Raw genomic sequence first — 52968 nt, forward strand, 5'->3', positions numbered from 1 at the left:
CAGCTGACGGAGCATATTACCCGATTCCACCAAGGTGCGCTTTGCGTGGAGGTCGGGGGGCAGATCGTCGGCTCGCTGACAGGGCTGCTGGTCGATTACCATGAGGAGCATGCGGCCGACCACAGCTGGTCGGCGCTGACCGATGACGGCTATATCCGCACGCACCGCCCGGACGGGGACACGCTATATATCGTCGATATTGGTGTCATGCCCGCGTACCGCAAATTCGGTCTTGGGAAATGGATGATGCAGTCCATGTACGAAGTAGTCGTTCATCTGGGGCTGCGCAGGCTGCTCGGCGGCGGACGGATGCCGGGATATCACCGGTATGCCGCGGCGATGAGTGCGGAAGACTACGCCGACGCTGTCATAGCTGGGGTGTATAAGGACCCAGTCATTACGTTCCTCCTGCGCTGCGGCCGCACGCCGGTCCGGGTGGTACCTGATTATTTGGAGGATGCGGAGTCGCTGAACTATGCGCTGCTGATGGAGTGGCGAAACCCTTTTCGGCAGTGATCGTCTGTTTTTGAAATTGAAAATTTGAAATCGAAGGAGATTGAGCACGTCAATGGACTACATACGGATAACAAGTATCGATAACCCTTTATTTCGCGAGATGCACAATTTGATGAAGGAAGTTTTTCCGCCCGAAGAGGTGCTGGAATTCAGCCTGTGGAAAGAACCGCTGGAAGACCCCGGCATCCGGGTGTTCGTTGCGGTGCACGAAGGGAAGGTCGTCGGCACGACGGAGTATCGGTACTATGACGATTTCCAGGTCGCGATGACGGATTTCACGATCATCGGCCAAGCCGGGCTTGGGATCGGCCGTTTCCTGGCGCGCAAGCGCTGGAGCGATCTGGAGGCGCTGGCTGCCGAATCCGGCAAGCGGATGGTGGGCATGTTCGCCGAAATCTATGATCCATACCGGATCGAGGGCCATGAATTTGGCGGCGTGAAAACGATGGATCCTTACGTGCGGCGCGAGGTCTTGTCGCATTTGGGCTATAAGCGGATCGACTTCCCGTATGTGCACCCGTCCTGGGAGAACAACGGCGAAGCGGTCGAAGAGCTCGATCTTTGTTTCCTGCCGACCGATGAGGAGATGACCGAGCTGGATGCGGCGCTTGTCGTGAAATTCCTGAAGCGCTATTATTCCGTATTGGAGAACAAGCCGCAGGCTTGGCACGCGATGGTGGAGGGGCTGGAAGGAAAAGCTTCGCTCGCTCTATTGCCGTTATAATAGCGAAAGGACAGTCCTTCGAGTCAGATCTGCTGACCGAAGGACTGCCCCTTTTACCAACCGAAGTCTAACGTCTTCCCTGTCTCCGCAAGCGTCTTAATATTGCTCAGAATCATCCACCAGCTTGCTTTCGTACTTTCGAAGCTTGGGTGATTCGGCGTCCATTCATCGTTCACGAGCGTCATCTTCGTGCAGGTTCCGACAGTCTCGAGCGTAAAGGTGATCCGGGACTGGAAATCCGCATGATTCGGATTGTAGGACGGACCCGCGTGCTCCGTACAGGACAGCAGCTTCTCAGGCTCATAGGCCAGAACCTTGCCGTAGACATGGACGGTTTCGTCGCCGTCATTGCCAGGCCCTACATAGCGGTAATCGGAACCGATCTCGAAGGTCGACTCCAGTACGCTGCCGAAGAGAGTTTTCCGTGTTCCCTCCGGTGTTATTAGAATATCCCATACTTCTTTGCATGTTGCGCCAATATAAAATTCATATCTCAGTTCCAACTGAAAGTCACTCCTTCATGAGGTAATGGAGGTAATGTACTTATCATATAGGATTGTATGTTCCCCTGTATTGTAAAAACGCGACAAGGAGGGATGGCACTATGTCGGATCTCATTAAGCCCAGTCTTGGGATTATGAATCTGCAGCAAGGCGTGCGCAAATTCCAGCTTTCCCGGCTGGAGCCCGCGGACGATTTGGCTTATTTTATTCGCCACTTCTGGATTGTGCGTTGGGATTTAAGAGGCGAAGACCCCTATACGCAACATGTGATTCCCAACCCCTGCGTCAATATGATCGTGGAGCCAGGGCGATCCGCCATTTACGGCCCGGGCAAAGAGAAGTACGGACATGTCCTGCAGGGACAAGGGTGTGTAATTGGCGTCAAATTCAAGCCTGGCGGTTTCTATCCGTTCGTGAAGCGGCCGGTTTCCGGTATGCAGCTCAGCCCGCTGAGCGTGCAAGAGGTATTCGGTGCAGATCCGTTTGCGCTGGAGGAGAAGGTTTTCGCTCAAGAGGACGAGAGGCGGATGGCTGCACTGGTGGAGCGTGTAATTCGTCCGAAGCTTCCCGAGCGGGATGTGCAGGTGGCGTTCATCAACGAGGTGATTGATTATATTAATCAAGAGCCCGATGTCACCAAGGTGGACACGCTGTGCGATCGCTTCCAAGTGAATAAAAGGACGCTGCAGCGTCTATTCGATCACTATGTGGGGGTCAGCCCCAAGTGGGTCATTAAGCTGGCTCGCATTCAGAATGCAGCCGAGACGAGCGATACGAGGGAGAAGCCGAACTGGGCTCAGCTTTCGACGGATCTAGGCTATCATGACCAATCGCATTTCATCAAAGATTTCAAATCCATCATCGGCCAGACACCCGAAGAATATGCCCGTCATGCGCTATGATAAAAGCCAGCTCCGTTGTAGGGGCTGGCTTTGCATCGTTATTGGCGAAGGTTCCTCATCGTCCCGTGCGCTTGAACCAGCGGTGAATCTTCCGCACCGCAAATAAATAAACGATCAGCGGCGTCGGCGCTTGAAGGATGCCCCAGATGCCCCAAAACCACGGATAGCGGGCGCCGCGCCTGCGCGCATCGAGGAACAGCCAGGTGCTCTGCGTGAGCAGAATCAGGGCGATGCCGATCCAAGCCCATAGGGGCAGCTTATCCCATTCTTCATGCTTCATGCGAGCTCACCCGCTTTCGGAGGATCAGCCATGCGACGGGCACGACTACTGCGAGCAGCTGAATGGTAAGGAAGGCTGCCGGCAGCGAGGCTGCGGTCAGGAACAGCAGAGCAAGCAGCACGAGCGCAGCGACCCACAGCTTGAGCAGATCGCCAAGCAGCTGTGAACGCTGCTTCGACTGTGTTGCTGCAATCTGCTCGTCAAACCATGCGGCATGAGGCTGATGGGCTGGAAACAGATGATCCAGTGCGTCAAGTCCTTCTTGGAGCCGCTGAACGGCCTCCTTGTCAAGACGGTCGTCCATGTCCAAGTTCTGGCCGCTCTTATGCGGCATTATGTGTTTGTCGTCCATCTACGTCAGCTCCTTTCGCAATTGTTTCAAGGCGTGATGCACGCGCGATTTGGCGGTGCCCTCCGCAATGTCGAGCATCTCGCCGATTTCCTCATACGTGTAGCCATAATAATGCTTGAGAATGACTGGAATCCGGCTGTCCTGGGGCAGCTCGGCCAAGGCGTTCAGCACATCGGGCCACGCCTCGTTCCGGCTTGCGGCTTGCCACTGCACCTGGCGCAGGGACAGCGCTTGCTGCTCTTCCTGCCACAGCTTCTCGCGCTTGCTGCGCCTGCTCTGGTCGATCATCAGCCGCGTAGCCATTGTGATAAGCCAGGAGGAGAATTTGGAGGTGCCGTTATACAGTTTTATTTTCTCGATACAGCGGATCATCGTATCCTGCGTGAGGTCTTCCGCCCGGGTCGGATTCAGCGTTATTTTCAGCAAATACTTGTAAACGAAGTCATAATGCTGCTGCAGCAGCCGGGACAGAGCGGTGCGATCTCCCCGCATAGCCAGACGAATCGATTCGTGCTCTTCCACAATAAGGCGGACACCCTCTCTGTGTGAATTCCTAAATAGTACGACCGGATGCTAATAATCGTTCAAAGACTGACGAAACTTTATGTAAAATGATTTATTAACTAACCAGGTCTTAGCTTGTGCAGGTATAATCGAATTCAGGCAATTACTTTTATATCATATGGAGGACAACATTGTGAAACAGGGAATTGTATCACGCGCAGGACTGTCGCCGCAGGAGCTGGAGGACGTTCGCAAGCTCTGGGAAACTTGCAACCGCCATGACCATATTGACATCAAGCTGAACTGGAGCACCCTTGCGGACCGCCCGGCCGGTGTGACGAATGACTTTTTATTTTATCAGGATGACCGGGTTGTCGGTTTCTTGGCGATATACAGCTTTCTGTCTACGGAGGTGGAAATCAGCGGGATGGTGCATCCGGAGGCGCGCAATCAGGGGATATTCGGCCAGTTGGTGCAAACCGCTCTGAACGAATGCAAGCGCAGGGAAGTGCCGAAAGTGATTTTCATCAATGAGCGGGGATCGGCAAGCGGCAAAGCTTTCTTACTGCAGCTTGGGGCGGTATACAGCTTCTCGGAATACGTCATGGAGCTGCAGGAGGATGCTGCCAAGACGTTGGATGCCGAGTCGATATCGATTCGCCCGGCCGGTGCCCAGGATACGGAGCTGCTCGTGAAGCTGAATGTGACAGGCTTCTCCATGCCGGAGGACGAGGCGAGAAGTTATGTGACGCAAACGATGAACGGCGAGAAGGAGCGGACATGGATAGCCGAGCTCGGTGACCAGAGAGAGCCGATCGGTAAGACAGGCGCTATGGTAGGAACGGATGGCGGCGGCTTCATCTACGGCTTCTGCGTGCTGCCGGAACATCGCGGCAAAGGGTACGGACGCCAGATTTTAAGCCAAACCATCGATAAGCTCAAGCAGCAGAAGGGAGCGGGCGACATCCGGCTGGAGGTTGCCGTCGAGAATGAACGGGCTTTGGGCTTGTACGAATCCTGCGGTTTCAGAACGAAGAATGCGAACGATTACTATGTGATGATGATTTAATCGCGGGTTACCCGTGCAGATAAACTAGCCCTCAGGCTGGTTTTTTTGTTGTATACTTATAGGTGTAACACACAAATTTTAACATAGAGAGGATGAAATGATGGAGGAAGTTGAAATATCCGGCCCGGACAAAAGGGCGGCGGTACCCCACGATGAGGCTTTTAAGAAGCTTCTGGAATCATTCTTCAAAGAGTTTATCGAATTGTTCTTCCCCCGCTTGGATCAGCTGCTGGACTAGAGCCTGACTTCTTAGCGATGGCGATTCCGGAGCACGATATTTTACGGTTTCAGTTTCTCAAAGTTGAACTGCGGAGCAAGCCTTGGCGGACATTTATCGAATCCGATAATCCGGTCGCTGCTGCGTTGCTGGCCAAAATGGCATATAATACTGATTTATATTTACAAACCCAATAATGAAGAAGAGGAAGAAGCGATACTGAAAGAACTAAGCGAACAATATCCGGAGGAAGGTGAAGCGATTATGGATTTCATGCCCGCTTGGAAACGGTGGGGGTATGAGGAAGGAATGGAAGAGGGATTAGAGAAAGGTATCGAGAAAGGGATTGAAAAAGGCAAGGAAGAAGTCATACGCAAATTTCTGCAAAAAGGCTTCTCCCCGGAAAAAGTGGCCGAGACCATTGAGGTTCCGGTTGCCGAGATTCGCAAACTGATGAAGCAATAGCTCATAGGAGAGAGGCTGCCAGCGGCAGCCTCTTTATTGGCTGGGCTTAATGATACACGAGATTGGATGAGGAGCTGATAATCGTGCCCGTATTATGCCCTGCGCAGATGTCCTTCATGGAGCCGGGCTTGTCGAAATTGAAAACGTGAATCGGAATTTGATAATCCCGGGCCAAAATAAAGGCGGACTGATCCATCACCTTCAAATTGTTCCGGATCACGTCGTTATAGTGAAGCGATTTGTACTGCATCGCCTCTTCGTGGTGTTTGGGGTCCTTGTCGAACACGCCGTCAACCCCTTGCTTGGCAACGAGAATCGCTTCGCAGTTCACTTCAATTGCGCGCTGGACCGACGGATAATCGGTCGTGACGAAAGGCTGCCCGTTGCCGCCGGCGAAAATGACGATATAGCCTTTCTCCAGATGATGAATGGCCCGCAGCCGAATGAAAGGCTCCGCTACCGAGGCGATCGGAATGGCGGTCATGACGCGCACCTCCGCATCCGTCTTCGCTTTCAGCACGCCGCGCAGCATTAAGCTGTTAATCACCGTAGCGAGCGTCCCGATATTATCGGCTTCGGCTTTCTCGATGCCCCAGCTTTCCCCCATATTCCCGCGGAAAATATTGCCTCCGCCGATAACTAGGCACACTTCGACCCCCAACGCTACGACGGTCATGATTTCGTTCGCAATATGATCCAACTGCTTGGGGTCGAACCCGAACTCGCTTTCCCCGGCTACGGCACCGCCGCTTAATTTAATGAGTACCCGTTTATATCGCATATCGATCTCTCCTCTCGGTTTTCACAAAGTTTGACGGTCCCTGAAAGAATGAGTGTGTGTATATGTGCGAAAAAAAACACTAAAGCAATGAATGCTTTAGTGTTTCATGTGAATGAGAAATAGGAAAAGACGCTTCTTCCCGGTCTGGCCGATCCGAACTCTCTTCATCCTTCTCACACCTTTCGCTTATGATTAAAAATTATTGTACACGAACTAGGAAGCTGATTGCAATTTCTGCGGCACCCGCATATGCACGATCAATCCGACGACGACGAGCAGCAGCAGGGAGCCCAGCGCGACGCGGCTGGCCGTGTTGCCGGCGGAAGCGAGCGCCAAAGTAATCGATCCGTACAGCGCAGGCCCGACAATAGAGGAGACTTTGCCGGAGAAAGCGAATAAACCGAAAAATTGGCCGCGTTTCTCCTCGGGCGTCAATTGGACGATCAGAGTCCGGGATGTGACCCACATCGCACCCATGGAGACGCCGTACAGGGAGCCGGCAACCCAGAACAAGCTTTGGCTGGTCGTAAGCGATGCGGTGGCAATTGCCAAGATAAGGATACAGGCAACGATGGTCACGGCATGCTTAGCGCCGATGTTTCGGGCCACATAGCCGAAGATGAAGGAGCCAATGATGCTCGATACCGTTGAGACAAGGTACAGGAGAATGAATTGCCCTGTCGTGAAGCCCATCACCGTATTCGCGTAGACCGCCATAACCGCAATGGCAGTAGCGATAGCGTCATTGAAGAAAAAGTAGGCGATCATGAACAGGAAGGCCGGGCGGTACTTGCGCGCTTCCTTGAACGTATCCCATATCTCCCGGTAACCGCTCCACAGGGATTTCTTCCCGCTAACGGGCTTCGCCGGTTTTTCCTTGTAGAGGAACAGGATAGGCAGAGAGAACAACAGGAACATCAGCGCGCTGGGAATGAATGTATTCTCGAAATGATTGCCATTAATTAAAGGATATACAATCAGACCGACTAATGTGCCAACGTAGCCGACGGCTACGCCGATCCCGGAAATAATCGGAATTTCGCGTGCGCTGCCCAGATCCGAGATCATGGAATCGTAGAAGACCAAGCTGGAATTGTAAAAGAATTTGGCGACCATGAAGAAGAAAATGACGCCCAGCAGCGAGGCGTTAAGCCCGAGCCATTGCTTATCCGTATCCCACAGCGCCGAAGCGCCCATGAGCAGCGTGGACAGGATCGCCACCAAGGTGAAGGGGACGAGGTAGGCTTTCTTCCGTCCTGTACGGTCGATCCACACCCCGAACAGGGGAGAGAGAAGGACGAGAAAGAAGCTGGAGACCGCATTGGAATAAGTGATGAAGGTGCTGGCGATCTGATTGAGCTCTTCGCTTTTTCCGAGGGTTTCTTTTAAATAAAAAGGATAAAAGACAGTCACGATATTGGAGGAGAAAATTGTATTCGCGAAGTCGTACATCGCCCATGCGAAGATCGGCAAGGAGAAGAACAAGGTCCACATTCGGCGTGCAGGTATCGGGTTGGAAGCGGATTCAAGCTTTGCCACCGGGGTCACCCTCTCTAACATATGAAATGGTTTTTCTCTAGTATATTGGCTGCCGGGCAAGGAAATCCCTGCGGTTTACAATAAAAAAATCTCTCCCTCCACAAGTCATGGGAAGGAGAGAAGGCTGCATTATGCGCCTGCATTCGGCCTTTTGATCTCGACCTCGATCATATCCTGATTCTCTTTCATCTCCACCACATCGATGCCGTTGCGCTGCAGCGTGTCAGAGAGCGAATCCTTGTCTTGGGCCGGGAAAACATAGGCATTGTTCTTCTTGTTATCAACCAGATTCTTAGCCACTTGAACGAGGCGTTCCATGGTGAACGGCTTTTTGAGATACTTCTGAATATCCCTTTCATGGAAATCATGCGGCTGGTCGAGCGCTGTCGAGACGATGACCGGCGTCTGGTAGTACATCGGATGCCTGGACAAGTCGGCGATGAAGTCCCAGCCCGTCTTGACGCCTTCGAGCAAAATGTCGACGATGAACAGGACCGGCTCGCCTTTGCAGCGGCTCAATGCAATAATGCCCTCTTCGGCGGAGCGAAGCTGAATGGATGGCAGATCGAGCTTGTTCAACGCAATTTGAATCAGCTTGGCCAGATCGTCGTCATCTTCGAAAATGACAATTTTGCCGTCCATCGAGGAAAGCTTGTACTGGTCGAATTCGATGCGGAAGGTGGTGCCAACGCCCATTTGCGATTGATAGGATATGTGTCCGTTGTGCCCTTCGACAATTTCCTTCACAATGGCGAGCCCGAGGCCGGTACCCCCGATTTGGCGGCGGTCGGAGTTGTCGACTCGGAAAAACTTCGAGAACATTTGGTCATGAGCTTCCTCGGGAATGCCAAGACCGTAATCCTGCACATCGGCGATAATGCGGCCATTCGCTTGCGACAGGTAGATGTCGACGCGGTCTGTGCCCGGTGAATATTTGATCGCGTTGGAGATCAGGTTGTGCAGCACTTGACGGATGCGGTCTGCGTCAGCTCTTATCCATAATTCGGGCTCTTGATAGTGTACGACGATGCTATGATTTTGCTTGTCCTGCCACTGGTCCACGATATCCTGCACGGTTGGCAGCAGGTTGATCGGCGAGAAGTGGTATAACTGCCGGCCGGACTCCATCCGCTGCAGGTCGAGGAAATCGTTGATCAAATTCGATAAGCGATGCGCTTCTTTATAGATCGTTTCCATGTATTTCTTCTGCTTATCCTGCGGGAGCTCCCGGTGCAGCAGAATTTCAATGAAGCCAAGTACGCTGGCCAGCGGAGTGCGCAGCTCGTGGGAAACAATCGAAATGAATTCGTTCTTCATCTCGTCGACGCGCTCTTCTTCGGTCCGGTCACGGAATACGAATAAATAGCCTTTCTGCTCCGTATCTTCGCTGACGACGGTCGCATAGAGTTCCGCATGCTGCGGCTGATCGTCGAGGAGGAAGCCGAAGCGCTGTGTCAAATGATTATGCGTGCCGTTAATTAACGCTTCTATGGAGGACGCTGCGCTTATGAAGCTCGGCGTTTCTCTGGCGATCGCGTGACAGCGTTCCGCCAAATTGTCGCCGATATGCGCATCCAAGCCGAAGTAACGGCTCATCCGGTGATTCGAGAAGAGGATGATGCCCTCGGAGTCGCACATCATCATACCTTCATGCGCCGATTCCAAAATATTTTGAATCAGGTCGCGTTGGCCTTCGATCAGCTGCTTCTCGGCGATCAGTTCATCGTTCAACTCGGCCAAGTGAGCCGCTTGCTTCACTCGCTCGTCATTCATAACTTGAGCGTAGAACGCTAAGCCGAACTGATGGACCAAGCCCTTGGTCAGGCGCTGATCGTTGTCGTGGAATACGGAGCTCTGATAGCTCGTTAGCAGCAGGAAGCCGATGACCTCTTGCTTGTCGTCTATGAGCGGCACGTAATGATCGACGGCGTGCGTCATGCCGCTATGAATGCCCTTTTCGTGTCCGGCAACATCACGAGTGTGGATGATGGACGTGTTTTCGTCGAAAACGCGCTTGGCCGGGCCGAATAATTCCGGTTGGTGCTCCCGAATATGTTCTTTCGGGTAGCCGATGGAATGAATCACCTCATAGAAGGTATCGCCATGCGCCGACTCCCTTCTCATAACGACAAGCGCCGCATCCTGCATGAGAGAATTAAGGAGCGCAGGCAGCGTGTGTTTGAGGAAATCCTTCAGCTCCACATAGCCCGTCAGTTTCTCCTGATAGGAGGAGATCAATTCCAAGTCGCGCTCCCGTTCGGATAGCTTGGCTAAAGTAATCTGCTGCTCTTCCTGCTGGGCAATGATTTCCTCGTTCTGCGTCTCCAGGCTCTCGGCCATGTAGCGGTACGTTTCCTCGCTCTTGCGAAGCTCCTCTTCCGCATGGATCGCCCGAAAGGAGATGAAGAGCGACATGGCCCCTGCCGCCAAAGCGATGATTCCGCCAATCAGCGTGATTAACCGGGAGGTTTTGCCCGCTCGCGAAGAAGCGTTGTAAGCGTCCGAGGTGATTTGATTAATGGTCTTCTCAATACTGGTATGGATGACCCGGTAACGGTCCATCATCGTTTTGCCGGAGGCGACCCGGGTTCGGGCTTCTTCGATTTTGCCTGCACGGATCAGCTCCAGCTGCGTATCGAAAAACCGCTGCAAGTTCGTTATAGCCGGAATAGCCTGCGTATCCATAACCAGCTGCAGGGTCGGGTATTTGGCATCATATACACGGATAGCTTGGAGATCCGCTTCCAATTGCTTTTTGCCCGTGAGATAAGGTTCCAAATATTGGTCGTTGCCGGTGAGTTCAAAACCGCGAATCCCCGTTTCCTGATTGATCAGATCGGTCAGCAAACTGTTCGTCGTCTTGGAGATCGGAATCGAATCGTTCACGATGGCGTCGTTTTCGTGCTCCATATGGCGGGACGCGATGTAGTTCGATATGCCGACAGTAGCGAGCAGTGCGACGATCAGAATGACATACAGCATGGATATTCGCGATCGCGTGAATGCTTTTATGGCCATGGGTCACCTAAATTCTACATAGAATAAATTGAATTTACATAAAATTCGACAACGCCCAACAAAATTCCTTCAAAAAACAATCGTGTCAAGTTTCCTGTCATGAATTCATTGCAAGATCCTACAATGTCGTTTAAAATACTATTCATACTTATTCCCGTGTTATGTATGAGAACATGGAGGCTAATTTTGAGGGGGCGCAGACCGTGAGGGTTAAAGACAGCAGGATTCCGCTGCGGCATGAAGTCCGTCCATTCTTTCAGCCTATCCTTTCGCTTCAGACGCAGGAAATCATCGGTTACGAAACGTTGGGCAGGCGGATGAGGGACGGGCAGATCGAAAGTTTGGGACCTTTCTTCAATGATCCGGACATCCCCGAAGATATGCATCTGCTCGTTGACCGGCACCTCAGAGAGCGGGCGATCGAACAGCTTAACGCTGCGAACGTCCCAAGTGCCTTGTTTATCAACTTGAAGCCTTCGTGGATCTATAGGACTTACAAGCGCACAGGCGTGCTGCCGACCCTTGAACTTCTGCGGAAATATCGCATCGATCCTGCACAGATTGTGATCGAAATTACCGAGGAGGAATTCACGGGGAAGCTGCAGGAGCTTACGCAAATTGTGGAATTGTACCGGGAATTCGGTTGTACCGTTGCGATTGACGATGTCGGAAGCGGGTTTAGCAATTTCGACCGCATCGCCAGTCTCGAGCCGAAAATATTGAAAATCGACCTTAACCTGTTGAAGAAAAGCGCCGTTCATGCCGGATACAAAGCGTTGATGCAGTCCTTTTCCATCCTGGCCGGGCAGATAGGCGCGTCCTTGCTTGTCGAAGGCGTGGAAACGAAGCAGGAGCTGCACCATGCGCTGCAAACCGGAGCCCGTTATGTGCAAGGGTATTTATTCTCGAAGGCGGAGCCTTACTTCCAGCACAAGGATGCATTCAAGCCGCTGCTGAAGGAGGAAATGAGCCTCTTCGGCCAAGAGGAGTTCGATCGCTACAGCCGTCTGTTGGCCGTTCACCATCGTTTGGATGCGTTGATCCATACAGCAGTCTCCATTGCTACGGCTGAAGATGCGGATCAGGTTATTGAGCGTACCCTGCAATCCGTGACGGATAATTGTATCCGTATGTACATATGCCGGGAGGACGGCTATCAAATCTCCTCCAACTACATCCGCAAAGCCGAGATCTGGAGCAAGGATGTCAGCTACCGGGGGGCCAATTGGACGTGGCGTCCCTATTTCATCTCCAACATTCTCATGATGAACTTGCAGAAGCAAGGGATGCTATCCCAAGTGTATACGGACTTGGATACGTCGCAGCAGATTCAGACCTACTCTTGTGCGTTGGGGGAAGGCTTTTATTTGTTTTTGGATTTGCTGATTTAGAGGGAGCTTGGGACGGGATAACCTGCAAGACGGACAGGAAATTCGGTAGAAATGGGACCATTCAGCCCATTCCGGGTAAATTCCTGTGCGCTCTGCAGGTTTTTTATATAAGAAAAGACCTGCAGAATACGCAGGTCTTCAGAGTATGGCGGAGCAACCCGCGTGCCCGGCACGCGGAAAGGCATGTACGGCGGCGCCGTTCAAGCATCCGTCTAAGCCTCGACCCACTCGCGGCGCAGCGAGAACAAGTCGCGCAGCTCGTCGGTCGACAGCTCGGTGATCCAGTTCTCGCCGGAGCCGACGATCTGCTGGCTTAGGCCGAGCTTGCGCTCGATCATCTCGTCGATCCGTTCCTCCAGCGTGCCGAGCGTGACGAACTTGTGCACCTGCACATGGCGCGTCTGCCCGATGCGGAAAGCCCGGTCCGTCGCCTGATTCTCGACGGCGGGATTCCACCAGCGATCATAATGGAACACATGATTCGCCGCCGTCAGATTCAGTCCGATGCCCCCGGCCTTCAGCGATAAAATAAACACATTGCGCTGTTCCGCAGCCGGCACGCTGGCGTCTTGGAAATGCGCGATCATCTCATCGCGCCCGGCCTTGGATGTGCCGCCGTGCAGGAACAATACGGGTTCGCCAAGCTCCTGCTGCAGCACGTGCTGCAGCAGGTTGCCCGTCTCCACAAACTGCGTGAAAATCAAGCATTTGTCCCCTTCCTGGCGCAGCTCCTGCACCATCTCCAGCAACCGTTCCAGCTTGTTCGAACGTCCGCTCCAAGGGGCGGACAGCCCTTCCTTGAGCAGCAAGGCCGGGTGGTTGCACACCTGCTTGAGCTTCGTCAGCGCGGCGAGGATGAGCCCGCGGCGCTCCATCGCCGAGAGCTTATCCAGCCGGTCGAACATGTCTTGAATATAGTTCTCGTATAGCGAGCCCTGCTCGGCGGTTAACGAGATGAACGTTTTGGACTCGTTCTTCTCCGGCAAATCCAACTGAATCGCAGGGTCCTTCTTCTCGCGGCGCAGCAGGAACGGTCGAATCAGCTTCTGCACCTTGCCGATCATCTCGCTGTCGCGCGTCTTCTCGATCGCATTCACGTACCGGTGCGTAAATTCGCGCACGGTACCCAAATACCCCGGGTTCACGAAATCGAAGATCGACCACAGCTCCGTGAGCCGGTTCTCAATCGGGGTACCCGTCAGGGCAATGCGATGATAGCCGTTCAACCGGCGGATTGCCGAGGCTTGCTTCGTATAAGCGTTCTTAATATTTTGCGCTTCGTCCAGACAGATGGAGTTCCAGGCGACACTGCCCAGTTCCGTTTCGTCCAGATGCGAAAGTGTATAAGAGGTAAGCACCAAATCGACTTTACTTACGGCGTCCTCAAAAGCCGGGCCTTTCAGCCGCTGCGGACCGTAATGCAAATGCACCTTGAGCGAAGGGGCGAAACGCTTCAGCTCCATCTGCCAGTTCCCGAGCACGGAGGTCGGGCAGATCAGCAGGGAGGGAGCCTCCGGCTGTTCGTTCTCCTTGACTGTGAGCAAGTAGGTAATCCACTGGATCGTCTTCCCCAGTCCCATATCGTCGGCCAGACAGCCGCCAAGGCCGAAGCGCCGCAGGAAGAGCAGCCATGAGATGCCGTCCACCTGATAGTGGCGCAGCGAGCCATGGAAGCTCGCCGGCGGCTCCACCGTAGGTATCGCTGCAGTCTGCGTCAGCTGATCGACCATGTGGCGCAGCTGCTCGTTCAGCTCGACCTCCATCTCGATGTAGCGCATCGCATCGGGGTCATCCTCCGCAGGCAGCAGCCCGCCGGCGTCGCCGGCGAAGTGCAGCTCCAGCACGTCGCGGAAGGACAAGCCTTGCTTCTTCTGCACCTGCTTCATAATCTGTTCGACCTGGGCCATGAATTGCGGGTCGAGCTGAATCCAGTTGCCGCGAATCTGGATCAGCTTGCGTTTCTCTTCCAGCAGCAAACGGAACTCCTCTTCCGTCAGCTCCAGATCCCCCACAGCCAGCTTCCAGTCGAACTGCATCAGCTGGGTCAGCCCGAACATCGTCTCCCGTCCCGAACCGACGGAAGATTTGATCTTCGCGCGCAGCTTCGGCTTCATCTTGCGGATGCGCTCCCACCAGGCCGGGAGGAATACGCTCGTCCCGGCCTCCACAAGCCGCACGCTTCCCTCTGCGAGGAAGCGCCAAGCCTCCTCCTCCGTGAGCGTCTGGCGGAGGACGCCTTCCCCCGCATCCAGCCATGGCAGGATGCGGACCCATTTGGCCGCGTCGCGGGTGACGCGGCTCAGCTCGGCCTGCCACGCCTCCGGCAGCGGCAGCTCGCCCGGCACCGGCTCGCCGGCCGGCGTCACGGTGCGCAGCACCTCCGGCGCGAGCCGGTCCTGCAGCAGCACGCGCAGCTGCCAGCCTGCGCCGTGCGCCAGATCGGGCTCCGCGAGCTGCAGGCACGTGCGCATCGGCGACCGGTCCTGGCGCCAGCCGATGGCGACGAGCCAATCCTCCTCGTCGAGCCAGAGATCGGCGGCGAGCTCGCCCCGGCGCATGAGCGGGTATGCGGATTCGAGCTTGCGAAGCGTATCCTTCATGAGGCCGTCCGCCTCCACCCACTCGGGAATGAGCGCATGAATCCAGCGGGAGACGGCGGGGGACTCCAGCGCTTGCAGCTCTTCCGGCAGCTGCAGCTTCCAGCCGATTTCGCCGGCTTTCCACTTCTCGTAGTCCGGCATGAAGCTGCCGGAGGCCAGCGCCTCGCGAACCGCAGGGGCCAGGCGGATGAAATCCGCACAGTCCTGATGCCAGTTAAGCTGCAGATGCTGGACAGGCTGCGGATCGCTGAAATAGTCGAGCGCCTCCAGCGGCTGCAGCTCGATGCCTTCGCGGTTCTGCCATTCGCTCGGCTCCATGAAGGTGCCGTAGAAGGAGGCGCGATGCCAGGCGAACAGCATATTTTTCAAATCGAGCGCATCCCAGATGCCCCCATTGGCACGGGAACCCCACAGAAACAGAGAACCGGCGGGGAGGGAGCTTACATGTACCGTTAGCGTGCTGGTTTCGATCATCGAATCCATTTTCCTTTCTTCAGCTCTTCCTGGAAGGCACGCAGGCGCGAGAATTTATCCGCCAAACGATACACATAGTGCTCCCAGCGATCGTTCTGGCCTAATTGCTTGTATAGGGCATGAAGCTTCTTCAGAAGCCGGACCGCCGTCTTATAGGAAGCACGGTTCTTCTCCAAAACCGCCCGTTCGGCGGCTTGGTGATACAGAGGAAGAAGCAGGGCCGCATCGTGCTCTTCGATGGCCTTGAGCTCCAAGGCGTACAAATTCAGCGGTGAAATGCGGTTCGCCAGCTGCAAGTCCACCCATTGGCGGTACCTCTTCGTCTGCAGCAAATACGCCGTGTAATAGTAGTAAGACCGGGGCAGCAGGGACTCCATCACCTGCACCCATTCACTGTCGGAGTCCAAATGCTTGGTCGTATCCAGCCAATACTGGCAAAATGTCCGGAAATCATCGTGATTCGCCTGCGCAATGGACTTGAATAACCAGCGGAGCCAGACCAGCATGAGATCCCAGTCCCGGTTGTTGTAGTAATGATTCAGGTATAAGAAATAATCCTTCGCTTGCGGGTGGGCAAGCTGGTTGAGCAGCTGGAAGGCGCTCTCGGGATCTCCCTGAATCATATGGAAATGCGCCCGGGCCGTCAGCAGCGTATCCTTCTTCCGGGATACCTGCTCTTTCTTGGCCAGAAGAGTGTCTAGCCGCTCGCTCTCCTCCTGCTGCGCTGCGGTCTGGCCGGCCAGCTTCCACCAGATGAACCGGTAGACGAACAGCCAGTCAATGGGACTGTCCTTGCCTTGCAGCGCGAATTCGCCGAGCATCCTGAGCGTTGCCAGCAGATGCTTGGGTTCCGCCTCGAAGGCGGCGTTCAGATCCATGTCCTCGACGAAGGCAACGAGCTTATCCTCGCAATTTTTGGCGGCGATTTTGCACCCGTTCTCATGATAATAAGACAAGTAGGAGCTCTTCGTATCCTGATAAAATTGTTCGATTTTGCGCATCATGAACAGCACGATGTGAAGCATGTAGATGCCGCGCACCGTGCTTCTCCATTCGGCGGCGAAGCCGGGCAGCGACTCCAGGGCGGACTCATAGAAGGTTTCGATCGAATGCTGGTGCGAAATCGAAAACCCGTGAAACCGCCCTTCGAAGAAACGGTGCCAGTCGGCAGGCATCGCCTCTTCGACCGGCGTATTCGCCTTGGCCGCTTCTTTGCGCTCCTGTGCCGGAGCGGCGCCGCGCAAGGGCTTTTTCCGTGCGTGTATTTGTTGTTTCAACTGCTGCAGCAAAAGCTCAGGCCGACCATAAGGGGCATACAGGCTGAAGAAGGTAGCGCCGATATGTTGGCAGAAGCCGTCATACGAGCAGCTGCACGAGCTGTCCGGAAAATGTTCCAGATTGACCGTCGTCTGGTGCAGTCTCTTGCCCGCTACAGTCGATTGAATGCTGGTGCCCTTCAGATCGACATCGGCCACACGGCCTTTGTGATAATACTCCCACCCTTGCTCCAGAACGGCAGCGTCGAAATGCAGCGGGATTTGCTTGATTAGGTAGTTCATTCGATTTTTGGGAATCTGCAGTTTCAGCATGTGTGCTTTCCTACCCTCCGAGCGGTACATTCCTTCTTCCATAGTAACAGATTTTTTCCGAAATTGCCCATTTCCACAGTGTATGCCAAAGGGGAATTTTTTATCCGGGGTCGTAAGCGGTTAACCCTGCATTCCATCTAATAATATGATAAAGTGAAGCTAGAAGGATAGCTACCGAAGGGAGACTGAAGGATGGGTATTAAATTCGGAAGAGAGTACAAGGATATTGTGACTGATTTCGTGCGCGGCATTGAGATGGTGAATGGGTTTTACGAGCTGCTGGATATGAGCGCGGACGATTGGGAGCAGCTGGAGCCCAATGAGCAGGAAGAATGCCTGCGTACGTTGGCTGACGATATTTTCTATGGATTAGGGAGCAGCCCCGTCATGCAGATCGGCGTAGGTTCGGTCCGTCATGATCCGGGCAATCACGTTCTGAAGGTTCACGATGGGGAGAAGCTGGTATCCGTCATCTATCTAGTCTGATAGGCTTCGGGCTCGCGAGTTTGGACTGAATTAAAGAAAGGTGTATATAAGCTATGCTGGATGGGGCAAGGAAAGTTTTACAACAAGTCTACGGGTACCCGGAGTTTCGCGAAGGGCAGAAAAATATTATTTCCAACCTGCTCCAAGGAAATGATACGCTCGGCATTATGCCGACGGGCGGAGGGAAATCCATCTGCTATCAAGTTCCCGCGCTGCTGATGGAGGGGGTAACCCTCGTCATTTCTCCGCTGATCTCTTTGATGAAAGACCAGGTGGATGCTCTGAACGCGCTGGGCGTTCCGTCCACATTCATTAACAGCACGCTGGAAGCCAGGGAAGTCGAGCAGCGGATGCAGGGCGCGATGCAGGGCAAATACAAGCTGCTGTATATTGCGCCCGAGCGGCTGGAATCGGAGCGCTTTCGCGCGCGAATGGCAGCGCTGAATCTGCCGTTCGTAGCGATCGATGAGGCGCACTGCGTCTCCCAGTGGGGGCATGATTTCCGGCCCAGCTACGTCGGGATTGCTCCGTTCATTCGCGAGCTCCCCAACCGGCCGATCGTGGCGGCCTTCACCGCTACGGCGACAGCGGAGGTAACGGCGGACATCGCCAGATTGCTGGAGCTGACGGATGCAGGCATTTTCGTGAACGGCTTCTCGCGGGACAATCTCGAACTGACGATTCTTCGGGGAGAGAATAAGCGGGATTACATTATGAATTATGTGAAAGAGCATACGCATCAGCCGGGCATTATTTATGCCGCAACGCGCAAAGATGTAGAGGACCTGTACGAGCAGCTGCGCAAAAAAGGCTATGCCGCGGGCAAGTACCACGCCGGTTTAACGGACGATGAGCGCTCCTATATGCAGGAAGCGTTTATTTATGACGACATTCGCGTCATGATCGCGACGAATGCGTTCGGGATGGGCATCGATAAATCGAATGTGCGCTACGTGATCCACTACAACATGCCCAAAAATATGGAAGCCTATTACCAGGAGGCGGGCCGTGCAGGGCGTGACGGGGAGCCGAGCGAATGCATTCTGCTGTTCAGCGCGCAGGATATTATGACGCAGAAGTTTCTCATCGAGCAGAACCAGCTGACGCCGGAGCGCAAAGCGAACGAATACAAGAAGCTGCAGACGATGATCGATTACTGCTACTCGCCGCGCTGTTTGCGCAACGTGATCCTGCATTACTTTGACGAACGGAATATCAAAGATACATGCGGCAACTGCAGCTCCTGTAAGGATGACCGGGATACGGTGGATATTACCGTCGAAGCGCAGAAAATTTTCTCCTGCATCCGGCGGATGGGCGAGCGCTTCGGGATTTCGATGGTGGCCTCCGTGCTCAAAGGCTCCAAGGCCAAGAAAATCGTCGATTACCGGTTCGACCGCCTGCCGACGCACGGCATCATGCGGGATTTGCCGGAGAAAGAGATATCGGATCTCATCAATGTGCTGATTTCGGAGGGGTACCTGCAGTTGTCCGACGGCCAGTATCCGGTGGTTCGGCTTATGCAGCCGGCGGCTGAAGTGCTTCAAGGCAAGCAGCAAGTATTCCAGAAGGTGCGCCGGCAGCAGGTCAGAGCGGCAGCGGCGATCGACAATACGCTGTTCGAGCAGCTGCGGCTACTGCGCCGGGAAATGGCGGCGCGGGAGAAGGTGCCGCCGTATATCATTTTCTCCGACAGTACGCTTCGTGAGATGAGCGAGAGCTGTCCGACGACGGAGGCGGCGATGCTGCGGATCAAAGGTGTCGGTGAGGTCAAATACCGCAACTACGGGAAGCCTTTCCTGGAGCTTCTTCGCACCTATGCGGGAGACAATGAAGCCCATGAGCCCGTTTACGAATATGAGTGATGCCGGAAGGAGAGTGCTGACGCATGAAGCTTGGGCAAACTGAGATTACCGAGAGGTTGGAGCGGCTCTCCGGCTGGACGACGGATGATCACAAATGGATGATGCGCAAATACCGATTTGCGGCATTCATGCAGGGGATAGACTTTGTCAACCGGATTGCCGGTATTGCCGAAGCGGACAACCATCACCCGATGATCGCCGTCGATTACAAAATGGTGACTTTGCGCCTGACCTCTTGGCATGCGGGCGGTTTGACCGAGCTCGATTTCCGCTCGGCGGCCAAATACGATGAGGCTTATACGGCTGTGACGGCCGGGGAAACCGGCGTCTAGTCCTGGTCAGGCGCGGTTTCTTCGTACACCATGCAGTGGAACATGGCGGGACCGGAGGGCGTCAGCCGTTCATACGTATCCGTGATGACGAAGCCGGCACGCTGATAGGTGCGGATGGCCCGCTCGTTCCAGACAAGCACTTCGAGATCGACTTCGTTCCCGGGAGTCTGGAGCAGCGCGGCTTGTGTCAGGAGCCGGACGAACTGCGTGCCGAGTCCGCTGCCTTGTCCGCAGAGGTCCGGGCGCAGGCCGAGGCCTAAGCGGGTGACCCCGACGATGGGGAAAAACTGAACAAAGCCGACGAGGATGCCCTCAGCGTCCACGACAGCCCGGTATTGTTCGGCCCGAATGGATGCTTCCGCGAATTCAGCTTGCTCTTGAAGCATGGTTTCCCACGGAGGCCAGTTGTACAATTCGTAAGGTTCAGGGTATTTCCAAGTACATAACGTTATGCAATGTGCGTCAGTTAAGGGGACGATTTTCCATTGTAAGCTGACATTCTGCATGTTGATCACCCTTTCATTTGTGGCTGGAGGTTGGCATGGCTTCGCTTTTACATATCTCGGTTGGTACATGTATTTTATTTTCGATGCTTTTATTAGGACTGCACGCCTTTCGAATCTCCACGAAAAGAAAATGGCCTCTCACGGTAATCCTCAGCATCTTGACCGCTTGTTTATCCGAATTATTCATCTATGTTTTGGGAACCAAATCGTTATCCCCTATGCTGGCTATTATCATCGAAGCCCTGGGGATTCACTATATGTTTCGTTTGCGGAAGCTGCATGCGCTTATGATCGTGCTTCTTGGCGCAGTGGGGTATACCATGCTTCTAGCCGTCGTATTGTTCGTGGCGGCGGTGATCACCAGCGTTCCGATGTACATTTATTTCGATAGTCCCGATGTCTCGTATCGGCTTTTGAAAATTGCAGCCGCCATAATCACGTTGTACTTTGCTCTGTACTTACAGCGGAATCGGCTAGGCTTTACGCTTCGTTTGGTGCTGGGGAACAAGAGCTTGCATCAGCGCCGAAATCAGCGGATATACCCCGTCTTTGTGACGGCTTTCTTCATGTACTCTTCCGCTTATTATGGGGTATCCAAGCAATTGACGTCCATTTTCTACTGGGCTGCGGGGTTCTGCATCATGTTGGCGTGGATGCTTTATCTTCTATACCGTAAGGAGATGGACGAGCTGTAGCGGGAGCCGCCGCCCGCCATTTCAATTCAACCTCCAATCTTGCCGACTAAGCGGGATTGGGGGTTTTTGCATTTGCCTGTACGAGTTGGAGCAGCCAAGTTTTAAATCATTATCATAATGCTGGCGTAATCACAAATACTATAGAGGGCTCTAGTTAACTATATATAAATATTGACATATCAGCGAGAAAGGGACATAATATTGTTTCGTATGCGAAATAATTTAGGGGGCTCCATTTGGATAGAGAACAACGCTTTTTGCAAATTTTTTATACTTATCGGGAAGTGAACCAAGCTTTCTATCATGTTGTGGCCAAAGTTGCTCAGCGGCATGGTCTTACCCCGCTCCAGCTTATTGTGCTCCGTATTTTGGAGGAGTTTCCGGACATTCGGCTGGCTGAACTTTCCGAGAAGCTGAATCTGGGAAACAGCACCGCTAGCGGTATTGTGGACCGGATGACCAAAGCAGGTCTCGTTATACGGGAGCGGGCCGAGAACGATCGACGTGCTATGATGCTTAGACTCTCAGAGAAGGGATTGGCGCTATGGGAGGAATCGAATATGACACGAACGAAGCTGCTTCGGCCTTTGATGAGTTTGTCCGATGAGGATCAAGAGCATTTGCTTCGCATTCAGCATCGGATGATTCAGATTCTAAAGAACATAAGTGAGGATGATCTTCATGACTAGCATGGTTCATACAGCGATGCGCAAAGGGCCCATCATGGCTTCCCTGCTGATTGCCGCATTCGTGGCACTATTAAGTCAGACCGTATTGAATGTCGCCCTGCCCAAAATGATGACCGACCTGAACGTGAACGAAAGCACGATTCAGTGGCTGTCCAACGGATATATGCTCGTGAACGGGGTTCTCGTGCCGATCTCCGCCTACCTAATCAACAGGTTCACCACCCGCAAATTGTTCCTGGTCGCCTCGTCTTTATTCGCCGTCGGCACGGTCATTTGCGCCATTTCCAGCACTTTCGGCTTGCTGCTGAGCGGTCGTCTCGTGCAGGCGGTGGGCGCCGGCATTCTGATGCCGCTGATGTCGGTCGTCGTGCTGACAATCTTCCCTGTGGCTGAGCGCGGCAAAGCGATGGGCATGATGGGGATCGCCATGATCTTCGCTCCGGCCATCGGGCCGACGATGTCCGGTTGGATCGTCGAGCACTACCATTGGCATGTGCTGTTTTATATTGTTCTGCCTCTAGCGGTCTTCGCCGTCGTTTTTGGCGCTTATGCCATGAAGGATGTGATCCAGACATCCAAGCCTAACCTTGACGTTCTAGGCGTTATCCTGTCCACGATCGGCTTCGGCGGAATTTTGTACGGATTCAGCGACGCCGGTACGGACGGTTGGGGAAGCGTAGACGTTCTGACCTGTCTCATTGTAGGGGGGGTCGCGCTGCTGATCTTCGTGATCCGTTCCCTCATGGTAGCAACACCGCTGCTGGAGTTCCGGGTGTTCAAATATTCCATGTTCTCGCTAACGACATTGATCAATGCGATTATTACGATGGCCATGTTCTCAGGCATGATTCTGCTGCCGATCTTCCTGCAGAACATCCGCGGTTTCACACCGCTGGAGTCCGGCTTGCTGCTGCTGCCGGGTGCGATCTTGATGGGGATCATGTCCCCGATCACGGGCATGATTTTCGATAAGGTCGGGGCTCGCTGGCTGGCTGTCATCGGCCTGCTGATTACGACGCTTACGACATACCAATTCAGTCAGCTTACCGCGGATTCGACATACAACCATCTGATGCTGGTGTATACGCTGCGGATGTTCGGGATGTCGATGCTCATGATGCCGATTCAAACGGCCGGGATGAATCAGCTGCCGCGGCGCTTGAATGCTCATGGCTCCGGGATGTCGCAGACGCTGCGGAACGTCTCCGGTGCACTCGGAACCGCTCTGCTGGTGACGTTCATGACCAACAAAGCGGCTTCCCACGCGAAGGAGCTTATTATTTCAGGCAAAGTCGATCCGAGCAACAAAGCCCAAATGGCGGAGGTCACGCAAGCGGCTACGATCTATGGAATTAACCATTCCTTCGTGATCGCTACATGGCTAAGCGTTGCGGCGCTGGTATTGGCTTTCTTCATCCGCAAGGTGAAGCCGCAGGAGGATGCGGCTGATGAAGCTTCTGCGCTATCGGCGGCACGTGCGCCTGCAGCGAAGCGGGGTTAATAGTACAGACCGTCACGGCCAATAGGTTGGGACGGTCTTTGTGCACTCGGCCTGTGCGGAGTTTACATGGGCCCGCCATAGCGAACGCGGCGCTTTTGCGATAAAATGGGGGAAGATCATACAGCTTGGAAAACATATCCTGCTCCTCTCAGCGGGGGGCCATTCATTGCAGGCAAGGAAGGTGGCATCATCCATGGAAAATATCGTAAGTCAAGCTTGGCTGCTCGAACGGCTGGGCGATGCGAACATTGTGATCGCTGATTGTCGTTTTGCGCTTGGCAAGCCTGAGTCAGGCCGGCAAAGCTATGAGCAAGACCATATACCGGGAGCCGTCTATGTGGATTTGGAAAAGGATTTGTCCGGTGCGCTCATGGCGCACGGCGGCAGACATCCGCTCCCCGACCTCGGGGCATTCTCTATCCGCGTGGGCAGTCTGGGGATCGACAGCACCAAGACCGTCGTCGCCTATGACGACCAAGGCGGAGCCATGGCTTCGCGGCTATGGTGGATGCTGAAATTCCTCGGTCATTCCGAGGTGTATGTACTGGATCAGGGATACGCCGCATGGCAATCAGCGGGTTACCCGGTAACGGCGGAAGTGCCTGCTGTTCAGCCGCGGACGTTCTCGCCGAAAGTGCAGCGCACCATGCTCGCTTCTATGGACGAGGTCAAGGACAAGCTCGGCCGTCCCGGCGTCGTGCTGGTCGACTCGCGCGAGGAGCGCCGCTATCTGGGGCTCGAGGAGCCGATCGACCGGGTGGCGGGCCACATTCCCGGTGCGCGGAACTACTTCTGGAAAGGCGTCCTCGATGAGACCGGCGCTTGGCTGCCTGCGGCGAAGCAGGAGCAGCATTTCGCCGGCTTGCGCGATGCCGATGAAATTATCGTCTATTGCGGCTCCGGCGTGACGGCATGCCCGAACGTGCTTGGCTTGAGCGAAGCGGGATTTGACAATGTGAAGCTCTATAGCGGAAGCTGGAGCGACTGGATCTCTTGGGAAGACAACCCAATTGCGACGGGGAAGGAAGAATAGGCTGGATCCTGCGTTAGATGCAGAGGAGAGGGCTGTGACAGCTGCTGCAAGGCGGCTTGTTGCGGCTTTTTTTGCTTCGTTTTGATCTAATGCCTGGATACGGCTGGTTCACCCGCGTAATTCAGTAATCTATATGATATTTCGCGCGAAAATCCAAATTGTATACGATTTTTCATATAGATTTAACGATTTTCACCATCATGGGATAAATTCTATATGATTTTTCATACAGATTCGATAATCCAGCTGTCAAACCAAATCCGGACTTTGGATTGGACCCATGTGCTCATAGTAGATGACTCGTCCGGACATGCCTCTTGCCACAGCTCGGAATTTCCCTTTTTCCACTAACTTGCGGCAGTATTTGATAACGGTCATTGTATGCAGCTCCAATTCCTTGGCCGCCTGAGTCGGACGAATAATCCGGTTATGACGAATAGCCGAACGCATCAAGTCTCGTTCGATCCTTGAATAGTGATTTGCGGCTTTAATTTGAACGCCCTCCCCAGCCGGCAGGTACGAGGACAGGCTGCTTCGCAAGGCGGAGAGGATGAATGCAGGATTCTCTTTCAACTCATCCAGAGAGATATAGAAGAGTGTACAGTCTTGGGCCTGAAGAAAAAGTCCACGGTTCAAATCCATCCGGTACTTGGTACGGTCCGTGCCATGCGAGCCAAAGTCCATGATCTCAAAACCAATCCGTACGGCTCCTACAATCCACATGAAATCGACAAAGTATGATCTCCCTCGCCAGTCCTTCACTTCGTATTCTGGATGCAGCCCGCAAAAATGTCCGACAAGCGGCCACCAGATTTCTTCAACGAACTTCCGGTTGCCGTAACCATGTCCGCGTTTTAGGGCATCGAGTCGCCCTCCCCTCCTTCGACTAAAATGAACGCTTATCCATTATCGTGCTCCATTTGATAACTCATTCTCCTTACACCATTCCTCCCTATCATCATGGGCCAAACAACATAAAAAACCCCGACTCCATTCCGGTTTTGGAAAGGAAGCGGGGCATTCTTTGCCGCTTGGCTGCTATTTGTTTGACATCCATATTGTGGCACAACATGGCGGGGGAGGGCAAGATCTAGTTGGAACCATTGATCTGCAAACGGAATTTCCTCTTGAACTGGAGCAGGCCGTGGCGCTGTGTATCCCGTTGGCGATGCAAGGTGCCCTCTCTATTAAAATATCATTCCACTAGTATTTCCCTATCACGGGTTGGAAATACTATATTTATCAACTCGTAACAGGGGTCCTATTTATGATGGAATTTTCCAAAATAACGGTTAGGCAATTTACGCTGCTTGTCGTCCTGTTTACAGTGGGCAGTGCCATACTTTACGTTCCCGGTCTGCTGGCGGGCGAGGCTAAGCAGGATGCTTGGCTATCGGCGTTATTCGGATCGGGAGTTGGCGTACTGATCGCTTTCTTACTCAAGACATTGGCTGCAAGATTCCCGAATCTATCACTGCCCGAATATAGCGAGAAGATTCTAGGCAAATGGTTGGGGAGAGCCGTTTCCGCCATCTTCTTTTTATACTTTTTCCTATTATCCGCTCAATTGCTTCGGGATGTCGGGGACTTCATGTTAGCTCAAATCATGCCGGAAACACCTCTGTATGCTATTCTTCTTCTTTTTCTAGCCGTTGTCCTACTTGCTGTACATTCGGGACTGGAAACGATTGCCCGGGCGGTGGAAGTCTTTTTCCCTCTATTAGTCTTACTGGTACTCGTGCTTTTCGTAGGACTTCTACCCAAAATGCACATCGAACATTTATTGCCTGTACTGGAATTCGGGTACAAGCCGATCGTGAGGGCATCTCTCCCGTTTATAGCCGTACCTTTTTTGCAATTATCCGTTTTCCTGGTTATCATGCCGGCCGTGACCCAAGCGAAGGAAGCGGGGAGAGCCTTAGTGCTTGGAACGTTATCGGGCGCTTTGTTTCTGGTTCTTTTTACAACCTTCTGCCTGTTGGTTATGGGGGTGGGACTTACAGCCTCCAAAGCATATCCCAGTTATGCGCTAGCGATGCAAATTCATATCGGCGAGATCTTTCAAAGGGTGGAGTCCATGATGGCCATTCTTTGGCTCTTGTGCATTTTCTTCAAGCTGTCCCTATGCTTTTACGCATCTATTCGATTTTATGCCAATACCTTCAAAATAACGGAGGCCAAACCCTTACTCCTTCCGTTGGGGCTCATCCTGGTCGTATTAGCTATCATTATTTACCCGTCAGTCGCTTTCACGATTGCCATTGTTCAAATGGCATTTGCTCATTTCCTGCCTATCGGGTTCGTGATCCCGTTAGTCCTTTTGGTAGTAGCCTATGCAAGACGAATTACAGGGAGAGAACGGTTGACGGGATCGCGAAAGGGGGGAGTCCATTGAGGTTTATAAAAAGATTATTATCCGTACATCATGGGGAAAAAGGGAAAAAGGCGGCCCCAATAAAAGAAATCCAGCAAGTTCGAGTAACATTGACCAACGACTTGCAGCAAAATATAAATAAAATAAAAGAGATCGTCGGAAATAGCAGCGATCTGGTTATCAAGCAATTCCGAATTGCAGAAGATTCCATCCGGATGGCGGTTGTGTATACGGATGGTTTGACGGATAAGAAGGTGTTGGATGATGCTGTGCTGATCCCGCTGATGGTGGGAGTCCGGGAATCGACCGAGCTCACCGCTAAGCTGCGTACTCACCCCGATCCGATAAGCTTCTTGCAAGAAAGCGTACTGACGGTTAAAAGTCTATCCGATGCAGATGATTTCGAAACGTTACTATTGGCCATTCTGTCCGGAGATAGCGTTATTCTCATGGACAATATGGATCGGGCAATGGTTGCCTCCACGCGCGGTTGGGAGCACAGGAGCGTTGAAGAGCCGTCTGCTCAATCGCTGATCCGCGGCCCTCGCGAAGGCTTCACGGAATCACTAAAGGTGAACACGGCGATGATCCGCCGTAAAATCAAAGATCCCCGCCTATGGCTGGAGTCTAGAGAAATCGGCAGTGTAACGCGAACGCAAGTAGCGTTCATGTATCTCGAAGGAATTGCGGATGACAGTGTCGTTGCCGAAGTGCGGCAGCGTTTGGACCGCATTAATATTGACGGCATCCTGGAAAGCGGTTATATCGAAGAATATATTCAAGATGCCACATGGAGCCCTTTTCCAACAGTCATAAATTCCGAAAGACCGGATACCATTGCGGCGGGGTTGCTGGAAGGGCGGGTTGCGATACTAGTTGACGGTACGCCATTTGTCCTTATGGTGCCCGCGCTGTTCGTTCAATACTTCCAATCGGCGGAGGATTATTACCACCGTTGGGATATTAGCACACTGATTCGTTTAATCCGCTATTTATGCTTCTTCATTGCGTTGAGCGGACCTTCCCTGTATGTCGCGATCACTACGTTTCATCAAGAAATGATTCCGACCAACTTGTTGATTAGCTTGGTAGCCCAACGGGAAGGCGTGCCTTTTCCGGCCTTTTTCGAGGCGCTGATGATGGAGGTTACCTTCGAAATTTTGCGGGAGGCCGGTATTCGAATGCCTAGAGCTGTAGGCTCCGCCATTTCAATCGTCGGGACCCTCGTAATCGGGCAAGCGGCGGTTGAAGCCGGTATTGTCTCGGCAGCGATGGTTATTGTCGTGTCCATTACCGCCATGGCCAGCTTCGTTTCTCCTTACTACAATATGTCCATCTCCATTCGCATGCTTCGTTTTCCTTTGATGGCGCTGGGGGCCACGTTCGGGTTGTTCGGTATCATCGTAGGGATGATTGCCATCGTGCTTCATTTATGCGGTTTGAAGTCGTTCGGGGTTCCATACATGAGTTCGTTAGCACCATTTCATCTTCCTGAGCAAAAAGATACGTTGTTCAGACTTCCCCGCTGGATCATGTCACCCCGCACCAATGCGGTAAACCGCAAGGTCAGGCCGCATGACTTCCCGGAATCGGAAAGCCTTCATTAAAGGGGTGAAATCATTATGCCTAGAAAGCTGATTGGGTGCGTGCTTCCCATCCTGCTGCTCGTTCTGTTAACCGGTTGTTGGAACAGCCGGGAATTAAACAGTTTGGCGCTGGCGGTTGGTTTGGGTATCGATAAAGTAGGTGACCGGTACATGGTCTCCGCCCAAGTGGTTGTGCCGAGCAATGTAGCGAGCAGCAGCAAAGGGGAGGGCGTTGCCGTCACGATGTTTAAAGCGGAAGGGAAAACGGTGTTTGAGGCTCTCCGGCGTATGACAACTTCCTCTCCGCGGAAAATATATTTGGCTCATTTGCGCGTGTTGGTATTGGGGGAAGAATTGGCGAAGGAAGGGGTCACGGGTCCTATTGAATTCCTCTCGAGGGATCATGAGCCACGGACCGATTTCTTCATCGTTGTCGCCAAACATCTGCATGCAGAAGATGTGCTGAAGGTAATAACCCCGCTCGAAAAAATCCCCGCAAACCGAATGTATTTCTCGCTATATACTTCTGAGCGTGTGTGGGCACCTACGAGTATGGTCACGTTGGATGAAGTCATTCAGGATCTTATCACGGAAGGGAAGAGTCTCGCCTTAACCGCTATCGAATTGAAGGGACCCGAAGAGATCGTGGAAAACAAAGCAAATACGGACTACATAGATCCGCCTTCGAAATTGCATTATGCGGGTTTGGCTTATTTCCATAGAGATAAGTTGGTTGGCTGGATGAACGAAGACGAGAGCAAGGTGTACAACTATTTGAGGGATAACGTCAAAAACACCGTTGGCACCATAAACTGCCCGGGAGGCGGACAGATCGCTTTGGAGGTTGTTCGCTCCAAGACCGAACTGCAAGGGAAAGTGGTGAAGGGGAAGCCGCAAATCCAAGTTGAGATTCACACCGAAGCGAATGTCGGAAACGTAGAATGTGATCTCGATTTACTGGATCTAGCAACGATAGACATGTTAGAGAAAGCGGCAAGCAAGCAGATGGAAGAGACGATAATGGATTCGGCCGGCAGGATGCAGGAGAAGGTGAAATTCGACATATTCGGGTTCGGCGATGTCATTCACCGGAACGATCCGAAGGGATGGGCGGAGGTAAAGGACGATTGGGAGCAGCACTTAGCCGATCTCGATTTGGACGTAAAGGCGGAAATTAAAATTAGGCGCCTTGGCACCACGGGAAATTCGTTCCTACAGGAAATTAAGGAGTAAACCAATGTGGTGGGCAATTGCAACAATAGGGGTCGTATCCGCTTGTATAGCTGTATTTGAACTGCGGACGTTAACGCGTGAACGAATGCATAAGGAAGCATGGAGCTTCAGTGTGCTGCTGCTCCTTGGCGCGGGACTGAACATCGCGCTATTCCTGCGAATCGACATCCCTAATCCGCTGGAAGCCGTCATTGTCATCTATAAACCGTTTAGCGAAGCCTTACTAAGTTTATTGAGATAATTGGAGCAGGAGGGTCCGGTAGGCTTTTTAGGGCGGGTCCAACCTGCTCCTGCTTTTGGGACTGCTGCTTTAGCAGGTTCTAGCTTCTAGCCGGTTTAGCCGTTCTCCCGGCTCAAGTCCACTTCCAATCGAACCGGGCAATGATCGCTGCCCAGGATTTCGCAATCGATATCGGCGCTAACGATGTTAGGTGCGATCCGGGCCGAGGCGATGAAGTAGTCGATGCGCCACCCGACATTCCGGGCCCGCACGCCGGGCATATTCGACCACCAGCTGTAGACATCCGTACGGTCGGGATACAGGTGCCGGAACGTATCGAGGAAGCCGGCATCGAGCAGCTCTGTCATTTTCCCGCGCTCCTCGGCCGTGAATCCGGAGTTGCCGTGGTTGCCTTTGGCATTCTTCAAGTCGATCTCCTGGTGAGCGACGTTCAAATCTCCGCAGGCGATCACCGGCTTCTGCGCGTCGAGCTGCAGGAGATAGCTGCGGAAGCGGTCCTCCCATTCCAGGCGGTACTCCAGTCTGGAGAGATCCCGCTTGGCGTTCGGCGTATACACCGTCACCAGATAAAAGTCCTCGAACTCGAGCGTAATGATCCGGCCTTCGGGCTCTTCATTTTCTTCGATGCCGTACCGGACGGAAAGCGGCTCGATTCTGGAGAATACGGCGGTGCCGGAGTAGCCTTTCTTGACGGCGTAGTTCCAATATTGCCGGTAGGACTCGTCCAACGCCAGGCTAATTTGTCCTTCCTGCAATTTCGTCTCCTGCACACACACGATGTCGGCGTCCGTCTGCTCGACGTAGCTCAGGAAGCCTTTATTCACACAGGCCCTTAACCCGTTCACATTCCACGAAACCAGTTTCATTCTTCCCATTCTCCTTGCTTATCACAATAATTTTCTCATCCCAGTGTAACATAAGTGCGCTTATGCGGCACAAGTTTGATCCTCCATATATAAGAAAATCACCCCCTCTTATCAGGAATTTTGATTTCAGTTTTCCGTAGAATCAAGCTATACTCAACATAACCCAGTAAGTTAATGGGTTTAATGAAGAGGAGAGCGAGGTCATACGGGATGGCGACCATTTACAATAATCTGACGGAGTTAATCGGCAATACGCCGCTGCTCGAGCTATGGAATTACAATACACGGCAGGGGCTGCAGGCGAAAGTGATGGCGAAACTGGAGTATTTCAATCCGGCCGGCAGTGTCAAAGACCGTATCGGTTTCGCCATGATTCAAGAGGCGGAGAAAGCCGGCAAAATAACGAAAGACACTGTCATCATTGAGCCTACCAGCGGCAATACCGGCATCGGACTTGCCTTTGCCGCTGCGGCGTTAGGATATAAGCTTATCATTACGATACCGGAATCGTTCAGCATCGAGCGGAGAAAGCTGCTTAAGGCATTGGGGGCGGAGATTGTGCTGACCCCTGCCGCCGATGGGATGATGGGGGCGATCAAGAAGGCGGAGGAGCTGGCAGCCGGGCTGCCGGACAGCTTCATTCCGCAGCAATTCAGCAACCCGGCCAACCCGGAGGTGCACCGGAGAACGACGGCGGAAGAAATATGGCGGGATACGGATGGGAATGTCGACCTCTTCGTAGCAGGCGTGGGCACAGGGGGCACGATCACTGGGGTGGGAGAGATTCTAAAGCGAAGAAACCCGTCTGCGCAAGTGATCGCCGTCGAGCCGGCAAACTCCGCAATCCTCTCGGGCGGCACGCGGGGCGCGCACCAGATCCAAGGCATCGGCGCCGGGTTCGAGCCGGATAATTTCCACCGTTCCGTCGTCGATGAGATTATTGCCGTATCCGATGAGGATGCGTTTGCGACAGCCCGCGAACTGGCCAGGACGGAAGGGCTGCTCGTCGGCATTTCGTCGGGAGCGGCAGCCTACGCCGCGACGCTATTGGCGAGAAGACCGGAGAACAAAGGGAAGACGATCGTCGTCATCCTGCCGGATACCGGCGAGCGTTACTTGTCTACGCCGCTTTTTGACGAATAAATGCGAAAACCGCCCCCAAATGAACTTCATCCCGCGTGTTAGCTGCACGAACGACTGGGATTATTTCAAAGAGGAGCGGTTTCTTTATGTATGAACCGGTACCGGGAAAGCGAGATTTTCAGGCAGCGGCTTGCTGAAATAGTAGCCCTGAACATATTCGCAGCCGATTCCCTGCAGGATTCGAAGCTGTTCCTGCTTCTCGACGCCTTCGGCGATAACTTCCATATGGATTCGCTGCACCAGCGAGATGATGGATTCCATAATGACCCGGTCTACGGAGCTGTCGTCAATGTGATCGATGAATGATTTATCAATTTTAATAATGTCCGCAGGCAGCTGCTTGATATAGCTGAGTGATGAGAACCCTTTCCCGAAATCGTCCAGGGCAATTCTCACCCCTTGGTTTCTCAAGTAATTCAAGTGAGTCGTCGAAGTTTCGATCGATTGAATGAGCAGAGTCTCGGTCAGCTCCAGCACTAAGTGGCGGGGATCCAGCCCCGTCTCGGCCAATACGGCGAGAACCTGATCGGCGAAATCATGCTGCATTAACTGAAGAGCGGAAATATTGACCGATATCGAAAATTGCGAGCGCGTGGCGTCCTGCCACTTCTTAGCCGTGCGGCACGCCGTTCGCAGCACCCAGTGGCCGATCGGCACGATGAGCCCTGTCTCTTCGGCAAGCTGGATCCATTCGCCCGGCGGGATGTAGGTGCCCTCCGGCTGCTGCCAACGCAGCAAGGCTTCGTACCCTTTGACATTGCCGCTGGGCACATGGACTTGCTTCTGGAAGTGCAGCGTGAACTGATTCTGCGCCAGGGCGTCCTGCAGGGCATCTTCCAGCTTGCGCTTCTGCAGCAGATCGAGTCTCATCGTTTCATCGAAAATGCGGAATTGATGCTTGCCTTCCGCCTTCGCCTTCCGCATCGCGACATCTGCGCAAATGAGCAGCTGCTCGGCCGTCTGGGCATGATCCGGGTATAAGGCAACCCCCATACTCACCCGGAGCGGATAAGAAACGCCTGCGACATGGAATGGCGAATGGCACGCCTCCCAGATCTCATGCACGGTGTTCGTGAAGGATTCGTCATCAGAACCGATCTCTACAATGAGATTGAATTCATCGCCACCCGAGCGGGAGATATGCATGTCAGGCGAGAAGGTATGCACCATCTTACGGGCAAAAGAGCGCAGATATTGATCCCCTGTTGCATACCCAACCGAATCATTGATCATTTGGAAGTTATCCACATTGACCCATAGTACGCAGACACGGCTGTTCCAAGCGGCCGCTTTCTGAATGGCATTATCCAGATGCTCATACGCGGATACCCGGTTAGGCAAATGAGTTAACGGATCGGTGGTCGCCAAATGCTTGATTTGCTCGGCTTTATCTACCGTTTCCTTCTGCAGCGTATAGAAGCGGGCCATGAGCTCCCGGTTGTTGCGAGTCAGCAAGAGCATGCTGATGAAGATCAGCAGCGACCAAGTCAGGAGGCTGATCAGCATTTGCGGCGTCGGCGCGACACGGCTCGTATACGTGACGGCGATAAAATACACATTCGCCAATACAGCGAGGCAAATCGCGATCATCATCACGCTCTTGCGCATGAAGATGGCTGCTACGATAACGATATATAGGCTGCTGAGCGCATTCATGAAGGTGGGTATAAAGCTAATCAGCAACAGTGTGTTCAGAAACTGCCCGAATATCGGGATATAACCGATCCAGCCCGCATCCTTGCGAAAGCAATACAACCAGACATAGGCGGTAACCATGATGATATTGGCCGTCATCATATACAGAAAATGGGGAGTGCTTAGCCCTAGACGAGTATAAGAGAAAGATAGACCCATCGTGACTATTGTGAAGTTAAGCAGCAGCATCCGCAGCGCGGTGCCATTGCACTGACCGCGGTTCTCGCTTATTAAGAGATCCATACTGTAAGCCCCTATCAAAGTCTATCAACTGTAGGATATTGTCGAACGATCATTGTTCCTGTTGAAAATTGTAAGTTAAAACGGGATTTTTGTAAACCTTTGGCAAAATCAGCGGGAAATGAAAAACGCCCTTTTCCATGTCGGCGTCATGGAAAAGGACGTTGATATTAATGCGAAGCAGCGGCGAGTGCGGTTTCCGAATCGGTGGGAATGTCGAACTTCTCTCTGCTCATGACGCATGCGGCCGCCAGAGCAAGAACGGCTGGGATAAGTCCCCAGGCGAAGGTTGCCACGATGGACGAGGAGAGACTTGCTGATGTCTGACTCAGTACTCCTTCTGGTATTTGCGCGCGGGTGACCGGATCGAGGAGCGCATGCGGATCTTTAAAATCCAGCCCCTGCGGCAGTGCGGAGCTGCCGCTTACGTTGAAGGCATCTGTCAAGTGCCTGGTCAGCGAGTGGCTTTGGATAATGCCGAAGATCGTGATGCCGATCGTCATGCCGAGCGAACGTAGAAAGTTCAGCGTCGAAGAGGCGGCTCCGCGGCGGTTGGCCGGTACGGAATGAATGGCTGCGTTGCTGAGCACGGAGAAGGATGCGCCGATGCCAAGACCGACTAGAATCATGAACAGTGTGACCTGCAGACGGGAGGAATCCGGCGTTAATGTCAGCAGGAGGGCCATCCCCGCGACAAGCAGGATCAGCGTCGGGATGAGAATCGCGCGGTACGTAAATTTGCTGATCAGAAAGCCCCCGGCGGTTGCCGTAACGACCGTACCGAGCATCATGGGAAGCAGGACAAGGCCGGAATTTGTAGCGCTGCCGCCGAGCACACCCTGAATGAAGATTGGTATATAAACCGATGCTGTGATGAAAGCGGCACCGCTTAACATGGCGATCGCATTGCTGGAAGCATAGAGGCGGTCACGGAACATGCGGAAAGAGATAATCGGTTCTTCGGCTTTCGTCTCCGCGTAGATGAAAGCAGCAGCTAGCAAGATAAAGCCGGCGAATAATCCGCTGATAGGAGCGGAGTTCCATGCGAACTGCTTGCCGCCAAGCTCCAGAGCAAACATGAGACAGACGATCGCGCCTACCAGCGTCAGCGCGCCGGCCCAGTCGATCCGCTGTTTGGCATGCTGCAGCGATTCCTTATAGCCTGCCGCCACCATGAGGAAGGCAATGAGGCCTAACGGAAGGTTAATGTAGAAAATCCATTCCCACTTCACATAATCGGTCATATAAGCGCCAAGCAGCGGTCCGAAAATGCTGGACATGCCGAAAACGGCGCCGAACAGTCCCATCAGCTTGCCGCGGCTTTCCGGTGCGACGGCATCGAACATGATTGTGAAAGCGACGGGGACCAGAGCTCCGCCGCCGATCCCTTGGATGGCGCGGTAAATGCTCAACTGTACGATCGAAGTTGCCGTTCCGCACAAGGCGGAGCCCAGCATGAAGACGAGAATGCCGAAGACGAAGAAGCGCTTGCGTCCATACATATCCGAGAGCTTGCCGAAGATCGGCATCCCTGCCATTTCGGCAACCATATAGGCCGAGGTCACCCAAACGAATTTATCCAGTCCTCCGAGGTCTGCGATAATGGAGCCCATCGCCGTGGCAACGATGGTATTGTCCATGGAGGCCATAAGAATGGCCAGTAAAAGTCCGGCAATGACAAAGCCGGTTTGGTTTTTTTGTTTCATGTTATCATTTCCTTTCTTTGTTCGATTGCAGGATATATCCGAATTATAAACAAACAACCCTGACAAGAGATTGTCAGGGTTACGGTGCGTTCTTCATTTTTTTTTAAAGCTATCGGGGAAAAAGGATCGGAACAGCAGGACGTGCATGGACTGCAAAAACAAGTAAATCGGGAAGGAAAAGTTTAAATGGTACCCGTTCTTGTAATGAAAGACGCCGACCTTCACGCTCAGCCACTCGATGCCGACACTTACGAGGCTCCAAACCAGAATATAAGGGATGGTGTAGAGGCCTTTAATCCGCCACCTTTTATATATATAAATAAATAGATAGCCATAAGGAGCATACATGGCATAGGAGAACATATCGAACAGGGAGTAAGTAGATTCATCCCCGACATCGTAGAGATCGAAGGGAGGTAGAGCCAGTGTATGATCGAGCATAAGGCCCAGTACGATCCCTGTCAGTAAGTTGAACAGGGCTTGCTCCATCGTGAACCTCCTGGGCAGGAGCCAAATGGCAACCACTCCTGCGGCAAGGATGGCAAGGACAAACCATTCGTTGGCATCGAAGGAGGAATCATAGATGATGACGTCACTCATGGGGACATCTCCTTCCGCATGAGCCGGAGCAGCAAACGGGAGAACCCATAGGTGAGCAGCATCATGATCGCCAGGCAGGCGGTTTCATAGAAGCCATTCCAGGACAAATCGGTAATGGCGCCGGTCCACCTCAAGGCTGAGGCGCTCAGATACAAAAAAAGGAACGTGTACAGAGAGATCCCGAGTTTCGTAAGGGGCTTAACGGCTGTGAAAAAGACGTTGGCATACGCAAGCAGCGTAAGTGAGAAGGTGAAGTCCCGATAACCAATGACGGACAAATGCGCCGGAACTTCATTGCTGATGAGGAACAGGTCCCAGACGTCACTCATAAACGTTAATTTATTGATATCTACGATTGAAAGCAGCATGTACAGCAGGACATTGAAGACAAGCGGCAGCTTGTTGGGAAGCCCTGCTAATACATGGATGCTGAGCCAGACGAACATGAGGTTAATGACGAGGACCAAGGTCGAGCTCCCTTTCCGTATGAAATACATATCAACCTTTATCTTTGCCTTTATCAGGTGGTTTCAACCATCCCCCAGCCTCCTTAGGGGCAGAATCCGGGCGTTCGGCTTTGCAGCTGCTCCGCGTAACGGGGATCCAGCTTCGCCAGCTCGTGATAATAGCCGCTGATGGCGTGATTCGCGGAGACGGACCCTGCCTGGTAGGTGAGTTCGACCCCTTTCTTGACATGCAGATAGTGGTAGGTTTGATCGGTTCGCGGCGATTTGTAGAGGAAAGGCGGAAGTTCCGGAACGATATCATTCGTGTTATAAATCCGGTAGTGAGGCCCGGTTCTGCGGTTGAACAAGCTGGCGAAAGCGGGATTACCGACTCTCGGCGAACCATACGTATAGATGGAAGGCTCTCTGAATTTGGTAACCGTTGCGAGATCGACGGCGCATAGCGCAGCGAGCGCCCCTCCGAGGCTGTGGCCTGTCAGGTAAAGCGTCTTGCGGGGATTCAGCTTGACGATCGTGGCCATAATCTGCCTGCGGGCGCTGTTATAGATGTCGAGGAAGCCTTTGTGCACAAGTCCGCCGTCCTTGGCGTACGGGTAAGTACTTTGCCTCGCGATAACATCGGATACCCAATCGGAGGCTGTATTCGTTCCCCGAAATACAATTATAATCTGTCCGTCGGACTGGGCGATGAAGCCGTAGGCTTCTTTGTCACTAAGAAAGGAGGTGGCTGTGAAGGAGGAGACCATTTGGTAATTTTGCGGTAAAATAACGCTGTCCGGACCATGTTGAAACAGTTCATAACTCTGGCTGCACATCGCTGCCAGGAAAATAGCGGTTCGCGTATCCAACGAGTTGATAAGCATGTCAGTCCCTCCGCGCACAGATTGCCTTTGAACTATATATATGAGAATAGTGGACAGCTGTCCTCGGGCAATTGCCTATTTTTGGTCTTTCATTTTGGTTTCATGTATACTAGGCGAAGGAGGTGGAATTTTCGTGTTAAAGCGGTTTTTCTCATACTATAGGCCTTATAAGCATCTATTTATTTTGGATTTTACCTGCGCTGTTGTGGCCGGATTGTTGGAGCTGGGCTTCCCGCTCGCCGTGAATCAGGTTGTCGACAAATTGCTGCCTGCCGGGAACTGGAGCTGGATTCTTTGGGCTTGCGCCGGCCTGCTTGCCGTTTATGGACTCAACACCGTGCTGAACTTCGTAGTTACATATTGGGGGCATAAGCTGGGGATTAACATCGAGACGGACATGCGCAAGAAAATGTTCGATCATCTCCAGAAGCTATCGTTCCGGTTCTACGACAATAACAAGACCGGTCAATTGATGTCGCGCATGGCCAACGATTTGCTGGAGATCGGCGAAGTGGCCCACCATGGTCCCGAGGATTTGTTCATCGCCGTAATGACGCTGATCGGCGCATTCATACTGATGATGAGCATTAATGTGAAGCTGGCGCTGTTAACCTTCGTTATTGTGCCTGTGCTGCTCTGGATTGCGGTGTACTTCAATCAGAAAATGACGAAGACGTTCCGCCGGATGATGGGGGACTTAGCGGATATTAATGCCCGTGTCGAAGACAACATCGGCGGTATTCGAGTAGTGCAGGCTTTCGCCAATGAGTCCTACGAGAAGAAGCTGTTCGAGGACAATAACGGGCGTTTCCGAATCACGAAGCTGCTATCCTATAAAATCATGGCGTGGAACATCTCCCTTAGCTATATTCTTATGCGTCTTGTGACCGTGTTCGTCTTGATTTGCGGCACCTGGTTCGTGATCGACAAACAAATTTCCTACGGGGAATTCATCGCCTTCGTCCTGCTCACGAATGTGTTCCTGGGGCCGATTCAGAAGATTAATAACGTTATCGAGAGCTATCCCAAAGGGATTGCCGGATTCAAACGGTATTGCGAAGTGATGGACACGGAGCCGGAGGTGTCGGATCGGCCTGACGCCGTGAAGGTAGACCATCTCCAGGGCCAGATCACGTTCGACTCCGTTGCCTTCGGGTATGGCGGCGAAGCGCGCGTGCTGAACGATATCTCCCTGACCATACGGGCAGGGGAGACGGTCGCGTTCGTCGGTCCGTCCGGAGCGGGGAAGACGACGATCTGCAGCTTGCTGCCGAGATTCTACGACGTGAACGAAGGCAGCATCTCGATCGATGGCATGGACATCCGCGACATCGAGCTTCAATCGCTGCGCCGCCAGATCGGCATCGTGCAGCAGGATGTGTTCTTGTTCTCCGGCACCTTGCGGGAGAACATCGCCTACGGCAAGCTGAATGCGACGGACGCCGAGATCTGGGAGGCGGCTCGACGGGCGCAGCTTGAGGGCTACATCCAGTCCCAGCCGAAGGGGCTGGATACCGTTGTCGGCGAGCGCGGCGTCAAGCTGTCCGGGGGGCAGAAGCAGCGGCTTGCGATCGCGCGGATGTTTTTGAAGAATCCGCCGATCCTCATCCTCGATGAGGCGACATCGGCGCTGGATACGGAGACGGAGGCGGCCATCCAGCAGTCGCTGGCTGAGCTGTCGCAGGGCCGGACGACGCTGGTCATCGCTCACCGCTTGGCGACGATCAAGAACGCCGACCGTATCGTCGTCGTGACGGAGCAGGGCATTACCGAGCAAGGCGGACATGAGGAGCTTATTGCGGTGGGCGGTGTATACAGCCGGCTGCATCAAGCGCAGTTTAGCTCTTAAAGGGGACCTGGCGCAGGATCATTGGATCTTGCGCCAGGTTTTTTTGGCATTGTGCGCGCTTGATCAAGCGCATCGCTGCTGACAGACGCCAACCTAACTACGGGCGTCGGCAGCCTCTCCTTGCGGGGCCACTTTTTGCCATCAATAAATGGATAGTACTCCCAAATGAATCGTGGTAAACTATGAAAATAGTTATCTACCAGCGGTAAATAATAGGACGAGGTGACCAGAGTTGAAGTCGATCATTCGGTGGCTGTTGCTGGGGCTGTTTACGCTCCTGTGTATCTTCTTCCTAAGCAACATTCGAAACGCGTTCATGTCTACGGAGCCGGATCAGATTCGGATTGCGATCGGCCCCGATACGAGCATCCACGCGATCAGCAGCCAACTGCCGGGCAGCCGGGTGCTGAACGAGAAGGCCGGTCTGCTGTCGGTCCCCTACGGCACGACGTGGGACTATATCGGCAAGACAGCGGCGATTAAAGGGATTTTTCGCGCAAGCAGCGTGCCATTGGAGACGCCCGTGATCTCCTGGAAGTACTACGCGTATACGGTGAAAGACCAGCTCCAAGGCTTCCTGCATGGCGATCTCGGCAAGTTCCGCAATCCATACAACCGCAAGGAATTGTCCGTGCTGGGGGAGCTGCCCGTCATGCTGCTTCGCACATGCACCTATTTCATTCCGGGCTTGCTCTTGGCTATTGCCCTAAGCATGCTTACGGCGCTGGCGGCCTCGATGTGGCGCCGGTTAGGCGCAGTGCTTGACGGTGTGCATGCCCTGCTTGTGGGCTTGCCCGACTTCTTCCTAATCGTACTCATACAATTAGGCGCGGTCTATGCCACGAAATTTCTGGGGCATTTCGTGCTGCTGATCGTCCAGGTCGGCGACAAAACGCCGTTCATGATCCCGTTCCTCACCATCGCGCTCATCCCGTCGGTTACGATTTACGGTACGCTTCGCATCGCGATCGCCCGGGAGCTGGCGCAGGACTACGTCGTCACGGCGCAAGCCAAGGGGCTGACCCGCGGCGAGGTGCTGTTCAGCCACGTGGTGCGCAATGTGATGGCTGATTTGCTGGGCATTCTGCCGAAGGCGACGACCTTGGCACTGGCCAGCATGGCGGTTGCCGAGGCGATCTGCGGAATCCTTGGCCTGGGGGGCTTCATTATCTCGCCTGCCCTGCAAAATGTCTCCTCCATGTCCGTCATCTGCATCGCGCTGGCTCTCGTTGCGCTGGCATTCCATGCGCTGTATGCGCTGCTCCGCAAGAGATGGCTCGTACGCACGGGGGAGGTGCCGTCCTCATGATGAAGCGTTCATCCGCTGCGTTCTACCTCTCGGCCGGCTTGATCGTCCTGATCCTTCTTCTCGCGGTCTTCGGGACGTGGCTGAAGCCGCACGGGATATCGCCCGAGGATAAAATCAACATGATTCAATATGAGCAGGACGGCAAGACGCGCTACAGCATTCCGCCGTTCTCCCCGAACGGTACGTTCCTGCTGGGGACGGACCACCGGGGCTTCGATGTGCTGAGTCTGCTGCTCAACGGGCTTAAATACACGCTGGGTACCGCGCTGGCTCTAACGCTGCTGCGGTTCGCCTTCGCGCTGCCTTGGGGCATGTGGAGCGGGACGACCGGAAGAGGCCGCGGCGTGCTCCATGCGATGCAGTGGGTTGTCGCAGCGGTGCCTGCATTTGTTTTCCTGTTTCCTCCGCTGGCCGGTATGTACTTCGGTCTTCGGTTGGATCAATGGGCGAAAGCCGATCCGGACTACAAGCTGCTTTTCTCGGCAACGTTCATTCTTCTGGTCACCCTCATCGGCATATTCCCTCTAGCTCATCAAATCGCAGAGCGGGCTCGCTACTATAATGACAAGCTATTTATAGAAGCTTCACGCTTGATGGGCGGCTCCGTCGTGCATCGGACGGTCCGGCACTTGATTCCTTGTATGAGAAGCGAAATGATGTTCATCTTCCTTAGCGAGTTCATGCAGGTCCTCTTCTTGCTGGGACAGCTTGCGGTGTTCAATCTCGTACTGGGCGGTACGGAAACGATCGGCGACAGCGACGCGGGCTATTCGATCACCATCACCACTTCGGGCGAATGGCTGTCCATGATCGCTTACGGATCCAGGTATATCAGGCTGCATCCGTGGATTATTTTGAGTGCAGGCACGAGCTTCGCGCTGCTGTTCCTGTCGCTGCAATTTTTCCTGAACATGCTCAAAAAGCGCTATGGCCGCGAGAGACAGCTGATGTAAAATGCCGCTGGCATAAAGAAACCGGGACCCATCCGACGGATGGAGGCCCGGTTTTTTTGTGGTGCTACTGCAAGGAGCTCAGACGGATGTCGAATCTGGCGGCGACACCGGCCGGCATGGTGGCGCTGCGCGGTCCGCCGAAGTTGAAGGCGATGATGACGACATCGTTGCGCCCGCGGCGCAGGAAACGCCGAACGTCGAACGTGCGTCCCGGGTTGTAGAACGAAGGCGTATTCTGCGGGCCGTCAAAGAGCAGCGGTACCCCGTTAATGATAACGACCGCGTAGTTGTCGACGGACAGGAAGAGTGAAGCGCTGAGGATAGCTCTGCGCTGCGAAAGTGTGAAACGCGTTGAGATGATTGCATTCTCACTGTTCAGATTGCCGGAATACCAAACATAATTGGCGTTGGGTACCTGCACCCATGCAGGATCGCGGGGGATAATCTGGGCATTGAACCATGAGTTGTCGGTACCGATCGATACCGTCGTTTGGCTAATAAAGCGCCCTGATCCAGGTTTATGAAACTTTCTCAGTTGGGTACGGTAGAGCTGCATCGCTTTGGCTCTAGGCAGCCCTGCGCTCTTGGGGAGCCGGACAATACGGCTCGGCTTGCCGGCAATACGTTTTTGCATCATGTCGCCATCTCCTATCAACATATGAATATACTTGCTTAGTATTCTATGTCTGATAGAGCGAACTGCGAGGGTTAATGGCTAGGGAAGGTTATTTCAGGAAGCCTAATTTAATTTCGTGAGTGGAAAGCACAAAATATATATTTTTATAACACATAATATATGTTAAAATAACAATAAAAATGAGGGGGTAATGACCAATGGAGGATAAAGCCGATAAAACAAAGAGGCTCTCCGTCTACCTGCCGGAGAAGGTCAAGGAAGATCTGGAGCGCATGGCGGAAGAAACGGGCTTGTCGATGACACAGCTTATTGTGATGGCAACGCATGGTTTGCTCGCCAATTATGCGGAACAGGGCGGAGCTATTTTCGGCGACTTGCTGGCATCCAGAGGAAGAATGCTGCACGAGGTGAAGGAGAAGCAGCAGCAGCTTCATGATGAGAAGGCAAGCATGCAGGAATACTATGGGGCGCGAGCGGCGGAGTATGAGCATATCTATGCGCGGGAGGATGCGGATTACCGGCAGGAGCTTGAGCTCATTGCGGCTGTGGTAAGGAAGCTGACAGCGGGGAGGAGCGTTCTGGAGATTGCTTGCGGCACCGGGTACTGGACGCAGTATGCCGCCGAAGCGGCTGAGCGCATCGTGGGCGTGGACATTCGGCCCGAGGTCTTGCAGATTGCGAAGTCCAAGCCGTGGCCGAAGCGCAACGCAGCCTTTGTTCAAGGGGATGCTTACCGGCTTGGGGATATCGAAGGGGACTTCGATTGCGGACTGGCCAATTTCTGGTTCTCGCATATTCCCAAAAACCGCCTGAACGCCTTCCTGCAAGGCTTCCATGAACGTCTAGGCCAAGGAGCGCACGTCTTGATCGCCGATAATGTATACGTTCCCGGCAGGGGCGGGGAGCTGATCGCGAGCGAGCACAGCGAGGATACGTACAAAAGAAGGGAGCTGGCCGACGGCTCCAAGCATGAAATCCTCAAAAATTACTACACGTATGAGGAATTGAACGAGATCTTTAAGCCTCTGTCCGAGAACTTGCGGATCTATGTCGGCAGCTCCTTCTGGTATGTGAGTTATACGGTGGCCTAACCCCTTATCTCATCGGCCGCTTGGGGATCGATCAGTGTCCGGATGTGAACTTCAGTCCGAGAACCCCGACAAGAATAAGGATCATGAACAAAATACGCGTCAAACTGACCGGCTCGTTCAGGAAAAGGGTGCCGACAATGATCGCCCCTACGGCGCCGATCCCTGTCCATGCCGCATAGGCGGTGCCGATGGGGAGCGTCTTGGTGGCGACAGCCAGGAAATAAAAGCTGATGATCATGCCGGTAACCGTGATAACGGACGGCACCAAACGCGTGAAACCGTTGGAAAATTTCAAGGAGATGGCCCATACCACCTCGAAAACGCCTGCTATGACAAGATACAGCCATGCCATGTTGAATCCCTCCTTCATTGCGGGTCATCCTAACCCGGACACAAAGAAAAAAGCCTGGAAGCACTATCGCTGCGCGATATGACTCCCGGGCTTTTCTCCCTCCGTGTTCACAGCGTATTCGCTGTGTGTTTTCTCTCGGACCAGACTGGCGCTGCAGCGTCACGGAACCCTAGAAAACCGATGCCGCTATTATAGGACGGCTTACATGCTATGTCAAGTTATTCTTTCAGCTCGATGCCGTTGCGCGCCACGTGAGCGCGGAACATGGACATCGAATCCGGATGCTCCTGCTCAGGCAGCCACGTATCCTGCTGCCAGACGCGGGCCAGCTTGAGAGCCCGGCTGCAGTGAATGAAGCATTCCTGCACTTCGACGCCGACGCCGACGCCGACAACAGGCTGCTTGCCGTTAAGCTGCATACCGGCAAGCAGCTCCTCGTCCTGCGTCAGCCATGCCCGGCCGTTAATCCGCAGGACGGTTTCCACGCCAGGAATAAGGAACACCATGCCGACTTGCGGATTAGTGAGCAGATTTTGCAAGGAGTCAATGCGCCGGTTCCCGAGTCTTTCCGGATAGATCAGGCGCTTATCATCGAGGATGCGGACGAAACCGGGCTCATCCCCGCGCGGAGAGACGTCGCACAGACCGGACTGGTTGGAAGTGGACAGGAAGAATAACGGTGATTTGGCCACGAAGGCACGAATGTGATCATCCATGCTCGAGACGACCTTGTGCTGCACGGCCAGGTGTGGTTCGCCTACACGCGGTCTTAGCTCTTCAAGAGACTGGATGATACTGGGGAAAGGCGGGTTGCCGGAGTAGCTTGTTTGCGACATGGCGGGTATCCTTTCTTAAGGTCCGAAATGAATAAAAGCCCTGAAAGCGGCTCTAGGGAGCTGAAGCTATCCGGGCTTTATTCGTGTAAAGCAAGAGAATTACTTGGATTCAGCAGTTAGCTGATTGTAGATATCATCCCACAGAACGCGTCTGGCGGATACATATCTCTTCGCGTAATAGGATTGGCTAAGCTTATTAATCACGACGCCCTCGTTGGATGCCGAATGAACGAATTCACCGTTTCCAAGGTAGATGCCTACGTGAGAAACACCTTGGCCTCCTGTGTTGAAGAACACAAGATCGCCTTTGCGAAGATCACTTTTGTCAATCCAGTAGCCTTCTTTATTTTGAGCAGCCGAACTATGAGGAAGGTCAATGCCGAATTGGTTGAACACGTATGCGGTGAACCCGGAGCAATCAAAACCTCTGGTTGTCGTACCGGCATCTTTGTACGGTGTTCCAAGCAATCCGTCAACCGTTGAGTCCAATGTGGATTCTGACGCAGACGCGCTTCCTAAAGCTACACTCAAAAACAAAACAAGACTGAAAGCAAGAGCAACAACCTTTTTCAACTGCTTGTCTCCTTCCGGTGCCTACGAGGTTAGCTGGAGGGTTCGGTTGAAGGTTCCCTATGATCCCTGTCTTGCAAGATCAATTCACCCGGAATGGTTCCCCCGTTTCCCCAATAAGGACGGGGAATTCGGCATGAAATATTTGGTTTTATGATGCTAGTCACTGTAATTCGTCATAAATATCGAAATTCCTCCTTATTCGGGGCATTTTTGGGCAAAAAAAGTGAATTCGTTCGTTTTCCAGACAAATAAAACCAAATTTTCAAGGAAGTAAACGATTTCATCGGCGAATTAAACCGAAAAAATAGAGGGTTCGTGGTTTGCTGTGGGGTTGGATCGCGCATATTCCGTCGATTCGTGTCTTATTTTAAAGCGTGTATTGGGTTTATGCGGCTTTGTGCATGGAAATGAGTGTCTTGTTCATGATATCCATGCGCCGGAGGAATGCCGGAGAGGGAGAGGAAGCAAGAAAAGAAGCGAAAAAAGTGGAAAAAGGTTATCTGCCAAGATCCGAACGGACCTGGCGGATAACCTTGCATGTCAGCGGGGAGCTTCACCCTTCGCTTTTTGCTGTAAGCAGCTGGTATTGTGACGAAATCGCCCACATTTGCAGGAAGATGTTGAATAACGGGAAGAGCTGGTAGATCATCAGCGCCGCAAGCCCTGCCCACAGATAGGTTGCCGTGACGGTAATCCCCGTCAGAAGCCCTGAGCTCAGCAGAAGAATGAGCGACAAACCGATAATCGGCAGCGAATGCCGCATGAAGGTCATTAAGGTGGATATAATGCCCATATGGGCTGCGATGGCGAACTGGACATACATAAACAGCAGATGCAGGAGGAAGCCGTAAACGAGCATGCCTGCAAGCCAAGGCAGCAAGTGGAGGACGGCCTCTTCGTAGGAGGTGCTGTGCGCGAATAGGCGCTGCGCTTTGGGCAGCAGCCAGATCAGCGGGAGCAGGGACAGCGCCAGGCGAGTCAAATAGGCGATGAAGAAGGGCAAGGTCAGCTCCTTGATGCCGCGAAAGAAGCGGTAACCGGCGTTTTGATCCGTATGCGTGAGCGAATAGTAGACGCCGCTGTTCAGCACAGGGGTGAGCAGCATGCGAATCAGGAGCAGCACGGCTAGCCACCAGAGGTAGGAGTGGCTGAGGTCGGTTTTGATCAGCTGGAACTGGCTCTCCGCGAGAAAGAGGTGCAGCGATTCCTTCGGCTGGTCGCCGCCGGGATAGCGGTGCATAAGCGGGACGAGCACCCCCTGCACCAGCTTATAGAGCAGGATGCCCCAGCCCATCTGATAGATGAACAAGACAATGGTGGCGAAGGGCTGCCGCAATGCCTCCCTGAAGCCATAGTTGAGATAGGTTTTCACGGGGTTCCCTCCTAAGGAAAACTTGCCTCGTAAGCGTTAATTGAGAGTGGGGCGCCTACCAGGCGACCCACCCAAAGATAGCCTGCAGGAATTGGATGATGCCGAGGTTCCAGCGGATTTTCCACTTGGTGTCCACTTCAGTTTGCATGAAATTATTGATATGTTTGTTCTCCAGGATGAGCGTATAGTTCGGGTCTATGCGGACCCAGTCGACCGGCGTGGTGTGCGTTAATTTGAACTCGATGCTGCTCTCCTTGCCGTCCCACGTTTTGTCCAGCATCGTCCCGTCGGCGAAATGGAATTGAATCGGCACCTCGGGCGAGTTGCCGCCGCGCTTGGAGATGAGGACGGAGCTCTCATAAGGTCCCGTTCCTTTGCTGCCGGTGGCTTTCACACGAATGCTCTCGACGGTGTAGTCCATCATCATCGAACCGTAGACGTAAGCGTTGAAGAATTCGTCCCACTTCGTCTTCGTCACTTCTTCGACGACCGCCTGGAAGTCGCGGGTGGATGGATGCTTGAATTCCCATCGCTGGAAATAAGTGCGCATGATGCGGTCCATCGTCTTCGCGCCAACCTGCTTTTCAATTGCTTTCAGTACAAGCTTGCCTCTCGTATAAACATTTTCCGCATATTGATCGTGGCCTCCGTACGTCCACGCATTTTTTTGCAGGGCAAGGGGGGAAGTGATGTAGCTTGATTCCACAGGCAGATTAGGGGCTTGCCCGAAGTCAGCTTCCATTACTTTGTCCTCGGCATAGGAGGTGAATCCTTCGTCCAGCCACGCCTCCTCGAATTCATTGGTGGCTACGAGTCCATAGAAGTATTGATGTCCGATCTCATGAACGACGACGCGTTCCAGATCGAGGTCCGGATTCTTATCGCTGGCTCCCCATGCGGTTATCAAGGTCGGATACTCCATACCGCCTGCGCCGTTGCCGCCCGGAGGGGGAACGACGATCGAGAGCGTGGAGTAGGGATAAGTTCCGTACCACTGGCTGTACCGGGACAGCGCCTTTTTGGCGGCGATCATATAGCGGTCCTTCAATTCTTGATGATTCGGATCGAGGTAAAGCTTAATCTTGACGCCGGGGATTTGCGGTGTAGAGAAGGGCTCTTCCACATACACGAAATGCGGCGATGCCGACCAGGCGAAATCATGCACGTCATCGGCGTAGAATTGGTACGTCTTCGTACCGTTCTCCGTCACGGCAGGCTTCACCGGGAATCCGGTAGCCGCTACGGTGTAATTGGCCGGTACTTGAATCTTCACATCATAAAGGCCGAAATTGGCGTAAAACTCGGAATTTCCGTGGTATTGATGGAGATTCCAGCCCGGCTCGGCACGGCCCCTTGTGCCTGCGCGCTCATAAGCCGCCACTTTCGGGAACCACTGCCCGGCCATGACGAAGTCATCCACATAGCCCATTCTGGCGAAAGCTGCGGGCAGCTTGACGAGGAACTCCGTCTTGAGGGTGACGCGTTCTCCGGCTCCAACCGGTTTCGACAGCGGGATTTTGAGCAGCGTCTGGTCGTCTTTATTGCCGTCATCGGGCTGCACGAACGCCATACGCGGCGTCAGATCCTCACCTTCGGACGATTTCACGGAAAGCAAGTCCATTCGTCCGGTGCTATCGTCCGTTGCTTCATCTTGGCGCAGCTTGCCGCCGGATTCGCGCATAAATGTCGTTTTCTTAGAAGCGAAAGCGTTCGGATACAAATGAAGGTAAATTTCCTGCACAGGAACGGTGCCGGGGTTCTCCCATGTAAAGGTCTGCTGCCCTTGGAGCTGCCTTGTCTCCGGCGTATAGGCAACGTTCATGTGATATTCCGCAATCCGGTAACTGAGCGGTTCCGGCGTCTGCTTCTCCGGGGGCTTGCCGCGATCCGCGGGCTGCATGTCCGGTGCCGGAGCTGAGGGTTCGTCCCGCGAGACGACGGGCAGTACCGGTTTACTTGCGGATGGGAGCAAAGTTTCAGACAGCAGGACGGCGCCTGCTGCAAGGAGCATAACCACGAACCATTGTACCTTGCGGTTTTTGAACAGAACACTCAATAGATTCACCCCGCCTAACAAGCATCTACAGCATGTATATGTAGACAACCTGGGGATTATTTCTATGAGCTGAAAAGAATTGTTGGCAAGCGTGCCGGCACGGCCTGGCGGGGGCAGGATGCACGGCTCTTGTTCTGGAGATGGACTTTAGCTACAATGAAAGCAAAGCGTCATTTTAACATTACGAAGAGTGGAAGGTGTTCTCATGGAAGCTGACAAAAAGAAGCTGGCCTTGAATATAGTAAGCTCCAAAGTGAATCACAAAGGCTTCGGTGCCGGAGCGATCGATCTTAGCAACGTTTCGGGAATTATTATTGACGGCGATGAGGCGTATCTGGATGAGGGGACGCTTCATGCGAAGAGTAAAATCGAGAAAGGGATCAAATTCTCGACGAACAAGGACGACGTGCCGAACGGTCGTAAAGCCTGGATCGTGTGGGTGGCGGTAGACCGCACCGAGGAGGGTGCTTACTATGCCGGCATGTCGGCCTGCGAAATGCTGGTGGATACGGAAGCGCGCAAAGGATGGAAAATTCTTGCCGACCACGTGAACAAAATGGATGCGGCCATGAAGCGCAAATTCATCCTCGAAGGCTTGTCCGATAACGAGCGCGCCTTGCTCAAAGATCGGCTTATCGCCCATAATGTGGAATGGTGGAACCGCTCGGACCAAGCGCTGAAAGATGCCCTTTCCTAATCGCAGCAAGGCTTCATAGAGATTATGAACATTATGTGTCATCCATTGTTACGCACTTGTGAACCGGGTATACTAGACCCTAGTGTATGTTACCTCATATACTAGGACAGCAAAAAGGCAGACTAAGACGCGCTTAGTTCTGCCTTTTTGTGTTTTCCGAAACCGCGCGGTCAGTCGTTCCACCAGCGCTTGAGGTCGTTCCACCAAGAACCGTTTTGGCCCTTGGCCGGGTTCTTGCCGTCCTCGCCGGCGGCCGGCTTGGCGGGCTTGCCCGTGCAGTACGTCGTCGGCTCCGTGCCGGCGAGGAAAGCTTCCAGATGGGCATTCGGGCAGTCCTCATTGGACAGCTTGCCGCTCGCGGGGTCGATATAGACGCTGGTGACGCCTTCCGGAGTTGGGAAAAGCTTCGGCGGTATCGCCTCCAGCGTCTGCTCCGTAAATTCCGCGAAGATCGGCGAGGCCAGGTGGGACTCGACGGTTGAGATGTCCCGGCTTTTATCATAGCCGACCCAGACGGCGGTAGCGAGCTCAGGCGTGAAGCCGACGAGCCATGCGTCAGTGTCGGTCGTTCCGGTTTTGCCCGCAATCGGCCGCTTGATTGTCCCGGCAACCCGATTGCCCGTACCGCCTTCCTCGAATACGCTCTCCATCAGATTCGTCATCACATAGGCGACGGCCGGATTGAGCACTTGCTCTTCCTTCGGCTTCGCTTCATATAAAATCTTGCCGCCGGCATCCTCAATCCGCACAATCGCCGTCGTTTCCTTATGAATGCCTTGGTTCGCAATCGTGCCGAAGGCGGAAGCCATCTCGAGCGGGCTGACCGGGAAGGAGCCGAGCGCCAGCGACGGCAGTGGCTTCATCGGTGAATCGATGCCCAGCTTGCGGGCCAGATCAATGACCTTCTGGGGTCCGACATCCAGAATCGTATGCACGGCATAAATATTGTCCGACTTCGAGATCGCCTGCCGCATATCAATGTTGGCGTTAGCGTATTGGTCGTTGAAGTTCCTCGGCGTATAGCGCTGCCGGCCCTCGTCGTAGGTGAAGACCGTCGGTTCGCTTTTCACCTGTGTGACGGGGGTATACCCATTCTCCAAAGCGACCATATAAACGATCGGTTTGAACGATGACCCAGGCTGTCTCGTATTCGAGAGCGCCCGGTTGAACTGGTTCTCCGAGTAGTCTCGTCCGCCTACCATCGCCTTGATTTCTCCGGATCGCGGGTCAATGGCGACGAGGGCTGCTTGCAGCTCGGTTTTGCCGTTCAATTGCTTGGCCACCACGTTCTCGGCGATATCCTGCGCTTTCTTATCGAGCGTGGTATAGATGCGAATGCCGCCTTCGTCGAATTGCTCCTCCGAAATGCCCAGCTGTTCTGTCGCGAGCGTCCGCACATAATCCCGGAAATAGGGGGCTGCTGCGGGCTTCTTCTTCGTTAACGGCTGAATCGTCAGCTTCTCTTTGGCGGCGGCGTCCGCTGCCTCCTGCGTGATGAAGCCGCTGCGCACCATCGTTTGCAGAACGACCTTCTGCCGGTCCATCGCATTTTGCAAATCATAGTATGGCGAGTAGTATCGCGGTCCTTTCGGAACACCGGCGATCATGGCGCTTTCGGCCAATGTCAGCTCGCTGGCGTGCTTGCCGAAGAACAGCTCGGAAGCCGTCTCGATGCCGTAGGTCGAATGACCGTAGTATATTTGATTTAAATAATCGGCGAGAATTTCATCCTTGCTTAGCTGCATTTCCAATTGAACCGCATAGATCGTTTCTTTGATTTTCCGCGTCCATGTTCGGTCATGATTCAAATATAAATTCCGGGCCAGCTGTTGGGTGATCGTGCCTGCACCTTGAACCTTGGCCATCGCCTGCACGTTCACGATCGCCGCGCGGGCCACCGCTTTCACATCAACGCCGAAGTGATCATAGAAATGCTGGTCCTCCACAGCGAGCGTAGCTTTAATGAGGTACGGCGAAATGTCGTTCAACGTGACGACCTGCCGGTTCTGCCCCGAATAAAACGTATCGATCAGCTCGCCATGCGTATCGAACATTTGGGAGGTTTGCAGCATCTTGGTGACAGGGAGGGTCTGAGCGCGCAAATAAACGAAGAAGACGGCCGCAGCGATGAGCAGAAGCACGCAGGAGGTGAAGAAGAAGGAAAACATTTTCTTAATGCGGCGCATCCAGCGCATGGACGCGGGGACCTCTTTCTCCCTTGCTTTCGGGGGTGTGCCTGTATCGGGTTGACGGTTGTTTTCGTTATCGGACATCGTATCCTGCCTCCTTTCATGCCGGTTTAGGCCGTATTAACCAGTATGGAAAAGCATGGCAGTCCGTATTCAACAAATTGTAAATATTTTTTGTGAAATCGGTAAAAGACCTAGGAAAATATTGCATTTTGGGGGTAATGAACTATAATACAATTTGTGCGTATGAAGGGTCGGGAAAGTTGAGCGGATTTTGCATGACTTTTGAGGCCGGTGGAACACTGATTAGAGATAACGAATGTCAGTCATTATTCATCCAATATAGAGGCGAAAGAAGGAATGAACATGGATTTGTGGTACACAGAGAAACAAACGGACAGCTTCGGCATTACAGCCAAAGTGAAAGAGACTTATGTAAGAGAACAAACGGATTTCCAGGATCTGGCTATGATTGAAACCGAAGAGTGGGGCACGATGCTGACGCTGGACGGCATGGTTATGACAACAGTCAGAGACGAGTTCGTATACCATGAAATGGTTGCGCACCCTGCGCTCGTGACACACCCGAACCCTGAGCAAGTGCTTGTTGTGGGCGGCGGCGACGGCGGCGTGATTCGTGAAATCATGAAGCATCCGAAGGTGAAGAAAGCGGTGCTGGTCGATATCGATGGCAAAGTTATCGAGTACTCCAAGAAATATTTGCCGACGATTGCCGGTGAGTTGGACAATCCGCGCGTCGAAGTTATCGTGAACGACGGCTATATGCACATTCATGACCACAAGAATACATACGACGTCATCATGGTCGACTCCACGGAGCCGGTTGGTCCGGCGGTCGAGCTGTTCACCAAAGGCTTCTACCAAGGCATTTATGATGCGTTGAAAGAAGACGGCATTTTCGTTGCCCAAACGGACAACCCTTGGTTCAAAGCGGACCTGATCCAAACGGTGAACCGCGATGTGAAGGAAATCTTCCCGATCGTACGCGTATACAGCGCGAACATTCCTACCTACCCAAGCGGGCTGTGGACGTTCACCATGGGCAGCAAAAAGCACGATCCGCTGCAAGTCGAGGAAGCTTCCATTCCGGAGTTCCCGACGAAGTATTACACGGCACGCCTGCACAAAGCAGCGTTCGTTCTTCCTAAATTTGTCGAAGATTTGATCAAATAAAAAGATTAAGCCGCCAGCGCCTTCTTGGAGACAAGGGGAATTGGCGGTTTTTTTTGCGCTCGCCGGCAAGGCGTCGGCGGTTGGCGCAGCGGCGAGTGCGTCCGCCGTGGACCGCATGCGCGGCTGGCGTTGGCGCCGCCAGCGTGCGACTCGGCCGTGCAGGCGGCATGGTCGGAGACGGGACTCGCCGGGCGCGGGCTCGCTAACGGACACCACGGCCGTTATTTCGGCGGCTACGGCCCCGTCGGCAATCTAACGGACACCAGCGCGCTTATTTGCCGATTTCCAGGCGAAATCTCGCCGAAAATGCGCAAATAGCGTCATGTGTGTCCGTTGGCGCCGCGAGGCGGGCCCAAAACGGCGAATAAGCGCCGCTGTGTCCGTTAGCCGGAGCCGGGGGCTGGGCCGAGGCTCCTGGACTCCGGCCGGTCTTCGCCGTGGCGCCGCCAGCATGCGACTCGGCCGAGTCGGCGCTTCGCCGCCGCCGTGTCTCGCCGGGCGCGGGCTCGCTAACGGACACCACGGCCGTTATTTCGGCGGCTACGGCCCCGTCGGCAATCTAACGGACATCAGCGCGCTTATTTGCCGATTTCCAGGCGAAATCTCGCCGAAAATGCGCAAATAGCGTCATGTGTGTCCGTTAGCGCCGCGAGGCGGGCCCAAAACGGCGAATAAGCGCCGCTGTGTCCGTTAGCCGGAGCCGGGGGCTGGGCCGAGGCGCCTGGACTCCGGCCGGTCTTCGCCGTGGCGCCGCCAGCATGCGACTCGGCCGAGTCGGCGCTTCGCCGCCGCCGTGTCTCGCCGGGCGCGGGCTC

The 52968-nt window shown here is 53.6% G+C and carries 51 protein-coding genes and 2 riboswitches (1 of these 53 cut by a window edge); of the genes, 27 read left to right on the forward strand and 24 right to left on the reverse strand.

The window, feature by feature from the left end; translation table 11 throughout:
• Positions 1 to 516, forward strand: partial view of a GNAT family N-acetyltransferase gene (locus J2X61_RS32110; RefSeq protein ID WP_310194110.1) — the 3' portion only. The gene continues 153 nt to the left of window position 1, outside the view; only the last 516 of its 669 coding nucleotides appear in the window; the start codon falls outside the window, past its left edge; it ends in the stop codon at positions 514 to 516.
• 52 nt (positions 517 to 568) lie between these two features.
• Entirely contained in the window at positions 569 to 1240 is a 672-nt protein-coding gene (locus tag J2X61_RS32115) for a GNAT family N-acetyltransferase (protein ID WP_274471743.1), read from the forward strand.
• A gap of 53 nt (positions 1241 to 1293) precedes the next feature.
• Here the strand turns inward: J2X61_RS32115 and J2X61_RS32120 are convergent, their stop codons facing one another.
• Complete coding sequence (locus tag J2X61_RS32120; RefSeq protein ID WP_274471742.1) at positions 1294 to 1743, reverse strand: SRPBCC domain-containing protein; 450 nt, start codon at positions 1741 to 1743, stop codon at positions 1294 to 1296.
• Between the two features lie 101 nt (positions 1744 to 1844).
• Between J2X61_RS32120 and J2X61_RS32125 the strand changes: the two genes are divergently transcribed.
• Positions 1845 to 2645 carry a helix-turn-helix domain-containing protein gene (locus J2X61_RS32125; protein ID WP_274471741.1) on the forward strand — a complete coding sequence of 267 codons (801 nt, stop codon included), beginning with the start codon at positions 1845 to 1847 and terminating at the stop codon, positions 2643 to 2645.
• A 55-nt stretch (positions 2646 to 2700) separates the two neighbouring features.
• Here J2X61_RS32125 and J2X61_RS32130 read toward each other — a convergent pair whose 3' ends face one another.
• From J2X61_RS32130 to sigY, 3 genes are read right to left on the reverse strand one after another with little or no spacing between them, the layout of a single operon-like run.
• A complete protein-coding gene (locus J2X61_RS32130) occupies positions 2701 to 2925 on the reverse strand; it encodes a sigmaY antisigma factor component (RefSeq protein WP_310194033.1) in 225 nt (74 codons plus the stop codon).
• Positions 2915 to 3277: a DUF5345 family protein gene (locus J2X61_RS32135; RefSeq protein WP_274471739.1), complete on the reverse strand. Its 363-nt coding sequence runs from the start codon at positions 3275 to 3277 to the stop codon at positions 2915 to 2917. Before J2X61_RS32135 ends, J2X61_RS32130 begins: the two co-directional genes overlap by 11 nt.
• Positions 3278 to 3799, reverse strand: coding sequence for an RNA polymerase sigma factor SigY (gene sigY / locus J2X61_RS32140; RefSeq protein WP_274471738.1), 522 nt, complete (start codon positions 3797 to 3799; stop codon positions 3278 to 3280).
• A 175-nt stretch (positions 3800 to 3974) separates the two neighbouring features.
• Between sigY and J2X61_RS32145 the strand changes: the two genes are divergently transcribed.
• From J2X61_RS32145 to J2X61_RS32155, 3 genes are all read left to right on the forward strand, one after another.
• A complete protein-coding gene (locus J2X61_RS32145) occupies positions 3975 to 4850 on the forward strand; it encodes a GNAT family N-acetyltransferase (protein WP_310194037.1) in 876 nt (291 codons plus the stop codon).
• A 100-nt stretch (positions 4851 to 4950) separates the two neighbouring features.
• Complete coding sequence (locus J2X61_RS32150; RefSeq protein WP_310194040.1) at positions 4951 to 5088, forward strand: hypothetical protein; 138 nt, start codon at positions 4951 to 4953, stop codon at positions 5086 to 5088.
• 243 nt (positions 5089 to 5331) lie between these two features.
• A complete protein-coding gene (locus J2X61_RS32155; protein WP_310194042.1) occupies positions 5332 to 5532 on the forward strand; it encodes a hypothetical protein in 201 nt (66 codons plus the stop codon).
• 46 nt (positions 5533 to 5578) lie between these two features.
• On the opposite strand, the gene pyrH is transcribed toward J2X61_RS32155, so the two are convergent.
• The 3 genes from pyrH to J2X61_RS32170 form a co-directional block, all read right to left on the reverse strand.
• Positions 5579 to 6313, reverse strand: a complete 735-nt coding sequence (pyrH, locus tag J2X61_RS32160; protein ID WP_310194045.1) for a UMP kinase — start codon at positions 6311 to 6313, stop codon at positions 5579 to 5581.
• A 213-nt stretch (positions 6314 to 6526) separates the two neighbouring features.
• Positions 6527 to 7807, reverse strand: a complete 1281-nt coding sequence (locus tag J2X61_RS32165; RefSeq protein ID WP_310194113.1) for an MFS transporter — start codon at positions 7805 to 7807, stop codon at positions 6527 to 6529.
• A gap of 174 nt (positions 7808 to 7981) precedes the next feature.
• A complete protein-coding gene (locus J2X61_RS32170; RefSeq protein WP_310194047.1) occupies positions 7982 to 10834 on the reverse strand; it encodes an ATP-binding protein in 2853 nt (950 codons plus the stop codon).
• Positions 10835 to 11073: 239 nt separating this feature from the next.
• On the opposite strand from J2X61_RS32170, the gene J2X61_RS32175 reads away from it, so the two are divergent.
• Positions 11074 to 12261, forward strand: a complete 1188-nt coding sequence (locus J2X61_RS32175) for an EAL domain-containing protein (RefSeq protein ID WP_274471733.1) — start codon at positions 11074 to 11076, stop codon at positions 12259 to 12261.
• A 212-nt stretch (positions 12262 to 12473) separates the two neighbouring features.
• Here J2X61_RS32175 and J2X61_RS32180 read toward each other — a convergent pair whose 3' ends face one another.
• Entirely contained in the window at positions 12474 to 15335 is a 2862-nt protein-coding gene (locus tag J2X61_RS32180; protein ID WP_310194051.1) for a DEAD/DEAH box helicase, read from the reverse strand.
• Positions 15332 to 16894 (reverse strand): SWIM zinc finger family protein, encoded by a 1563-nt coding sequence (locus J2X61_RS32185; RefSeq protein WP_310194053.1) that lies wholly within the window; start codon positions 16892 to 16894, stop codon positions 15332 to 15334. The genes J2X61_RS32180 and J2X61_RS32185 overlap by 4 nt, the downstream gene beginning before the upstream one ends.
• 222 nt (positions 16895 to 17116) lie before the next feature.
• Here J2X61_RS32185 and J2X61_RS32190 point away from each other — a divergent pair, with 222 nt between their 5' ends.
• The 3 genes from J2X61_RS32190 to J2X61_RS32200 are packed head-to-tail and all read left to right on the forward strand — an operon-like array spanning position 17117 to position 19607.
• A complete protein-coding gene (locus J2X61_RS32190; RefSeq protein WP_274471730.1) occupies positions 17117 to 17410 on the forward strand; it encodes a hypothetical protein in 294 nt (97 codons plus the stop codon).
• Positions 17411 to 17463: 53 nt separating this feature from the next.
• A complete protein-coding gene (recQ, locus tag J2X61_RS32195) occupies positions 17464 to 19275 on the forward strand; it encodes a DNA helicase RecQ (protein ID WP_274471729.1) in 1812 nt (603 codons plus the stop codon).
• A 23-nt stretch (positions 19276 to 19298) separates the two neighbouring features.
• Positions 19299 to 19607, forward strand: coding sequence for a 4a-hydroxytetrahydrobiopterin dehydratase (locus J2X61_RS32200; RefSeq protein ID WP_274471728.1), 309 nt, complete (start codon positions 19299 to 19301; stop codon positions 19605 to 19607).
• Here the strand turns inward: J2X61_RS32200 and J2X61_RS32205 are convergent.
• Positions 19604 to 20113, reverse strand: coding sequence for a GNAT family N-acetyltransferase (locus J2X61_RS32205; RefSeq protein WP_310194116.1), 510 nt, complete (start codon positions 20111 to 20113; stop codon positions 19604 to 19606). The two genes, J2X61_RS32200 and J2X61_RS32205, sit on opposite strands and share 4 nt — an antisense overlap.
• A 158-nt stretch (positions 20114 to 20271) precedes the next feature.
• On the opposite strand from J2X61_RS32205, the gene J2X61_RS32210 reads away from it, so the two are divergent.
• The 4 genes from J2X61_RS32210 (at position 20272) to J2X61_RS32225 (ending at position 24031) form a co-directional block, all read left to right on the forward strand.
• On the forward strand, positions 20272 to 20808 hold the full coding sequence (locus J2X61_RS32210) for a hypothetical protein (protein ID WP_310194058.1): 537 nt from the start codon (positions 20272 to 20274) through the stop codon (positions 20806 to 20808).
• 236 nt (positions 20809 to 21044) lie between these two features.
• On the forward strand, positions 21045 to 21497 hold the full coding sequence (locus J2X61_RS32215) for a MarR family winged helix-turn-helix transcriptional regulator (protein WP_274471725.1): 453 nt from the start codon (positions 21045 to 21047) through the stop codon (positions 21495 to 21497).
• Positions 21490 to 22998 carry a DHA2 family efflux MFS transporter permease subunit gene (locus J2X61_RS32220; protein WP_310194060.1) on the forward strand — a complete coding sequence of 503 codons (1509 nt, stop codon included), beginning with the start codon at positions 21490 to 21492 and terminating at the stop codon, positions 22996 to 22998. The genes J2X61_RS32215 and J2X61_RS32220 overlap by 8 nt, the downstream gene beginning before the upstream one ends.
• Before the next feature lie 193 nt (positions 22999 to 23191).
• Complete coding sequence (locus J2X61_RS32225; RefSeq protein ID WP_310194062.1) at positions 23192 to 24031, forward strand: sulfurtransferase; 840 nt, start codon at positions 23192 to 23194, stop codon at positions 24029 to 24031.
• 249 nt (positions 24032 to 24280) lie between these two features.
• On the opposite strand, the gene J2X61_RS32230 is transcribed toward J2X61_RS32225, so the two are convergent.
• Entirely contained in the window at positions 24281 to 24754 is a 474-nt protein-coding gene (locus J2X61_RS32230) for a hypothetical protein (protein ID WP_310194064.1), read from the reverse strand.
• 544 nt (positions 24755 to 25298) lie between these two features.
• Here J2X61_RS32230 and J2X61_RS32235 point away from each other — a divergent pair.
• The 4 genes from J2X61_RS32235 (at position 25299) to J2X61_RS32250 (ending at position 29465) form a co-directional block, all read left to right on the forward strand.
• Entirely contained in the window at positions 25299 to 26426 is a 1128-nt protein-coding gene (locus J2X61_RS32235; protein ID WP_310194066.1) for a GerAB/ArcD/ProY family transporter, read from the forward strand.
• A gap of 101 nt (positions 26427 to 26527) precedes the next feature.
• Complete coding sequence (locus J2X61_RS32240; RefSeq protein ID WP_310194068.1) at positions 26528 to 28012, forward strand: spore germination protein; 1485 nt, start codon at positions 26528 to 26530, stop codon at positions 28010 to 28012.
• A gap of 15 nt (positions 28013 to 28027) precedes the next feature.
• Positions 28028 to 29224: a Ger(x)C family spore germination protein gene (locus J2X61_RS32245; protein WP_310194070.1), complete on the forward strand. Its 1197-nt coding sequence runs from the start codon at positions 28028 to 28030 to the stop codon at positions 29222 to 29224.
• Positions 29225 to 29228: 4 nt separating this feature from the next.
• Positions 29229 to 29465: a hypothetical protein gene (locus J2X61_RS32250; protein ID WP_274471718.1), complete on the forward strand. Its 237-nt coding sequence runs from the start codon at positions 29229 to 29231 to the stop codon at positions 29463 to 29465.
• Positions 29466 to 29560: 95 nt separating this feature from the next.
• Here J2X61_RS32250 and J2X61_RS32255 read toward each other — a convergent pair whose 3' ends face one another.
• Positions 29561 to 30331: an exodeoxyribonuclease III gene (locus J2X61_RS32255; protein ID WP_274471717.1), complete on the reverse strand. Its 771-nt coding sequence runs from the start codon at positions 30329 to 30331 to the stop codon at positions 29561 to 29563.
• A gap of 210 nt (positions 30332 to 30541) precedes the next feature.
• Between J2X61_RS32255 and cysK the strand changes: the two genes are divergently transcribed.
• Positions 30542 to 31474, forward strand: a complete 933-nt coding sequence (gene cysK / locus J2X61_RS32260; RefSeq protein ID WP_310194074.1) for a cysteine synthase A — start codon at positions 30542 to 30544, stop codon at positions 31472 to 31474.
• An 84-nt stretch (positions 31475 to 31558) separates the two neighbouring features.
• Here the strand turns inward: cysK and J2X61_RS32265 are convergent, their stop codons facing one another.
• The 5 genes from J2X61_RS32265 to J2X61_RS32285 form a co-directional block, all read right to left on the reverse strand.
• Complete coding sequence (locus J2X61_RS32265; RefSeq protein ID WP_310194077.1) at positions 31559 to 33412, reverse strand: putative bifunctional diguanylate cyclase/phosphodiesterase; 1854 nt, start codon at positions 33410 to 33412, stop codon at positions 31559 to 31561.
• A gap of 167 nt (positions 33413 to 33579) precedes the next feature.
• Positions 33580 to 35115 carry an MDR family MFS transporter gene (locus J2X61_RS32270; RefSeq protein WP_310194081.1) on the reverse strand — a complete coding sequence of 512 codons (1536 nt, stop codon included), beginning with the start codon at positions 35113 to 35115 and terminating at the stop codon, positions 33580 to 33582.
• Positions 35116 to 35208: 93 nt separating this feature from the next.
• On the reverse strand, positions 35209 to 35715 hold the full coding sequence (locus tag J2X61_RS32275; protein ID WP_310194083.1) for a hypothetical protein: 507 nt from the start codon (positions 35713 to 35715) through the stop codon (positions 35209 to 35211).
• Complete coding sequence (locus J2X61_RS32280; RefSeq protein WP_274471712.1) at positions 35712 to 36212, reverse strand: hypothetical protein; 501 nt, start codon at positions 36210 to 36212, stop codon at positions 35712 to 35714. Before J2X61_RS32280 ends, J2X61_RS32275 begins: the two co-directional genes overlap by 4 nt.
• A 53-nt stretch (positions 36213 to 36265) precedes the next feature.
• Complete coding sequence (locus tag J2X61_RS32285) at positions 36266 to 37045, reverse strand: lipase family protein (protein ID WP_274471711.1); 780 nt, start codon at positions 37043 to 37045, stop codon at positions 36266 to 36268.
• Positions 37046 to 37178: 133 nt separating this feature from the next.
• Between J2X61_RS32285 and J2X61_RS32290 the strand changes: the two genes are divergently transcribed.
• From J2X61_RS32290 to J2X61_RS32300, 3 genes are all read left to right on the forward strand, one after another.
• A complete protein-coding gene (locus tag J2X61_RS32290) occupies positions 37179 to 38894 on the forward strand; it encodes an ABC transporter ATP-binding protein (protein ID WP_310194087.1) in 1716 nt (571 codons plus the stop codon).
• A 232-nt stretch (positions 38895 to 39126) separates the two neighbouring features.
• On the forward strand, positions 39127 to 40203 hold the full coding sequence (locus tag J2X61_RS32295) for an ABC transporter permease subunit (RefSeq protein WP_274471709.1): 1077 nt from the start codon (positions 39127 to 39129) through the stop codon (positions 40201 to 40203).
• Positions 40200 to 41156 (forward strand): ABC transporter permease subunit, encoded by a 957-nt coding sequence (locus tag J2X61_RS32300; RefSeq protein WP_310194089.1) that lies wholly within the window; start codon positions 40200 to 40202, stop codon positions 41154 to 41156. Before J2X61_RS32295 ends, J2X61_RS32300 begins: the two co-directional genes overlap by 4 nt.
• 64 nt (positions 41157 to 41220) lie before the next feature.
• Here J2X61_RS32300 and J2X61_RS32305 read toward each other — a convergent pair whose 3' ends face one another.
• The gene (locus J2X61_RS32305; RefSeq protein WP_274471707.1) at positions 41221 to 41793 is read right to left on the reverse strand and encodes a hypothetical protein; all 573 of its coding nucleotides are present in this window, start codon (positions 41791 to 41793) and stop codon (positions 41221 to 41223) included.
• Positions 41794 to 41990: 197 nt separating this feature from the next.
• On the opposite strand from J2X61_RS32305, the gene J2X61_RS32310 reads away from it, so the two are divergent.
• Entirely contained in the window at positions 41991 to 42884 is an 894-nt protein-coding gene (locus J2X61_RS32310; RefSeq protein ID WP_310194092.1) for a methyltransferase domain-containing protein, read from the forward strand.
• Between the two features lie 31 nt (positions 42885 to 42915).
• On the opposite strand, the gene sugE is transcribed toward J2X61_RS32310, so the two are convergent.
• The 5 genes from sugE to J2X61_RS32335 all read right to left on the reverse strand — a co-directional run bounded on the left by sugE (position 42916) and on the right by J2X61_RS32335 (position 48028).
• Positions 42916 to 43236, reverse strand: a complete 321-nt coding sequence (gene sugE, locus J2X61_RS32315; protein WP_310194095.1) for a quaternary ammonium compound efflux SMR transporter SugE — start codon at positions 43234 to 43236, stop codon at positions 42916 to 42918.
• Positions 43237 to 43316: 80 nt separating this feature from the next.
• A riboswitch (guanidine-I (ykkC/yxkD leader) is annotated at positions 43317 to 43420 on the reverse strand.
• 34 nt (positions 43421 to 43454) lie between these two features.
• On the reverse strand, positions 43455 to 44072 hold the full coding sequence (locus J2X61_RS32320) for an MSMEG_1061 family FMN-dependent PPOX-type flavoprotein (RefSeq protein ID WP_310194098.1): 618 nt from the start codon (positions 44070 to 44072) through the stop codon (positions 43455 to 43457).
• A 99-nt stretch (positions 44073 to 44171) separates the two neighbouring features.
• A complete protein-coding gene (locus J2X61_RS32325; RefSeq protein ID WP_274471703.1) occupies positions 44172 to 44645 on the reverse strand; it encodes a C40 family peptidase in 474 nt (157 codons plus the stop codon).
• A gap of 3 nt (positions 44646 to 44648) precedes the next feature.
• Positions 44649 to 44789, reverse strand: a riboswitch (cyclic di-AMP (ydaO/yuaA leader).
• 409 nt (positions 44790 to 45198) lie between these two features.
• Positions 45199 to 46017: a hypothetical protein gene (locus J2X61_RS32330; RefSeq protein WP_274471702.1), complete on the reverse strand. Its 819-nt coding sequence runs from the start codon at positions 46015 to 46017 to the stop codon at positions 45199 to 45201.
• Between the two features lie 55 nt (positions 46018 to 46072).
• Entirely contained in the window at positions 46073 to 48028 is a 1956-nt protein-coding gene (locus tag J2X61_RS32335; RefSeq protein WP_274471992.1) for a M1 family metallopeptidase, read from the reverse strand.
• A 250-nt stretch (positions 48029 to 48278) separates the two neighbouring features.
• Between J2X61_RS32335 and J2X61_RS32340 the strand changes: the two genes are divergently transcribed.
• Positions 48279 to 48770: a YwhD family protein gene (locus tag J2X61_RS32340; RefSeq protein ID WP_274471701.1), complete on the forward strand. Its 492-nt coding sequence runs from the start codon at positions 48279 to 48281 to the stop codon at positions 48768 to 48770.
• 170 nt (positions 48771 to 48940) lie between these two features.
• On the opposite strand, the gene J2X61_RS32345 is transcribed toward J2X61_RS32340, so the two are convergent.
• Positions 48941 to 51043, reverse strand: a complete 2103-nt coding sequence (locus tag J2X61_RS32345) for a transglycosylase domain-containing protein (RefSeq protein WP_379240657.1) — start codon at positions 51041 to 51043, stop codon at positions 48941 to 48943.
• 282 nt (positions 51044 to 51325) lie between these two features.
• Between J2X61_RS32345 and speE the strand changes: the two genes are divergently transcribed.
• The 3 genes from speE to J2X61_RS32360 all read left to right on the forward strand — a co-directional run bounded on the left by speE (position 51326) and on the right by J2X61_RS32360 (position 52778).
• Positions 51326 to 52153: a polyamine aminopropyltransferase gene (gene speE, locus J2X61_RS32350; RefSeq protein WP_274471700.1), complete on the forward strand. Its 828-nt coding sequence runs from the start codon at positions 51326 to 51328 to the stop codon at positions 52151 to 52153.
• Between the two features lie 129 nt (positions 52154 to 52282).
• On the forward strand, positions 52283 to 52471 hold the full coding sequence (locus J2X61_RS32355) for a hypothetical protein (RefSeq protein ID WP_274471699.1): 189 nt from the start codon (positions 52283 to 52285) through the stop codon (positions 52469 to 52471).
• Between the two features lie 58 nt (positions 52472 to 52529).
• Positions 52530 to 52778, forward strand: a complete 249-nt coding sequence (locus J2X61_RS32360) for a hypothetical protein (protein ID WP_310194106.1) — start codon at positions 52530 to 52532, stop codon at positions 52776 to 52778.
• The last annotated feature ends 190 nt before the right edge of the window (positions 52779 to 52968 follow it).

It is taken from the genome of Bacillus sp. 3255 (assembly GCF_031456485.1).
Taxonomy (GTDB): Bacteria; Bacillota; Bacilli; order Paenibacillales; family NBRC-103111; genus Paenibacillus_E.

Bases quoted from the DNA above. Each gene is read 5' to 3' on its own strand.
- J2X61_RS32115 (WP_274471743.1), top strand. From the start codon at position 569: ATGGACTACATACGGATAACAAGTATCGATAACCCTTTATTTCGCGAG.
- J2X61_RS32125 (WP_274471741.1), top strand. From the start codon at position 1,845: ATGTCGGATCTCATTAAGCCCAGTCTTGGGATTATGAATCTGCAGCAA.
- J2X61_RS32130 (WP_310194033.1), bottom strand. From the start codon at position 2,925: ATGAAGCATGAAGAATGGGATAAGCTGCCCCTATGGGCTTGGATCGGC.
- J2X61_RS32135 (WP_274471739.1), bottom strand. From the start codon at position 3,277: ATGGACGACAAACACATAATGCCGCATAAGAGCGGCCAGAACTTGGAC.
- J2X61_RS32150 (WP_310194040.1), top strand. From the start codon at position 4,951: ATGGAGGAAGTTGAAATATCCGGCCCGGACAAAAGGGCGGCGGTACCC.
- J2X61_RS32155 (WP_310194042.1), top strand. From the start codon at position 5,332: ATGGATTTCATGCCCGCTTGGAAACGGTGGGGGTATGAGGAAGGAATG.
- pyrH (WP_310194045.1), bottom strand. From the start codon at position 6,313: ATGCGATATAAACGGGTACTCATTAAATTAAGCGGCGGTGCCGTAGCC.
- J2X61_RS32165 (WP_310194113.1), bottom strand. From the start codon at position 7,807: ATGTGGACCTTGTTCTTCTCCTTGCCGATCTTCGCATGGGCGATGTAC.
- J2X61_RS32170 (WP_310194047.1), bottom strand. From the start codon at position 10,834: ATGCTGTATGTCATTCTGATCGTCGCACTGCTCGCTACTGTCGGCATA.
- J2X61_RS32180 (WP_310194051.1), bottom strand. From the start codon at position 15,335: ATGATCGAAACCAGCACGCTAACGGTACATGTAAGCTCCCTCCCCGCC.
- J2X61_RS32185 (WP_310194053.1), bottom strand. From the start codon at position 16,894: ATGAACTACCTAATCAAGCAAATCCCGCTGCATTTCGACGCTGCCGTT.
- J2X61_RS32190 (WP_274471730.1), top strand. From the start codon at position 17,117: ATGGGTATTAAATTCGGAAGAGAGTACAAGGATATTGTGACTGATTTC.
- recQ (WP_274471729.1), top strand. From the start codon at position 17,464: ATGCTGGATGGGGCAAGGAAAGTTTTACAACAAGTCTACGGGTACCCG.
- J2X61_RS32200 (WP_274471728.1), top strand. From the start codon at position 19,299: ATGAAGCTTGGGCAAACTGAGATTACCGAGAGGTTGGAGCGGCTCTCC.
- J2X61_RS32205 (WP_310194116.1), bottom strand. From the start codon at position 20,113: ATGCAGAATGTCAGCTTACAATGGAAAATCGTCCCCTTAACTGACGCA.
- J2X61_RS32220 (WP_310194060.1), top strand. From the start codon at position 21,490: ATGACTAGCATGGTTCATACAGCGATGCGCAAAGGGCCCATCATGGCT.
- J2X61_RS32225 (WP_310194062.1), top strand. From the start codon at position 23,192: ATGGAAAATATCGTAAGTCAAGCTTGGCTGCTCGAACGGCTGGGCGAT.
- J2X61_RS32230 (WP_310194064.1), bottom strand. From the start codon at position 24,754: ATGTGGATTGTAGGAGCCGTACGGATTGGTTTTGAGATCATGGACTTT.
- J2X61_RS32235 (WP_310194066.1), top strand. From the start codon at position 25,299: ATGATGGAATTTTCCAAAATAACGGTTAGGCAATTTACGCTGCTTGTC.
- J2X61_RS32245 (WP_310194070.1), top strand. From the start codon at position 28,028: ATGCCTAGAAAGCTGATTGGGTGCGTGCTTCCCATCCTGCTGCTCGTT.
- J2X61_RS32250 (WP_274471718.1), top strand. From the start codon at position 29,229: ATGTGGTGGGCAATTGCAACAATAGGGGTCGTATCCGCTTGTATAGCT.
- J2X61_RS32255 (WP_274471717.1), bottom strand. From the start codon at position 30,331: ATGAAACTGGTTTCGTGGAATGTGAACGGGTTAAGGGCCTGTGTGAAT.
- cysK (WP_310194074.1), top strand. From the start codon at position 30,542: ATGGCGACCATTTACAATAATCTGACGGAGTTAATCGGCAATACGCCG.
- J2X61_RS32265 (WP_310194077.1), bottom strand. From the start codon at position 33,412: ATGGATCTCTTAATAAGCGAGAACCGCGGTCAGTGCAATGGCACCGCG.
- J2X61_RS32270 (WP_310194081.1), bottom strand. From the start codon at position 35,115: ATGAAACAAAAAAACCAAACCGGCTTTGTCATTGCCGGACTTTTACTG.
- J2X61_RS32275 (WP_310194083.1), bottom strand. From the start codon at position 35,715: ATGAGTGACGTCATCATCTATGATTCCTCCTTCGATGCCAACGAATGG.
- J2X61_RS32280 (WP_274471712.1), bottom strand. From the start codon at position 36,212: ATGTATTTCATACGGAAAGGGAGCTCGACCTTGGTCCTCGTCATTAAC.
- J2X61_RS32285 (WP_274471711.1), bottom strand. From the start codon at position 37,045: ATGCTTATCAACTCGTTGGATACGCGAACCGCTATTTTCCTGGCAGCG.
- J2X61_RS32300 (WP_310194089.1), top strand. From the start codon at position 40,200: ATGATGAAGCGTTCATCCGCTGCGTTCTACCTCTCGGCCGGCTTGATC.
- J2X61_RS32305 (WP_274471707.1), bottom strand. From the start codon at position 41,793: ATGATGCAAAAACGTATTGCCGGCAAGCCGAGCCGTATTGTCCGGCTC.
- J2X61_RS32310 (WP_310194092.1), top strand. From the start codon at position 41,991: ATGGAGGATAAAGCCGATAAAACAAAGAGGCTCTCCGTCTACCTGCCG.
- sugE (WP_310194095.1), bottom strand. From the start codon at position 43,236: ATGGCATGGCTGTATCTTGTCATAGCAGGCGTTTTCGAGGTGGTATGG.
- J2X61_RS32320 (WP_310194098.1), bottom strand. From the start codon at position 44,072: ATGTCGCAAACAAGCTACTCCGGCAACCCGCCTTTCCCCAGTATCATC.
- J2X61_RS32335 (WP_274471992.1), bottom strand. From the start codon at position 48,028: ATGCTCCTTGCAGCAGGCGCCGTCCTGCTGTCTGAAACTTTGCTCCCA.
- J2X61_RS32340 (WP_274471701.1), top strand. From the start codon at position 48,279: ATGGAAGCTGACAAAAAGAAGCTGGCCTTGAATATAGTAAGCTCCAAA.
- J2X61_RS32345 (WP_379240657.1), bottom strand. From the start codon at position 51,043: ATGTCCGATAACGAAAACAACCGTCAACCCGATACAGGCACACCCCCG.
- speE (WP_274471700.1), top strand. From the start codon at position 51,326: ATGGATTTGTGGTACACAGAGAAACAAACGGACAGCTTCGGCATTACA.